The organism is Virgibacillus chiguensis, assembly GCF_900129865.1.
Lineage (GTDB): Bacteria > Bacillota > Bacilli > Bacillales > Amphibacillaceae > Virgibacillus > Virgibacillus chiguensis.
In genome coordinates this window covers 145,551-190,807 of sequence record NZ_FQXD01000008.1, presented here as the reverse complement: position 1 = coordinate 190,807, position 45,257 = coordinate 145,551, and the positions used below count along the sequence as shown (strand labels likewise).

38 protein-coding genes and 1 pseudogene are annotated in these 45,257 nt (G+C 36.4%); 28 read left to right on the top strand and 11 right to left on the bottom strand.

Going from position 1 to position 45,257, the window contains the following annotated elements; all coding sequences use genetic code 11:
- The 8 genes from tnpA (BUB45_RS11130) to BUB45_RS11100 all read left to right on the top strand — a co-directional run.
- Positions 1-198 (top strand): IS200/IS605 family transposase (gene tnpA, locus BUB45_RS11130; RefSeq protein WP_139300145.1); only part of this gene is annotated, 198 nt, incomplete at its 5' end.
- Between the two features lie 371 nt (positions 199-569).
- On the top strand, positions 570-1,796 hold the full coding sequence (locus tag BUB45_RS11125) for an MFS transporter (protein ID WP_073008967.1): 1,227 nt from the start codon (positions 570-572) through the stop codon (positions 1,794-1,796).
- Positions 1,797-1,974: 178 nt separating this feature from the next.
- A complete protein-coding gene (locus tag BUB45_RS11120; RefSeq protein ID WP_073008964.1) occupies positions 1,975-2,181 on the top strand; it encodes a hypothetical protein in 207 nt (68 codons plus the stop codon).
- 22 nt (positions 2,182-2,203) lie between these two features.
- The gene (locus tag BUB45_RS11115) at positions 2,204-3,076 is read left to right on the top strand and encodes a metallophosphoesterase (RefSeq protein WP_244527720.1); all 873 of its coding nucleotides are present in this window, start codon (positions 2,204-2,206) and stop codon (positions 3,074-3,076) included.
- A 34-nt stretch (positions 3,077-3,110) separates the two neighbouring features.
- Entirely contained in the window at positions 3,111-3,302 is a 192-nt protein-coding gene (locus BUB45_RS11110; RefSeq protein ID WP_139300144.1) for a hypothetical protein, read from the top strand.
- Between the two features lie 59 nt (positions 3,303-3,361).
- The gene (locus BUB45_RS11105; RefSeq protein WP_073008957.1) at positions 3,362-4,633 is read left to right on the top strand and encodes a plasmid pRiA4b ORF-3 family protein; all 1,272 of its coding nucleotides are present in this window, start codon (positions 3,362-3,364) and stop codon (positions 4,631-4,633) included.
- A 77-nt stretch (positions 4,634-4,710) separates the two neighbouring features.
- Positions 4,711-4,845 carry a hypothetical protein gene (locus BUB45_RS20640; RefSeq protein ID WP_280157439.1) on the top strand — a complete coding sequence of 45 codons (135 nt, stop codon included), beginning with the start codon at positions 4,711-4,713 and terminating at the stop codon, positions 4,843-4,845.
- Complete coding sequence (locus BUB45_RS11100; protein WP_212590767.1) at positions 4,794-5,306, top strand: tetratricopeptide repeat protein; 513 nt, start codon at positions 4,794-4,796, stop codon at positions 5,304-5,306. Before BUB45_RS20640 ends, BUB45_RS11100 begins: the two co-directional genes overlap by 52 nt.
- Before the next feature lie 628 nt (positions 5,307-5,934).
- Here the strand turns inward: BUB45_RS11100 and BUB45_RS11095 are convergent.
- Positions 5,935-6,840 carry a PhzF family isomerase gene (locus BUB45_RS11095; protein ID WP_073008952.1) on the bottom strand — a complete coding sequence of 302 codons (906 nt, stop codon included), beginning with the start codon at positions 6,838-6,840 and terminating at the stop codon, positions 5,935-5,937.
- A gap of 185 nt (positions 6,841-7,025) precedes the next feature.
- Here BUB45_RS11095 and tnpA (BUB45_RS11090) point away from each other — a divergent pair.
- A pseudogene (tnpA, locus tag BUB45_RS11090) lies at positions 7,026-7,452 on the top strand (IS200/IS605 family transposase).
- Positions 7,453-7,706: 254 nt separating this feature from the next.
- On the opposite strand, the gene BUB45_RS11085 reads toward tnpA (BUB45_RS11090), so the two are convergent.
- The 3 genes from BUB45_RS11085 to BUB45_RS11075 all read right to left on the bottom strand — a co-directional run bounded on the left by BUB45_RS11085 (position 7,707) and on the right by BUB45_RS11075 (position 11,643).
- The gene (locus BUB45_RS11085) at positions 7,707-8,294 is read right to left on the bottom strand and encodes a CalY family protein (RefSeq protein ID WP_073008949.1); all 588 of its coding nucleotides are present in this window, start codon (positions 8,292-8,294) and stop codon (positions 7,707-7,709) included.
- A gap of 355 nt (positions 8,295-8,649) precedes the next feature.
- Positions 8,650-9,747: a glycerophosphodiester phosphodiesterase gene (locus BUB45_RS11080; RefSeq protein WP_073008946.1), complete on the bottom strand. Its 1,098-nt coding sequence runs from the start codon at positions 9,745-9,747 to the stop codon at positions 8,650-8,652.
- A 249-nt stretch (positions 9,748-9,996) separates the two neighbouring features.
- Entirely contained in the window at positions 9,997-11,643 is a 1,647-nt protein-coding gene (locus BUB45_RS11075; protein ID WP_073008943.1) for an alkaline phosphatase, read from the bottom strand.
- Between the two features lie 190 nt (positions 11,644-11,833).
- Between BUB45_RS11075 and BUB45_RS11070 the strand changes: the two genes are divergently transcribed.
- Both BUB45_RS11070 and sipW read left to right on the top strand, forming a co-directional pair.
- Complete coding sequence (locus tag BUB45_RS11070; RefSeq protein ID WP_073008940.1) at positions 11,834-12,211, top strand: hypothetical protein; 378 nt, start codon at positions 11,834-11,836, stop codon at positions 12,209-12,211.
- 21 nt (positions 12,212-12,232) lie between these two features.
- Positions 12,233-12,796, top strand: coding sequence for a signal peptidase I SipW (gene sipW, locus BUB45_RS11065; protein WP_244527719.1), 564 nt, complete (start codon positions 12,233-12,235; stop codon positions 12,794-12,796).
- Between the two features lie 304 nt (positions 12,797-13,100).
- Here sipW and BUB45_RS11060 read toward each other — a convergent pair whose 3' ends face one another.
- Complete coding sequence (locus BUB45_RS11060; RefSeq protein WP_073008937.1) at positions 13,101-14,723, bottom strand: glycosyltransferase; 1,623 nt, start codon at positions 14,721-14,723, stop codon at positions 13,101-13,103.
- Positions 14,724-15,462: 739 nt separating this feature from the next.
- Here BUB45_RS11060 and BUB45_RS11055 point away from each other — a divergent pair.
- On the top strand, positions 15,463-16,356 hold the full coding sequence (locus BUB45_RS11055) for a BMQ_0737 family morphogenetic spore coat protein (RefSeq protein WP_073008935.1): 894 nt from the start codon (positions 15,463-15,465) through the stop codon (positions 16,354-16,356).
- A gap of 306 nt (positions 16,357-16,662) precedes the next feature.
- Positions 16,663-17,295, top strand: coding sequence for a hypothetical protein (locus BUB45_RS19565; RefSeq protein ID WP_139300142.1), 633 nt, complete (start codon positions 16,663-16,665; stop codon positions 17,293-17,295).
- A gap of 247 nt (positions 17,296-17,542) precedes the next feature.
- On the opposite strand, the gene BUB45_RS11040 is transcribed toward BUB45_RS19565, so the two are convergent.
- From BUB45_RS11040 to alsR, 3 genes are all read right to left on the bottom strand, one after another.
- On the bottom strand, positions 17,543-18,358 hold the full coding sequence (locus BUB45_RS11040) for an ETX/MTX2 family pore-forming toxin (protein WP_073008904.1): 816 nt from the start codon (positions 18,356-18,358) through the stop codon (positions 17,543-17,545).
- Between the two features lie 17 nt (positions 18,359-18,375).
- Complete coding sequence (locus tag BUB45_RS11035) at positions 18,376-19,941, bottom strand: NTTRR-F1 domain (RefSeq protein WP_073008901.1); 1,566 nt, start codon at positions 19,939-19,941, stop codon at positions 18,376-18,378.
- A gap of 510 nt (positions 19,942-20,451) precedes the next feature.
- On the bottom strand, positions 20,452-21,330 hold the full coding sequence (gene alsR / locus BUB45_RS11030; protein WP_073008996.1) for an acetoin biosynthesis transcriptional regulator AlsR: 879 nt from the start codon (positions 21,328-21,330) through the stop codon (positions 20,452-20,454).
- Positions 21,331-21,487: 157 nt separating this feature from the next.
- Here alsR and alsS point away from each other — a divergent pair, with 157 nt between their 5' ends.
- Together alsS and budA are read left to right on the top strand one after the other, a co-directional pair.
- Positions 21,488-23,176, top strand: a complete 1,689-nt coding sequence (gene alsS / locus BUB45_RS11025) for an acetolactate synthase AlsS (RefSeq protein ID WP_073008898.1) — start codon at positions 21,488-21,490, stop codon at positions 23,174-23,176.
- Between the two features lie 45 nt (positions 23,177-23,221).
- On the top strand, positions 23,222-23,983 hold the full coding sequence (gene budA / locus BUB45_RS11020) for an acetolactate decarboxylase (RefSeq protein ID WP_073008895.1): 762 nt from the start codon (positions 23,222-23,224) through the stop codon (positions 23,981-23,983).
- Between the two features lie 210 nt (positions 23,984-24,193).
- Here the strand turns inward: budA and BUB45_RS11015 are convergent, their stop codons facing one another.
- The 3 genes from BUB45_RS11015 to BUB45_RS11005 all read right to left on the bottom strand — a co-directional run bounded on the left by BUB45_RS11015 (position 24,194) and on the right by BUB45_RS11005 (position 27,934).
- On the bottom strand, positions 24,194-25,342 hold the full coding sequence (locus BUB45_RS11015) for a glycerate kinase (protein WP_073008892.1): 1,149 nt from the start codon (positions 25,340-25,342) through the stop codon (positions 24,194-24,196).
- A 65-nt stretch (positions 25,343-25,407) separates the two neighbouring features.
- The gene (locus BUB45_RS11010) at positions 25,408-26,676 is read right to left on the bottom strand and encodes a GntP family permease (RefSeq protein ID WP_073008889.1); all 1,269 of its coding nucleotides are present in this window, start codon (positions 26,674-26,676) and stop codon (positions 25,408-25,410) included.
- 121 nt (positions 26,677-26,797) lie between these two features.
- Positions 26,798-27,934, bottom strand: coding sequence for a CdaR family transcriptional regulator (locus tag BUB45_RS11005; RefSeq protein WP_073008886.1), 1,137 nt, complete (start codon positions 27,932-27,934; stop codon positions 26,798-26,800).
- 491 nt (positions 27,935-28,425) lie between these two features.
- Between BUB45_RS11005 and argS the strand changes: the two genes are divergently transcribed.
- The 13 genes from argS to BUB45_RS10940 all read left to right on the top strand — a co-directional run bounded on the left by argS (position 28,426) and on the right by BUB45_RS10940 (position 45,085).
- The gene (gene argS, locus BUB45_RS11000) at positions 28,426-30,096 is read left to right on the top strand and encodes an arginine--tRNA ligase (RefSeq protein WP_073008882.1); all 1,671 of its coding nucleotides are present in this window, start codon (positions 28,426-28,428) and stop codon (positions 30,094-30,096) included.
- Positions 30,097-31,270: 1,174 nt separating this feature from the next.
- Positions 31,271-32,500: an arginine deiminase gene (gene arcA, locus BUB45_RS10995; RefSeq protein WP_073008879.1), complete on the top strand. Its 1,230-nt coding sequence runs from the start codon at positions 31,271-31,273 to the stop codon at positions 32,498-32,500.
- A 98-nt stretch (positions 32,501-32,598) separates the two neighbouring features.
- Complete coding sequence (gene argF / locus BUB45_RS10990) at positions 32,599-33,618, top strand: ornithine carbamoyltransferase (RefSeq protein ID WP_073008876.1); 1,020 nt, start codon at positions 32,599-32,601, stop codon at positions 33,616-33,618.
- Positions 33,619-33,650: 32 nt separating this feature from the next.
- Entirely contained in the window at positions 33,651-35,078 is a 1,428-nt protein-coding gene (gene arcD, locus BUB45_RS10985; RefSeq protein WP_073008873.1) for an arginine-ornithine antiporter, read from the top strand.
- A 17-nt stretch (positions 35,079-35,095) separates the two neighbouring features.
- Positions 35,096-36,040 carry a carbamate kinase gene (arcC, locus tag BUB45_RS10980; RefSeq protein ID WP_073008870.1) on the top strand — a complete coding sequence of 315 codons (945 nt, stop codon included), beginning with the start codon at positions 35,096-35,098 and terminating at the stop codon, positions 36,038-36,040.
- Between the two features lie 119 nt (positions 36,041-36,159).
- Positions 36,160-36,645, top strand: coding sequence for an arginine repressor (locus BUB45_RS10975; protein ID WP_084723624.1), 486 nt, complete (start codon positions 36,160-36,162; stop codon positions 36,643-36,645).
- Between the two features lie 332 nt (positions 36,646-36,977).
- The gene (locus tag BUB45_RS10970) at positions 36,978-38,891 is read left to right on the top strand and encodes a BglG family transcription antiterminator (RefSeq protein ID WP_073008867.1); all 1,914 of its coding nucleotides are present in this window, start codon (positions 36,978-36,980) and stop codon (positions 38,889-38,891) included.
- Positions 38,892-39,207: 316 nt separating this feature from the next.
- Entirely contained in the window at positions 39,208-40,509 is a 1,302-nt protein-coding gene (locus tag BUB45_RS10965; protein ID WP_073008864.1) for a 6-phospho-beta-glucosidase, read from the top strand.
- A 15-nt stretch (positions 40,510-40,524) separates the two neighbouring features.
- Positions 40,525-40,827 carry a PTS sugar transporter subunit IIB gene (locus BUB45_RS10960; RefSeq protein WP_073008861.1) on the top strand — a complete coding sequence of 101 codons (303 nt, stop codon included), beginning with the start codon at positions 40,525-40,527 and terminating at the stop codon, positions 40,825-40,827.
- Between the two features lie 18 nt (positions 40,828-40,845).
- A complete protein-coding gene (gene celB, locus BUB45_RS10955) occupies positions 40,846-42,123 on the top strand; it encodes a PTS cellobiose transporter subunit IIC (RefSeq protein WP_212590766.1) in 1,278 nt (425 codons plus the stop codon).
- Between the two features lie 10 nt (positions 42,124-42,133).
- Entirely contained in the window at positions 42,134-42,892 is a 759-nt protein-coding gene (locus BUB45_RS10950; RefSeq protein ID WP_073008855.1) for a ChbG/HpnK family deacetylase, read from the top strand.
- Positions 42,882-43,235, top strand: coding sequence for a PTS lactose/cellobiose transporter subunit IIA (locus BUB45_RS10945; protein ID WP_073008852.1), 354 nt, complete (start codon positions 42,882-42,884; stop codon positions 43,233-43,235). The genes BUB45_RS10950 and BUB45_RS10945 overlap by 11 nt, the downstream gene beginning before the upstream one ends.
- A gap of 116 nt (positions 43,236-43,351) precedes the next feature.
- Positions 43,352-45,085 carry an exo-beta-N-acetylmuramidase NamZ family protein gene (locus tag BUB45_RS10940; protein ID WP_073008849.1) on the top strand — a complete coding sequence of 578 codons (1,734 nt, stop codon included), beginning with the start codon at positions 43,352-43,354 and terminating at the stop codon, positions 45,083-45,085.
- Positions 45,086-45,257: the final 172 nt, after the last annotated feature.

The window sequence follows — 45,257 nt, the reverse complement described above, 5'->3', positions numbered from 1 at the left end:
CAGTATCTAAAAGGAAGATCATCGAGATTATTGCAGGATGAGTTTCCAGAACTTAAAAAGAAATATTGGGGGCAGCACTTGTGGGCAAGAGGATATTTTTGTGCCACCGTAGGAACGGTAACGGAAGAAATAATAAGAAATTATATAGCAAATCAATTCAATGAAGGTAAGGACGAAATATTCAGGATAGAAGAATGAGTTTAGTCTAGCTTTGAGGATGCTTTAGCTAAGGCCTTTGAGCAGGACTTTAGCCTGGGAAACGACTTTAGTCGTCGACATTTATGTCTAAATCCACCTGCTTTAGCAGGTGGTCGTTTAAGTGAAGGTAACAGCTCTAAATCCTTGATTCGTTTAAAGGCCTTTAGGTCATACCCTTGCCGTACTAACAATCAGTAGGGAATGAAAGAAAGCCCCCACTGATTGAAGATTCACTTTATACGTATCTCGAGATTTCAAATTGCAGGTAAGGCTAGTTTTAGCATTTGTTAATTTTTTGAGACAGGGGTTTCTTACGTAATTTTTTTATGGTTAAGAAGCTTAAATGAACCGAGCTAAGGGAGGAAGGATATTTGAATTTAAAAAAAGAAATAACACGCTGGAAATATGCATGCATATTATTATTTGGCATTGGTATTTCCAATATAGGCGAATGGGTTTATTTTATTGCGTTAAATTTAATTGTTTTGGATATGACAGATTCTCCTTTAGCTGTATCTGTATTGTATATTATCAAGCCTTTAGCAACTTTATTTACCAGTTTTTGGGCAGGGAGTTTTATTGATCGCTTAAACAAACGAAGCCTAATGATTTTTCTTGATATAATAAGGGCACTTTTTATTGTTTTATTACCACTGTTATCGTCTGTTTCTTCTATTTATTTGTTTGTGTTTATCATAAACATGGCAAGTGCCATGTTTAGTCCAGTTTCCATTATCTATATTACGAAATTAATTCCAGAGGAAGAGAGGAAAAGATTCAATGCACTATATAGTTTAGTAACGTCAGGAGCTTTTTTCATTGGTCCAGCAGTTGCAGGATTATTGTTCTATATTGGTACGCCAACATTAGCAATCTATATAAACGCAGTCGCTCTCTTTTCCTCTGGGTTAATTACTTATTTTATGCCTAATTTAGAGAATAATTATGGAACAATGCAAGAAAAAATATCTTTTAAAATATTACGGAAAGATTGGAACGTAGTAATGGATTTTAGCCGTGAACATAAGTATACGATGTGGATCTATGTCTTATTTAGTTGTGTGATGGTTGTCATGGCTAGTGCGGTTGATTCATTGGAAGCGGCTTTTGCGAAGGAAGTCTTGCTTTTATCCAATAGCGAATACGGCATTTTAGTATCGATTGCAGGTGCTGGAATCGTACTAGGAGCTTGCATCAACACTTTATTTATAAAGAAGATAGCTGTTTCGTTGCTCATTGGTTTAGGCTCTGTGCTTGTTTCATTTGGCTATGTTATTTATGCTATTTCTACCACATTTTTATTTGCTGGAATTGGATTTTTTATACTCGCTTTCTTTATTTCTTATGCCAATGCTGGGTTTCTTACCTTTTATCAAAACAATATACCTACAGATGTTATGGGAAGAGTTGGTAGTATATATCGTTTATTTGAGGCGATGTTAATTATTTTCACAACTACGATAATAGGTACGCTTGCGCAAATGATTTCTATTCGCATAGCAGTCATAGCTGGGGTTTTTGTCATGCTATTACTCGCTTTCACTTTGCTGATAGCTAGTCGATTACCTTCTAAAAAGCGTTGTTTTAATGTCTTATAAATTATAGTAAAATAATGGGTAACATTCTTAGTATGAGAAAGAGTTAGATTTTCTAGCTTGCTTCTATTTTCATTGTAGCTAACGATAAAAATAAAGAAATGTAGCGGAATCAGTGGCCTCGTTTTTATAATTTGATTCTAGTTGTACATGTGAAAAGATATGGGGGAGGTGTTAGAGAGTGGTTCGATCCGTCAAAGGGCAATTTATATGTTGGATATTAATTTCAATAGCTTTTATCTATGTTGTCTCAACCTATACGGAATTTACTGGGAATGATGTAACGAACCTATTATTTTACATGGTTATGATTTCTTCCATTTTTAATGCTGGAATGGCTACACAAAAGTTTTTAGATAACAGAAAAAAAGATCACAGTAACCATTAGTCTGAACAGGAGGGGGGAGATTTTGTTGCAGCAACAAGCCGAAATGAATAAGCGTCCTAGGAAAAAATTTGTAACGAAGAGGAAAATATTGCTGATTACTATGGTAACGGCTGTTCTCCTTATTATTGTAAAAGTATACCTTGATACAAACACGTTTAAAGTGAATAAGCTCCAATTTTATAGCAATAAAATCCCCGTTGATAAAGCCGTTCATATTTTGCAAATTACGGATGTGCATAACAAAGTGTTTGGAGAAAACAACGAAGCCCTCATTCAAACGGTAAAAGATTTAAATCCTGATATGATTGTTCTTACAGGAGATTTAATAGATAGAAAGACTACGGAGTTTCATCCTATGTTTACGTTGGTTGAAGAGCTAACATCTTTGCAGGAACAGGCCTTTTTTATAACTGGTAATCATGAATGGGAAAATCCAAATAAGGAGGGATTTTTACAAGGGCTTAAAGCGCGTGGCGTGAAAGTGTTAAACAATGAAAATAGTGAACTGACCATCAACCAAGTTAAGTTAAATCTTGTTGGGATTGATGATAGTTCTACAAATCATGACAACGTCACGCAAGCTTTTGCTGGTTTAAATAATGACCGTTATACGATATTGCTTTCTCACTCACCTACTATTGTAGAAAAAGAGCGTAATCTTGCTGCTGACTTAATTTTAAGCGGTCATACGCATGGTGGGCAAGTAAGACTTCCTTTACTTGGAGCACTCGTATCTCCTGATGAAGGGTTATTCCCAACATATGATAAAGGCACTTATTCCATGCATTCAAAACAATTTCTATATATTGATAGTGGTTTGGGCACAAGCGTTGCCCCAATACGATTTTTAAATCAGAGCCAAATGAGTATGATCAGGGTTTCTTATGGTAAGTAAATTTGCGCGTGAAAGTAAAGGAGTTGGAATAACGATGCATAGGAAAATGAATGTTACGCAAGCTTTGTTCACAGGTGGTTTTGTCGGTTTTATTCTATGTATTTATTATTTTTTTGTGCCGGATTTTTCTTTTAAAGGGATTGTTGGCATTATAATAAGCGCATTGGCAGCTTTCGTTGGAGCTCTTATTGCTTTTCAATGGATCTCTGGTAATGAGAATGAATGATATTTTAAACTTTATTATATATGGAGTGATTTTCAATCGAAAATACAAAAAATCAAACTATGATTACAACAGCTGATTATCCTATAAAATTAAGTAAAGATTTTATAACATTTTTGAACTATATAGCTAGTAAAGGTATGAAATTAACGAAAACGCGTGGATATATTACTAGAAAAGACTTACAAGCTATTTATGTACAACTCTCGCCACATAAACCAGCTATCTTGGAAAAAGCAAACCAAGATGATGTTCCATATGTTCATCTGTTATATTATATTGCTATGGAATTGCGCCTAATAAGGAAAGTGGCAAGTAAAAGTATAAGTCGGTTAATGATCGATGAAGAAAGAGTTACTGCTTTTAAAGAACTAAAAGAAGCGGAAAAATATGTGACATTATTGGAAGCTTTTTGGACGAAAGTAGATTGGAACGAGTTGACTAAGGGCTACAGCAGAAGATATGTAAGCATGGTGGACTTTTGGTTGGAAGAACTTATAGAAAAAGATATTCCTTATGGAACATGGTTATATACTGCGGAAAATCATTCGTGTTCATTAATTACATACGGTGAAACCTTTGAACAGTTGCTGGACTATGGTTATTTCTTATATTATTTCGAGTATTTCGGTCTTTGGGAAGTGCAAGTAACAGTTCAAGAAAGTACAACTATACATGAATTGCAACGAGTGAAATTTAACCCACTGTTAAAAAAGCTACGATTACCTTTATTGTATACATGGTGCCCTGGTGAAGATGAGGGTTTAACAGGTTTAGATTCTTTCTTTATGGAAATGTTGATTCCTGAATACCATAACGAAATAAACGTGAAAAAGGAAGCAATAGAACAAGAGGAAAGGACGCCGTCATTTATCGAGGCGGTAAAGCCATTATTTCCGAAAGATGAATTAGAAAATACGCTTCCGTCCTATGAATATAAGCTGGGAATCACTGGAAATTGTATTTTTAAAGTCATGTTACATAATAATTGCTGGAGAAAGTTACGTTTGCCATTATCCGTTTCGTTAGAAAACTTGCATGACTTTATTCAGTATGCTTTTGATTTTGATGACGATCATCTTTATAGTTTTTTTATGGATGGCAAAAAATTTAGTAAACATGCTTATAATTCCCGAATGGATTTTACTGGACCTTATGCGCATCAGACTAGTTTGAATCAGTTAGATTTATTTGAAGGCCAGAAGTTTTTATACTTATTTGATTTTGGAGATGAGTGGGAGTTTTATATTACAATAGAAGCTATACAAGAGGGAAATGAAGAAAAGGAATCTATTATAGAAATGAAAGGCGAATCTCCTGATCAATATGATTAATATGCATATATTTCCAATCAACTTGGACGCTGTATACGAAAAATATTCGCGATAAAAGAAAGGATTTAGACACACACATGGTAAAAGCGCAAATTAACCCGAAATTAGTTGAGTTGCTAACCAAAGAAAGAACAGCTATTCCTGATTCACCAACGACATCATGGTTGCCAGGAAAATACGTAATGAAATATACAAATCGAAAGACCAAGTAAATCGAAATTTTCCAGAGAACCACTTTATGCTTACTTGTAAAAGCTGTGGACGTAAAGGAAAATATAATGTAGGAATAATGCTTATACATCCAAATGCAGAGAAAATAACCGAAAATATACAAACCACTGGATATTTCCGTTGTAAACATTGTAATAATGCTAGAAATTGGGAGTTCCCACAAGAGTTTTTCATGCGTGCAATCGCTAGTTTGTTAGCTAAAAGTATTGATATGGGATCGTCGTCGGATAATATTTGTGAATTTGGCAAAAACCAATTGTATGATGGTAGCTCACATACCTTTATTTCCGATGGTGAGGAGCATTTACTAAGCCAACTTGAACAGGATCCATTAAATTCCTTCATTTGGAATCGCCTTGGTAATTTGTATGAAAAGGGAGGTCGTCCAGAATTAGCTGCAAGTGCATTTGAGCATTCTCTTGCCCTGGATTTTTTCAAGTAGAATCTTATTATTCCCTAGGAGTTCTGCTCTTTCAGATAGGCGAACTTGAGGAAGCTGCCCTTCATTTTCGTAAAGCGCTTGTTGCAGCAGCTAAATATGACAAATTAAGTGCTGTTGTTTTAAGGGATTGTTTAAGTCACAGTTTAGATAAATTATTTTATATTCATTTTCATTCAGATAAGGAAATACCCTTTGTTCCTACTAATAAGGAAATAGAATCTATAAGAGATCAAGAAATTTTAAATTATATTGATCAGCACCTAGATTTGGATGTTGAAATAATTCCCGGAAATTTACAATCTTTTTATTCAATTGCAGAAATTTTTATGGGGAAAATGGCACATCGGATTCCCAAAAGAGAACGAACTTGGGAAAAGCCCAATGTATCTAAGAGTAGAAAAGTTAAAAAACGGCATAAACGAACGAGGAAAAAGTAAAAATTTTACTGTATATGATTACATTAACGTTGATGAAAGGCTTCAAAGTCTTATTAATGGTCCATGTAGGGGGCTTATCTAAGTCCCCCTATATTGGGGGGGCAGTGTAAAAACTAGTCGATAGGAGTTTATTACCTAAAAACTGTCTCTCTTGAATTTCCCGATCTAACTTACTATTTATCCACACGTATTTATAACAAGAGTTCGGTCTTAAATACTTCTACGGCATTTCCAGCAATTTTTACCTTAATGGGGTTATTATCTTCTATATAAACTTGTACTTCAATAATACCTGGTCTCCCCATAGCTTCTCCTTGTTTAGCTTTGAACGTAAATAGTGAATTATTATGTTGTACTAAATTATGATGAACAAGGTACGCCCCTAAAGGCCCGTTAGCGTTACCAGTTACAGGGTCTTCTTTTATGCCTATTGCAGGAGCGAACATGCGCCCATGTATTAAAGTATCACTGCCATCTGTAGATGTTGTAAAAACATAATATCCATTACAATGAATAGCTTTACTTAGTTTGGAAAGGGCAGTATAGTCTGGTTTTATACGATTTAAAGTGATCATATTTTTTACGCCAATCATAACTTTGGAGTGTCCAGTTGATACGATTTGTATATCACACCCCTCTAATAAATCATCGGAATGTAAGTTTAGTGCTGTTAATAAATCATTTTTAATTATACCTTCTATTATATCCCCAAATTCAATTTCACCTTGGGTCATAACAATTTTATAGTCTTCTTTTTCTTTTATTATATCGACAGGGAGTATCCCAGCGCCTGTTTTATGATACACTGTTGAACTCCTTAAATGTTTTTCATTAGCTCTCGCATAATGAGCTGCAATTGTAGCATGGCCACAGATGGGGACTTCATTTGTTGGTGTGAAAAAACGGACATGTACATCATAATTAGAATTATTTGCAGGAAAGATAAACGCAGTTTCTGAATTGTTAAGCTCTTTAGCTATCTTTTGCATTTGATCTGTTGTCAATCCATTCGCATTTGTTATAACACCGGCTGGATTTCCTGTAAACTTTTGCTGTGTAAACGAGTCAATTTGATATAGTTTATATTTTCTTTGCATACGCATAACTTCCTTTCACTTTATTCAAAAAAATGCCTGTAGATACCTCGTGATTTCTTTATTATTAAGGATTTATGGTGCTAAGTCAACTGCTGAGTTGGTTAAAGGCAACACGTCCCTATTTTGTATGTTCCCTATTTTTGTGTTCAAAGGTTGATTTCCCACCCCAAAAGGAGGCATGTCCAATGCAGGACAAGAATAGTTTAGCACACACGTAGTGGAGATGTAAGTATCATTTAGTTTTTGCACCAAAATATAGAAGACAACTTATCTATGGAAAATATAAAAAAAAGATGTTAAAATACACGAAGCAAATACATGCAGCGACCACGTCCATATGTTGGTGAGTATACCACCAAAACGGAGTGTATCTCAATTTTTGGGTTACTTAAAAGGAAAAAGTAGTTTAATGATCTTTGACCGTCACGCCAACTTAGATATGGAAATCGAAAATTCTGGTGTCGAGGCTACTTTGTAGATACGGTAGGAAGAAATAAAAATCAAATCCAAGAATATTTACGAAATCAGCTTAAAGGCGATTATATGAGTGATCAGTTAACATTATTTGAAGCATTTGATCCGTTCACCGGGAAGAAAAATAAAAAGAAATAAGAGATTCTTTTAGAATCAGCGAGTGCGTGTGGTGCAGAAGGGGAACCATTCAGTGGGCCTTTTAGACTTAGGCTGGCAACAGAGACTTCGAGCCGCAGAGCAAACCACCAGTTCACACTGGTGGTTTTAATTGGCAAGATTACTAGTGGGAGGAATGTTTAACTTTCCCTATTTATCCTAGGTATTATACTACAATATTTCATCCTCGTTTTAGCAAAAGAAACATGGATGAGCCAATAGCAATAATCAACCTATTACTTCGTTTTCCCTTCTCCTTGTAAAGCTTTAAATGTCCATTCTAGATTTAAAGCGTCACCTTGGAATTCATTTTGGTCCTGTCCATTATCTACGAAGTTAAATTTTACCGAAATATCATCTATAGTGCCTGCCGGAAGTCCTTTCTCACCAAAATTAGGGTAAAAGACATGCTCATTAACTGCTTCTGGTTCCATATTTTTCAAGTTAGCTAATGTTGTTTGGTAAATTACTTCATCCAACTTATCGGCATTGTAAAGGAATTCAACTTCAATATGCTTACCAAAATCATCTTTATTATCTCCTTTGGCATCAACAACGGAATAATCAGTTTCTAACAATACTTTTTCAATATCTAACGTGCCATTGTTTTGTAATTCAAATGTTCGAACCATGGAATCACCAGGTTTTAAATTATGAAGATCAATGATTTCGGTTGGCTCAGCGTTTAGATCGAGTGTTCCTGCTGCAAAAGTATTTTGGCTCACTTCTTCATCACTAAAATATGCATAAGTCCCTCCTGTAATCAACGTTAAACCAAGAGTTGCTGATAATACTCCAATACCAATTTGTTTTTTAATTCCCATTATTAATTCTCCTCCTTGTATTTTTCCCCTTTAGTAAATGGTAGAAGAAAGAAGTCGCTATAGATTACCAAGGTATTTAACTTCTTTAGACTTTTTCCATTTTCTGAAGGGATTTTATAGTAAACTACCCAACATTTTTCTAACATAGGTTGATTGAAGGGAGGGCTCGGTGTTGATAAAAAACGAGATAAACTAAGCTAGCCGATGTTTTAAGCATGTGTTCATGTTAGGTAGTTGCTAATAGTGAAACATATTTCAATTTCAACATGAACTTTCCCATGGATGATGCTTTTCACATGCTGTAAAAAAGCTAAAATTCCTAGGAGAATAGTTACATGTGAGCTGTACTCGTCGATTAGTTCGTGTTATCTTCTACTAAAAAATTTGCTTCGCCTAGAAGTATTTGATACGCGCGATTAGAAATGAATCCATTTTCTTCCTGGTGGTTTAGTAACGTAATAAGACCATTCAAGTGCTTTATTACCTTGTCTTGTAAACCTTGTTTTTCATATTGATGGATTGCTGTTAAGTGAACCTTTAGGGCATGTGCGGTTTTGCTAGATAATTCTTTTCCTTCAAACCGTTCAACGAGCGTTTTCATCGTTGTTGCATTAGCAGGCATGTTGACAAGTAAAGGGTAATCTGTAATGATTCCATCTACTCCGAAATGTAATAACTGTGTGATTGTCTTTCGATCATTGACGGTGTAAGGCCATGTTTTTAAGCGATGTTGGTGAATCCGATGAACTGTATTATTATTTAATAGCCCTTTGTTAGGGTTTACATAACTGGCGTAGGTTTGAAAGGATGCTAACTGTTCGTTCGTTATTTTTCCAGCGACTGTTTGTCCATAACCAATTAATACACCAGTGGCGATGTCTGGAAGTAGCTGGTGAATTTTCTTTACCGCATTCCAATGAAAGGATTGAACGATAATATTACTGTCTTTGGTCGTGATGTTACGTTGGATGAGTTCCTCTGCTATTTTTTGTTCAATTCCTGGATAAAGCTCTGGGTTTTTTAATTCAACAAGAACCCCTATATTACTTCCAGTGTAACGATCCAATACTTCCCCAAGTGTTGGGACTTTTTCACCGGCAAAGGATTCATGAAACCAGCTACCAGCATCAAGTGCTCTAATTTCCTCAAATGTGAAGTCCTTGACGCGTCCAGTACCGTTTGTTGTACGATCAACAGTTGTATCATGCATAAGAATTAATTCGCCGTCTTTGGTCATTTGTACATCAACTTCAAAGTAATCAGCCTGATATTCAAGTGATTTTTCAAATGCTGCCATCGTATTCTCTGGTGCTTGTCCTGATGCACCTCGATGGGCAATAGAAAAAGTGGTTGGGTTTGTTGCTTTTGCTGCTGTAGCCATCGTTGGCAGTAGAAGGGAGATGCTAGCAACAAACAATGTAATAGCTAATACCTTTTTAGCATGTTTTTTCAATGTTATTTCTCCTCCATTTTTCCCAATAACATAGAAGCGTAGAATGTTTCTTTGTTTACTTCTACCACGATCATAGATGAAGTGGGGATTTTAAACGACAGGAAATCATCAAGACTTCTAAGACTTCTATATAGATGAAAGGTATCGTTTTGCTTATACGATCTCGTGTTACATTTTATGCTCGCCTATCATGCAAGTGAAAACGATTGCTTTTACAAACTAGACAACAGTCTAAGGGGGTAAATATAATTATTCCCACTTTGCTATTAGGGCGTCTGTACCATCTTTCAGCGTTTGGTAGGCTTTGTTAGAAAGAGAGTTTCGTTCTTTTTGTTTATCTATAAGAATATGAAAATGCTCTAGTTGCTTTACAACTTTATCAGCTTTATTTTGATCTTCAAATTGACGCACGGTTTCTAAGTGAGTAAAAAGTAGACGTGTCACTTTTTCATCCGTCAGTTCTCCATTTTTGGAGAATTGCTTTACTTGGTCAATCAAGTTTTGTGAAGAAAATGATTTGGATGTAGTAAAGTTAATGACTTCAGCAATTTCAGTGTTATCAATGGTTCCAGTTAGTTTCTCAGCTTGTGGCCCATATGCATAGACTGGGACGTTAACAGCCGTGTGCCCTGTTGTTGTCCAGCCGATTAATGCACGCTCACTTATGATATTGGCGATAGCACTTGCTTTATTTTGGGAAGACGTAATGAACTTCATTTCCTTTTTGGTTAAATTGGTAATTCCAGTATACTTTTTTATGACTTCTTCCAGATTGGCGTCATTTTTATCTAATTGCTTGCTAATATATTCTGGTGATCTTTTAACATTGCGAATAACTTCTTTGTTATAACCATACTCTCCATTTGCACCTATAGACATTCCGCCAGTCTCGTGGTCAGAGGACACAATTACGAGCGTATTTTTATCTTTTTTCGCAAAATCTAATGCTTCTTTTACTGCTTTATCAAATGCAAGTGTTTCTTGGATATTTGTTGCAGGATAATTACTATGCCCTGCATGGTCAATACGTCCACCTTCTACCATTAAAAAGAAGCCGTTGTCATCCTGTTGTAATACATCCAATGCTTTGTTGGTCATTTCATCAATACTGGGCTCATCTGTTAATTCACGGTCCAGTTCATAGGTCATATGGCTGTCATTAAATAAGCCTAAGAGTTTACTCGCGTCTGTCTTTTTCATATCAGCTTTGTTTTCTATTAATTGATAACCATGATCTTCTGCAAGCTCCAAGAGGTTTTTTCCGTCTTTTCGTTTTCCTCCTGTTTCTTTAGGAATAAATTGTCTCTTCCCACCACCGAGTAGAACGTCAACATCATGGTCTAAAAGCATTTGTTCAGCGATGTTATTTTCTTTATTTCGGTCATCAATATGTGAGGCAAAGGCGGCTGGGGTTGCATGAGTAATTCTTGCTGTGGAGACAAGTCCTGTAGACATATTGCTTTCTTCAGCAGCTTCAAGTACTGTTTGAACATCAAAATGTTGTTCATTTTCATGATGTTCTTTGTTTTTCGGGGCTTTTCCAACTACTCCATTGTCTGTTTTATGTGTGGAAGAAAAAGCTGTTGCTGCTGCGGCTGAATCTGTAACCGTGTTGTCATGAGAAAAAGTTCTTGCATAACCTACGTTTTTAAATTGATCCATGGTTAAGTCCTCGGCACCATATCCAGCGCCATTTAAATACGCTGCTGCAGATATTTGACTTTCTGCCATTCCATCACCAATTAATAGAATGACATTTTTGGCTGCGTTTGTCGTTTGTTGTGTTTCGTCACTCATGTTGTCGCTAGCAGAACTAACCATACTAAAAGTAACGACAGAAGCAGCTAACAATGTACCTATTGTAATACCAGCTAAATTTTTCGCCCGCTGTTTCACTTTATCTCCTCCATTTTGAATCGTTCTATCTTATCTATCACATTAATATATAAATATGTAGAAAATATTAATCTATAGTAAAAAAACAGTAAATATTGAATTATTTTCATTTTTTGTCTAGATTTTTATATATAATAGAAGAAAGAATAAGGAGATAAGCAGGTTTCTAGCAAAGGGTAGGTGGTTTGGTATGTATAGGGAAAAATATTTCTTTCTTTTCATCGTTATTGGTTACTTGTTATTTGTAACTATTTCGCAATGTATTACACCAACAACTGCTTATTTTACAGACAGTAGGGAAGTTAGTGGTAATATAACTATTTCAACACAATTCAGTAAAGAAGTAGATAAAGAGACTAGAAGTGAGCAAGAAAACGATGTGGAGCAACCTTTGCCATCAAAAAATGGGGAGGAGAAAGGTAATTCCAAAGAAAAAGTAGAAGACGATGAACAAGGTGTGATAGATAATCATAATTTGAATGCTAATGAGGAAGAAAAGGAAAAACAGCGAGCAATGAAAGAAAAGCAGCAAGTTGCGAAGGAACAGAAAGCATTGCAATCAAAATAAGAATTCATTGGAGTGAGAATAGTGCGTGGAAAACGGATTGGCAGACTATTTGGCAATGGTGTTATGGGATTAGTATGTATTCTCTTACTTATCACGTTATTTGTTGTCGTCTTTATGCGGGCTTCTGGTGGAGAAACTAGCCTATTTGGTTATCAACTGAAGACGGTTCTTTCAGGATCTATGGAGCCGGATATGCAAACAGGTTCCATTATTGCGATTGAATCGCCGAGGAATAAAGAAGATTTTCAAAAAGGGGATATCATTACGTTTCAAACCAAAGAAGGTTTAATTGTTACCCACCGTATTGATGAAGTGAAAAATAGTGGAAAGCAGTATGTTACAAAGGGGGATGCGAATAACGCTCCTGATTCTGAGCCTGTTTTAGCAGAAAATATTGTTGGAGTGTACACAGGTTTTTCCATTCCATATGTAGGATATGTGGTGAATTTTGTTAATAGTAGTACAGGAGTGGCATTGTTGCTTATTGCACCCGGATTTTGTTTGCTTATTACATCTATTATTATCATTTGGCGTGCATTAAGGAAGTTAGAAGGGGTTAAGGGTGGAAAGCAAGTAGAATTATAGGTTTGTAAGGAGTTACCTTCATATTATGTCATTTTGCATTTATCGTGTAACAAAAGGGTGGTTCACAATGAGGATAATCCAAGTATGGCTAATACATGTATAAAATGGAAAAGAACAGAATCCGTCAAAGTGGCGAGGTTCAACTGTTATCGACTTGCAAAGCGCATTATTCTATAGATACTTCATGCAAGATATTATTATGAACGTAAAAATTTAAATAGGAGTGGATGTACAGCCACCACTCCACATATTACATAGAAGGATATTTTTTTACGAGAAAATATATTAATTTTATTTACTATTTTTAAAGTAGAGATTGAATGTACTTTTCTAACTGGGGTATAACTTGATCATAGCTAAACTTCTGTGCAGTTGCTATACCATTTATTCGCAATCGTTTACTCATTGAATCATTTGTTAAAATAGTAGTCACGCTTTTAGCTAAGCCATGGACATCACCTGAGGAGTGGAGCAAGCAATTATAATGATGAACGGCATATTCTTGAACTCCTCCACTGTTTGTTAAGACAACTGGTGTCCCGCAAGCCATGGCTTCTAAAGGTGGTAGTCCAAAACCTTCATACCAAGAAGTAAATAAAAGCAAGTTAGCTTGCTGATAAGTTTCTACAATTTCTTTTTGGTGCGGTTGAATCATATATTGAATAGGAAACACCGTATTATGTTCTGCCCCATGTTGGCAAATCCATTTAACTTGAAAACGTAAACCCCTTTCCCAGACTTGTTCTAATGCTTCCAATGCATCCGTAAAACCTTTAAAGCGTAGACTAGGGCTTCCTACTAATAAAATAATTGGGAACTCTGTTTCAGTTGTAGTTTGTTTTGGTTTAAACAAAGAAGTATCAATGCCATTTGTTATAACCGGTGAATCGATAGAGTATCTGGCTTTTAAAACTTTAGCCACAAAAGAAGACACACTCGCTATGGGCGCCCCCGAATTATAACAGATATCTAAACTATGTCTAATTCCATTAATGTGAGCATAATTAGGTATATCTCCGAATAAAGATTCATGCCCTTGCTCCCAATAGAATATCTTTGTTTTCTCCCTTTTAAATTCTAGTATTTGATAAATCCATCCTACAACGACAATATCACAGTCTTCCGTATATTCATCTAACAATGCAAGGGGAGGGACTAAAACCTCTTCATCGACTGAAATTTCCGCCCAAGGTGGAAGAACACTACTTCCTTCTTCTCCTTTAAAAAAAGCAACTATATGATGTCCACGCTTTTTTAGTTTTTCCATTTGATGAAGTAGCATCTTTACCCCACCTGTTAAACCATGGTGTGGTAAGATATAACCTATTTTTAATGGGTTTTTACTTAAATGAATTAAATCATTTTTTTTTTTTGATTTACGAGGATAGATTTTTATAATATTTGCCCCATTGCCATGGACATTAACTTGGCTAAAGTGGTAATCAAATTCGGAAAAATCGACAACGGTCCAACGGCTTTTATGCTTTTCTAAAGTATTGCCTAGATACTCTTCTTGAGGTGCTGGGATAATTGGCGTTGATACAATTAAGGAGGTATTGGTGATTTCTAATAAATCTTCTAGTAACTTGAATCCTTCTGCTTTCTCGAAATGTTCTAATACATCAATAAGCAGTACTGTATCATAATTTTGCTGTAATTTAGATATTGCTGTATACACTTCATCATAGTACATTTCGTTATAAACATATTGATGAATCGGATTTTGGTATGGTTTAAATCCTTCAATACCGTCTATTTTGACAAGCCAATCTTTCTTTTCGTAACGCTCATAAGGTATGTCTAATGCTTCACGTAAAAGAACGCCGTACTTACCAAAGCCGATTCCAACATCTAATATAGATGCTGGTTGATCTAGCAAAACTAAATCAATAATTGCAGGGGTAGCTTGGTACCAACTTGTTGGCATAAATCAATCACCTCATTTCGAAAAATTTAACTTTTTTCTTACGTATACATCAAGAATTTTTTTAAATGCTTTTACCATCTTTATTACGAATGGAATGGGTATTAAATAAAAGAAGAGAAATAGAGTTTGTAACGTAGTTCTAAGAATGATATAGGTATTTGAAAACTTGTTTCAAATATTTTTTTCCTATTTTAAAGATAAGTAGAGGGAAAAAGTAGATAGATAACGGATAAAAATAATTGCTCCTATTTATTTTATATGCGTATAAAGCGTTATACGGTTAACGAAAAAGTAGTTTAAGTTAAGACAGTACCTCTAAAAGTTCCTCATTTAGGCAACAGGAAAAATATGTGAATAATATAAATTTTGTTATACACTTCATATTATTCTGTTGAATTATTTTTATGCTTGAAAAATTTAATTGGTTATAAGCTATTGTAAGAATATTGCCCAAAAGTGGCTCATAGAAGATCGTATTTATGTCATAAAACATAATCTAAAAGAAAAGGATTAAAAAAATAAGATTCAAGTTTTAATTGGATAAATAACTATACATTTATAGGACCGAAACATATATTGTTAGCGTACAATATATGGACACCATTTGAAATGAATAATCGTGAATGTCATATATTAAAACGGCTTATCAATAAAAGACAATTCATATTGGCTTATTGCAGTTCGTGTTTCTCTAACGAATAGCCAAATTTTAATAAATGTTGGTAAAGGAGGCGTCATAATGAATGTTGAATCACATTGTATGAATGTAACAAAGGTTTATGATTGGATTAACCAAATCATAAATATTAAATCCAAGGAGCATGTGTCTATAAGTAAAGATAATGCGGGAGATTTTTGTATCAACTTTAACGTACCGTGTGATGGTACCAGAACGTTAATTTGGGACGGTACAAATGTAGAGAATTTCACTGGGAATTTCACTGTCACAATTGCTGAACAATGTACGAAGAGTATTGATTTGTTTGTAAACGGAAATTATGTAACTAGTTTAACAGGGGGGCAGACTTATAACGCGCAGTTCACTGATCTTCAATCAGTTGAGGTGCAATGTCAAACAACACCTGGTGCTGCATATTGTTCGGGAACATTATATATTCAAACTGCGGTTCAAAACAGTAATTCACCGAGCTATGAAATTAATTGTTTTTTGTCAGACATGGAAGGAAATCAAATGGATCCAAGCTCTGAGAATGCTATATGCTGTGTTGAGCAATCCGATCCGGAAAATCGTACTAATATAGAAACAACGATAAGCGGTGAGAAAGTAACTTTACAAGAAGTGGATATAGTATTGAAAGGATTTATAACCATTCAATTTATCGATGAGATGGGAGACATAGGCGGTCAATGTACTCTTCCTTTTTGGGAAGCAGAAACCGTATATTTATGTGCACCTGTAGGCACTTCAATTGAATGTAAGCTTTCCGACTTTAAATGTAAGGTTAATTTTGTTGAACTCTGTGGCTGCTGTGTAGAGTTAAGTATACGTATTTCTATTTGCCTTAGTGTGTTTGCAACTAGCCCTGCAACCGTTAATTTGGAAGGAAAGTATTGTGAACCTAGAAGTAATAATTTTCCATTTTCGTGTCCCAAGCAAAGTATTCCTTTCTAAAAACAGTGATAGTAAACGATCAAAAAGATAAAAGTGATTTTTCATCTTAGCAAGAGCTAGGGGAATACACGTAACCTATTCGTGCTTATATTCTTTAATTTATATGCTGTACACAATTTGTTCGTATTCTATTTTGCGCTATAAGAGAAATTTAAGATGGAAGAACAATCACCGTTTTTTTGCCGTAAAGGTTTTTTGCAGTAACTAGGTTAGTTTTTAACAATATAGGTAGGTGAATGATACACAATTTTTATTTATTCATATCTTATTAATGATGTGAAAATATTGATGAAGGGAGAAAAATAAATGCGTATAAGACCTAATTGCAATAAGAGCAATTGTTTTAAAATTGGTTGCCCCGGTTGTTCTGGATGTAATGTTATAAATAATATATCTTGTGGAGGTATTCCTGGTCCAACGGGTCCCACCGGTCCCACCGGTCCGACCGGTCCAACGGGCCCTACTGGAGCAACAGGAGCAACAGGAGCAACAGGAGCAACAGGAGCAACTGGAGGGGCATTTGGGACATATGCCGATTTAGCATCATACGAAACACAAGCTTTAACTTATGGAGAGGCAGTTTTTTTTACACCTGGTAGATTTTTGGGCAATAATATTAGTTTTGATGGTGCAGATACTTTAACCATTCAAGAAGCAGGTGTCTATTATTTAATTGGAACTCTAATGCCTTCTACGACTTCAAATGGTCCTTTCGGTGTAGCAATATCACTTAATGGTAACATTGTCGGTCCCTTTGGTTTATATGGCGCCAACTATGGAACTTCTGCTGGACAGGAAGTTATAGCTTTTGGGCTTGAAAACCTAGCTGTTGGAGATACAATTAGTCTTGTTAATATTAGTCCACTTCCTATTAGCATAGGTGGCACAATATCAGGAGTACAGCCATCAGGTCGATTAGTTGTATATCGTATTTTCTAAATTTAAAAATATCTAGATGATTTAAGCAAAAGGAAATAAAGTAGATATAGCTTCATTTAGTTGTGGTTTTCTTTCATTTCCTGTTCATTGTCGAGTGGCGCAATAGTCTGACCTAAAAGTTCGAAAAAGGGTATTAATTCACGTATTCCAATTTTGAAAGTGGCAGTTTTACAACATCTTGTAACCCATAAAATATCTCCTACTGCCAATCGGTAGGAGATATTTTATAATTTTAAGTGGAAATTACTTAAAAATATACAGAACGAGGCCCGGATGGCCCTTCTATCGTATCAACTGTTACTTCTGCATTACTCGGAGGAAGAGGAAAATTGGTAATTACGGTATTTGATTCAATGCCAAGAGCTCCACTTAATGAAGTCTCTCCAAAGACAAAAACACCAAGCCCTCCTTTTGTGACTTTTATATCGCCTAATTGCTCCATATATTGTGCAATTGTTCTTCCTTGAGAATTTGGTTCCGTTAACCTTCCACCTTTAACGACAGTAGTACCTTTTATAGCTCTAAAAAAACCAGCAAAAGGAAGAATAAAGGGAACGAGTTGATCAAATTCCCCGATTTCAATGATGAAGTCCACACGGGTTTTCGTTCTAGGTGGTACGACAATAGGTATTTCCTCTCTCCATGTTATGGACTCTTTGCTTTCTTCCGCTTGGGTTGTAGATACATTAAATTTAAAATTTGTAGATACAGTAATATCTAGACTACCAAAGAATACATCAGCACTAGCTTTAGCTTCTAAAGAAGTACCAACTTCATAGCCTTCTGTTGTTTCCGTACGAAATACATTTTCTGTTGTTCGTTCAAATGTAATTGTTTGGGGTTCAGAGGGGCGATCTGTATTATTTGTTATTTCTTTTCTTGCCACAATCGTTCTAGGTGGTGTATTAGATATAATTCTACCACCGGGAGGATCAATTATAGGAGTATCATTTCCCCATAGTAATTGCACACGATCATAATCTCTCGGATATTCTAATCCATCGTCAGATAACCATCTTACACCAGCTTCTCCTGTTAATCGAAGCAAATCTATAATTGCCATGAATATCACACTCCTCTTTATTCAAAGTCATCAAAGGAAATGACAGTATTACCAAGATTTTCAACAGGTATAATAATTTCCTTATTTCTAAATGGGTTGGTTATGCTTTGTATTTCTATTAAAAGAGTTGGTTCAATACGATATTCGGTGATATACTCCCCTATATTTGTGCAACGGAGTCCATTGAATTCAGGGCGAACCTCAATTTGAGGATATACAGATTCCTGTATAATTTCTGTTATAGGAAAGTAATGTTCTGTCACACCATTGACAGGGCGAGTAGTTGTAACCCCTAAAAATCCTGTAATGTCGAAGTTGAATTGAAAAACACTTCTTTCCTGAGTGAGCCTTGTTTGAAAGCTAACTCTTGTGATGGTGTCAGGGAGTAATCGAATTGGTTGTTCTATATTCCAAGATTGTCTTCCAAATTGGGAGTTTGTTTGATTTAGGTCAATTTCTAGGGATTGAGCCGTATTAGAAAATATCGTTGTAAAAGGGATATTGCCTGGTAACGTTGATTCTGTTAGCGTATCCGAAAAATTATTTAGGTCAAAAGGAGTATTCATATTATAAAAATTATCTCCACCGATAGAAACGGCTTCTAATAAGCGCCAAGATTCTGATGTTTGAGTATGTTGATTAAATTGAATTGTATCTGTGATCACTTTATTAGTTGTATTTTCAAAGGTTAATGTATCCAATGTTTGTGGGTTACTGAGTAGTATTACTTCTGGATCTTCATAAAAAGTGGGTGAAGTAGATGATACTTTAATTCCTTGTGCAATACTATTGTTAGAGTGAGGTAACGTGAAGATAGTGTAATCACCACCTCTGTTCTCTTCGGTCCAAAAACTAGCAAAGGCTGAAAAAAGTTCAATAAGATCTACTGTTTCTGCTTCTGAATTTAAAAGGCAGAGATTTATAAAGCGAGATGACGTTGTATTAATCGTATTTTCCATCGTAATACTAGGCTGATTATCGGCAAAGTCGGTGAATAGCGAATTACTAGTTGATAATTCATTCGCAGTTGGCATATTTTCTTGTGAAAAATTAACAGATGATTTAGCGACTTCCGTCTCCATATGATTTGATTTGTTATTAACACCATGTCCGTATGTGGGTGATAAAGAGATATCATCCAGTAGTATTGGAGCCTCTCCTGTATTTCCTAATTCGTTAATTAAAATGAATGCTGTTGCTGTTTCTTGAGGGGCTGTGGTCGTTTTTTGGCATATGGACAGCCAATTCTCTTTTTCTACATTTGGTATTTTGTCAGCAGGAATATTAACAAATAGTCCGCTACCTAGATATTTATAGGCACTATCATGGAAAGTTATTTGTAAAAGAATCGAATTGGAAGACTCATTTCCTATTTTCCCTAAATGAATTTCAAATTCAAATTGTTCTTTAGAATGAACAGGGACGTATTGGGCTAAATAGGAGGAAGTATTATTTCCCGGGAAAATGGCTGCACATGAGCCAGAATGGGAATGCTGATTCGTTACGGATGTGTTTGCTGCTCTCCATGGTTCTGTTGTTGCGGATTCAAACCCGCTGTTTTCAACAAAATTTAAGTTAGTCATTATCTTCCCTTCCTTCTAACTAGTTATAACTAGTTTTTATTTTATACTATAGGAAACCAATGAATTATAGTCAGGGGTGGAAAAGGTTCATTTCATTGTTCATGAAGTTGGTTTCCTAATTTAGCAGAGGCGTTTCATGACAAAACTATGATGATGGAAACACGCACTATCTACCATGAACTAGGAATTTTGACAGAAAAGCAATGGATTCCATTAAAGTACAAACAGCTAAAATTCCTATAAAAAAGATACAAAACCGAAAAAATAGTGACTCTTACTTATTTCGTCTTTGAGCGTGGTATTATTTCCCATAAAATCTTTAATTTCAGATGTTATCATCTCCTTATAAAAAATTTTAGAAAGGACAAGTTTTCTAATTTTTTCCATACAATAAACGGTATGCAATAAATAAAGATGTATGCCATAAATTACTGTGCATGAAAGGGACTTGCTCTACTTGAAGATGTATTTTTTCCTGTATTCTAATGCTCTTCATCATATGGATTTCGCCTATAAATACGAATGTAAGGCCTCTGTGAAATTTAACAAAGCAGGATTTTGGTTATCTTTTTTATGTGCAGTAACCCATTCAGCATCCAATGAAAAATTTTCAATTTCTTTATATACCACATCGAAATTCAATGATTTTTTAGCGGTTGAAGGAACGATTGAAACTCCCAACCCGGCAGACACTAAACTAATTATCATATGGTATTCCGTAGACTCGTGATGAATATTAGGAGTGAACCCTGCTTTTTTACACAAGAGATTAAACTTACTATATAAATAAGGCCAGGTTTCTTTAGAAATAAAAATCATTGATTCGCTATGAAGATCTTTCAAATGGACTGGTTCTTTTAAAGCGAGCGAGTGTCCCTTTGGAACTACCAGTACACAATTGTCTTTCTTTACTGTATGTAGTATAAGGTCATCATTTTTTATTGGTGGATGAAGGATGCCGATGTCAATACTTCCGTTTAACAGTCCTTTTACTTGATTTGCAGTAGAAAGCTCTTGTAGCCCAATTTTAACGGAAGGAAATCGTTTTTGATATTTTCTAATTAAGGGTGGTAGAATCTCAAATGTAGCAGAACCAACAAACCCGATTTTTAATTCTCCGCTTTCCCCTCTTTCTGTCTGTTTGGCCATATCCACTGCGTAATCGATTTGTGCAAGTCCTTGTTTTACATGTTTTAAAAAAACTTTTCCTGCTGTTGTTAGCGTAACTGTCCTCTTTGACCTCTTCAACAAAGTTACACCAATTTCCCTTTCTAGGTGCTTTATTTGCTGACTAAGTGGGGGCTGCGTCATTTGCAATCGAAGTGCTGCTTTTCCAAAATGTAGTTCTTCAGCTACAACTATAAAATAGCGTAGATGGTGTAGTTCTATCATCCACTCTTCCTTTCTGAATGCGAATTCAGTCGTTTAACATATTAAATGTACGACAAATTTGTATTGGAAATAATTCCCTGTTAAACATATAATTAATAATACACTAAATATAATTCATTTTAAATATTTTAATTATATAGAGGGAGTGAAGACTTTGAATAATGTAGACGTTGAAAAAGAAGCACTTACAGTAAGAGGGGCAGAGCTTGTGGTGGATAGTCTCATTCAGCAAGGTGTCACTCATGTTTTTGCTATTCCAGGAGCAAAAATTGATGCAGTATTTGATGCATTAAAAGATAGGGGGCCTGAATTAATCGTTTGCCGTCATGAACAAAATGCAGTTTTTATGGCAGCAGCAATTGGTAGATTAACGGGGAAGCCAGGGGTATGTTTAGTGACTTCAGGGCCTGGAGCATCTAATTTGGCTACTGGTCTATTAACCGCCAATAAAGAAGGGGATCCAGTAGTTGCTCTAGCCGGAGCTGTAAAAAGGTCGGACCTTCTAAAAAATACACATCAATCAATGGATAACGTAGCATTGTTTCAATCGATTACAAAATACAGTGCAGAGGTGGAAGATTCTCATAATATCCCTGAAGCCATAACCAATGCGTTTAGAGTGGCAACATCTGGGGAAAAGGGGGCAACTTTTCTTAGTTTTCCACAGGATGTGATATTAGAACAGGTAAAGGTTAACACGCTAAAATCTTTATACGTTCCAAAACTCGGAAGCGCTCCAGAAAAAGATATTCGTAGATCAATAGCTACTATTCGCAAAGCGCATTTTCCTGTTGTTCTAGTGGGGATGAGAGGTGGAAGACCTGAAACAGTAGGAGCTGTACGTCAACTATTAAGGAAATGGAAGTTACCGTTTGTTGAAACGTATCAAGCAGCAGGGACGCTTTCTCATGATTTAGAAGATCAATATTTTGGTAGAATTGGGTTATTTCACAATCAACCTGGGGATATATTGTTAGAAAAATCCGATGTCGTATTGACAATCGGTTACAACCCAATTGAATATGATCCGGTATTATGGAATAAGAGCAAGCGTACCATTTTACATCTTGATGTCATTCAAGCAGACGTTGATTTTGACTATCAGCCTGAAATTGAACTTGTGGGAGATATTACTGAAACATTGGAGCATATGGCTCAAGTTTCCCTTCCAGTCTTTCATGATGAGTCATTTAAGCCTACGCTTCGACAATTACAAAAAGCATTAGAATTTCAAAGTAAACCTCCAAGAGAAAGGAAAACGGATCGCGTACATCCGCTACAAATTATATATGAATTACGCAAACTGGTGGATGATGATACAACGATAACTTGTGATGTTGGTTCTCATGCCATTTGGATGGCAAGATATTTTCGATGCTATCGTCCTTTGGGGCTTCTATTCTCAAATGGTATGCAGACACTTGGTGTTGCCCTCCCTTGGGCAATTGCCTCAACGCTTGTCCATCCGCACAAGAAAGTTATCTCTGTGTCTGGAGATGGAGGTTTCTTGTTCTCGTCCATGGAATTAGAAACCGCGGTTAGACTGAAAGCACCAATTGTTCATCTTGTTTGGAATGATAGTTCCTATGACATGGTGGCGTTCCAACAGCAAATGAAATATAATCGTACATCAGGAATAGAGTTCGGTAGTATTGATGTTGTAAAGTATGCGGAGAGTTTTGGAGCAACGGGGTTTAGAATAAATTCACCCAATGACCTTTCCGTTGTACTTCTAAAAGCTATTCATACAGATGGTCCTGTTTTAATTGATATTCCGGTTGATTACAGTGATAATATTCATTTAGCTGACGGGAAGTTTCCTAGGGTATCTGATGAGGCATAATATGTTAATTCAAATTTTAATTCATTAAGGAAGTGAAAAGAGAAAATGAGAAACCTTACGAAGCAATACTGTGTTCCAAACGCCAATGAAAAACTTGATCAAGTTTTTCAGTTTTCGACAATGGTATCATTGTTGGACGGCATTTATGATGGGGACTTTTATATGTCTGAAGCAAAAAAAATTGGCGATTTTGGTATTGGTACATTTAATCAATTAGACGGAGAATTAATTGGTTTTGATGGTGCGTTTTACCGTCTTCGTTCTGATGGACAAGCTTACCCAGTTAAAGGAAGTGACTGTTCGCCATTTTGTTCGCTAACGTATTTCACTCCAGATATTTATCAAGAAATTAATCAACCGATGTCTAGTAAAGACTTTGAAAACAAGATGCAGTTGATTTTTCCTAGTGAAAATCTTTTTTATGCTATACGTATGGAAGGTGTATTTAAAAAGGTAAAAACAAGAACGGTTGAAATTCAGGAAAAACCGTATATGCCAATGACAGAAGCTGTGAAATCACAGCCTATATTCGAGTTTAACGATATCAAGGGAACGATCGTAGGGTTTTGGACCCCACATTATGTTAATGGGGTGGCAGTATCTGGCTTTCACCTTCATTTTATTGATGAACATCGTCGTTCTGGTGGACATGTATTTAATTATGAAATTGAAAAATGCACGGTTCAAATGTCACAAAAATCAAGTATGCACCTTAGACTTCCCAATACGAAGGATTTTTTTAAAGCTAATTTAGATAAGCATGATCTTGTAACTGGAATTGAAGCTACAGAAGGAGATCCAGAATAGTAAAAAGTACATTTGAAATAACAAGTGGTGTTAGACGTTGTGAAATGCTTTTAATAAGGGCTGTATTAGTGGTTGCGGATGAAAGGATTTATGTAGTCTCTACTAAGTACTTCAAGGGCTTGCAAAATTGAAAATTTTTCCTGTACTTACAATGAAGGAACCTAAAAAATGAGAAGTGGCTTTCTCTCAGAAATTCCACTTCTCCACTCTTTACATATCATGACAATAAATCTTTGCTACATTCCTTGCTACTCCTTCTAAATATGCTTCTGCATGTATCATTGCTTCTTCTAGCTGACATGGGCCAGGTGTGATACTAAATGCTGCATCAATACCATAAGCATATATCGTTTCATATCCTTTTCCTAGCGTACCGCAAAATGCAATGACCTTAGGAATACCACATTTTTTGGCAGCTTTTGCAACACCAATAGGAGTTTTGCCGTAAATCGTTTGTCTATCTATTTTTCCTTCTCCTGTAATGACGAGATCAGCGTGCTTCACTCGGTTAAAAAATTGGCTTTCTTTTAACACAATATCAATTCCGGGTCTCAACTTGGCATGAAGTACAGCTAATAGACCAGCTCCTAAGCCACCCGCAGCACCTGAACCAGGTACATTTTTAACACTGGTACCAGTAGCTTTTACCATGACTTCATGAAAAGTATATAATGCATCATCTAATTGTTGAACCATTTCTTCCGTCGCTCCCTTTTGTGGACCGTAAACGGCACTTGCTCCATAAGGACCAAGAAGCAAATTGTCCACATCACAAGCAACTTCTACTTCTATAGATTTTAAGCGGACGTCTAGATGTGACAAGTCTATTTGATCTAGATGAGATAATGCCCCGCCACCTCGCTCTAGTTGATAGCCACGATTGTCGTAAAAAACACCGCCAAGTGCCTCAATCATCCCTGCACCACCGTCATTTGTAGCGCTACCACCAATCCCTAGGATAATTTTCGTAACGCCTTTATCTAAGGCTGCTTTGATTAATTCACCTGTACCAAAAGTAGTAGTTATCAATGGATTTCGTTTTTCTTTTGGAACGAGGTGAAGACCTGATGCTTCTGCCATTTCAATGATTGCAGTTGATCTATCTCTCGAGATCGCATAGTTTGCAACTACGCTCTCTCCTAACGGCCCTGTAACTTCTTTTTCATATAGTGTTCCTTGTAATCCGTCTGCTAAGGATTGGGTTGTTCCTTCACCACCATCAGCCATTGGAATAATATCTACCTCTAAAGCGTCTGCATATACAGAACGAAATCCACGCTCTATAGCCTTAGCAGCTTGTTTTGCTGTCATGCTTTCTTTAAATGAATCTGGGGCAATCACAATTTTGGGTTTCTTCATTTTTGCTCACTTCCTTTCTTGCGCTATAGGAATAAGGTTTTTTCCATATTTTTCTATGTTAAGACTCATAAAAACCATTGAAATACACCGTAGATAAGGGTAGAGACGATAGCCATTGTGATACCTACGAACGATTCATATGGAATTAATTTCAACCGTTCTTGCACTTGCATGCCAACACTACCTGCTGTGGCATGAAAGAAACTACCGTGTGGCATATGATCAAGTACGGTAGCACCTGCATGAATCATAGCAGCTCCAGCTAAACCAGCAACTCCGGATTCTAAAATAGCTCCGCTAAACACACTGCTTGCTACTACAGATCCTGCTGTAGTGGATGCCGTTGCTGCTGACATAAACATTCCTGATATTGGCGCTAGCGCAAAAGCAGGTAAACCAAATCCTTCTAATACATGAATAAGGACGGTATCTAATTTCGAATTTGTAATAATTCCGGCTACTGTTCCTGTTCCAATGAGTAAAATTGCGACCGGTGCCATTTTTGCTAATCCACTTTTAATATAAGCATTTGTGTTCTGCCATTTCCCCATTGCTATAACGCCGACTAATCCGCCAACAGGTAATGCGATCATTGGATCAATATTTATCTGAAATAGTGGACGCATTATAAGTAAAAGGATGGCTACAATAGGAGCTAAGGCTGCTGTGAACAAAGAAGGTAGCGATTCCATATTTGATTGTTCAATCTCACTTGCTTGAATAGCCGTACCTTTTGCAGAAACACGTTTTGCGATCATATAAGTTACCATAAGCCCAAAAAGTGCTGGAATCATTCCTGCTGCCATAACCGATGTTAATGACACGTCAAAAGCCTCCGATACAGCAATCGTGTTCGGGTTCGGTGACATGATGTTCCCCGCCTTACCTCCACCTACCATGGCAATAAGGATGGCAAATCTTGATAGTTTTGCTTCTGAAGCTATGACTATAGCAATTGGTGCTACCGTAATAACGGCAACATCAACAAATACACCTACTGCCGTTAACAACATAGTGGCAATAGCTAATGCAAGCAATGCTCTTGTATGCCCGAATTTGTAAACAATTGATTGTGCTAGTTTTGAGGCTGCACCTGATTCGATTAGTACGCCTGCTAATACACCAGCGGCTAAAATTCTTAGTACAGCGGGCATAATATTTTGCGCGCCCCCAACCATTAATTGCACGGTGTCTACTAGGCTCGCACCACCGACAAGACCACCTACAATGGCGCCAGTAATTAAACTGTAAGCAGGTGGGACTTTCTTTAAAATCATAATAATAGCTAAGAATAAACCGATAATTGCGCCCCATGCACTTACTTCAATATCCATTAGGTTTCCCTCCTACGATGTTTTATGTTATAGATCTATTGTAGAGGGGAAGTAGGTCATGTATCATTGTGCAAACGCATAAAAAGTAAGTGCTTTCATTGTGTTGTTTTGTGCATATGCATTATGTTGATAACTTATAAAGTATTTCTCCCACCTTTAGCTCGATAAGATCCTGTAAATGTCTTGGGTTTTTTTCAGTTATTTCGTGAATTTTATCCAATCGGTATGCTAATGTATTACGATGAATGAAGAGGATATTTGCTGTTTTTGTCATTTCTCCATTCGCTTTAACGTAGGTTGTAAATGTTTCATCTAGTGTTTTACCGTCATTTGCATGAAGTATTTTTTTATAAATTGAGCTAATCGCTTGTGCTTCTTCATTTGCGGCTTGTAAAAAACGATAACATAAGATAGATAATCCGAGTGTTTGTTGGTCCCAAACGCCGCCTTCTGGATATAAAGCTTCTGCTGTATCTTTAACAATTTGTGCCGTTTCAAAGGAATGTCTCCAGCCAATAAATCCACTTGCAAATGGGCCTAAGGCAACCGTTAAATCCGAAATAGGTGCAGAGGGTAATTTGTTTGTTAACCATTTGTTTAAGGAATCATTTGTATTTAGATATGGCTTCTGTTGTTTTTTTAAAATAACAAATTGGTTAGTATAAAAACGAACGATTTCATCTTCTTCTGTAACCAACGTATTTGCCCAAGCTTCAATTTGACTTACAGGTTGGGTAGTGGCGGTATGATAAGGTATAGAAAGAAGAATAGTGGCAAATGTTTCTTCTATATTAATTTTAAGCGACCTTGCTCTATCTAGTATGTATGCTTGTTCTTTATCGGAACCTAATAATAAGTGAGAAATAACATCATCACGCATCCTAGCATTTCGATCGATCTCTCGAGTCAAAAAAGCTTGCTCTAACGTTAGTTCTGCTCCCATTTGCACTAATTTAGAAAATCCTCTAATTTTTTCAGGTTCACCGGTAATACCAATAACTCCAGCGATATCATCATGAAATCGAATTGGTAAATTAATGCCAGGTTTTGCTTTACCTCGCCAACTTTCTTCTACCGAATGAATGTCAATGGTTTGTTTTTGTTCAATTGCTTTACAGGCTCCATGGTGAAGCTGCCCCACACGGTTTGGATCACCTGAAGCAAGGATAGTTCCTGTTTTATCCATCACATTGACATTTAACTCTAATATAGACATTGTTCGTTTTACAATTTCTGAAGCAAGTTGTTCTGTTAGCATGGGAAAAACCTCCATTATATAACGTCTTTTCACTATCATAAGGGTTATGATTTATCATAAAGGATTATGGGTACAATTTGTATAGATGCATAATAAATATCATGGCAATGTTCGTAAAGTGTACGAAAAATGTCATACTTTTTTCCAATATAGGAAGTATAAAATTTGATGCTACGGCGTAACCAAATAACCAAGTGAGCCCCGTCCGGATCCATCGCCCAGCAACTAGGCGACTTCACGAATCGCCTTACGATAAGTCATCATCGGTTCGTGCCTCACCGTGATTCCTTTATCTCAGTTGATTCGCTCCACTCGCTACGTTGCTAAACGGGCGCTTGCGCCTTTGTTCCAAATCAGTATGTCTAGAATGAAAACAGGGAAAGATAGCTATGAAATAGGAAGAAATTCCATTTTTTGCTTCTTGTTAATGAGATTGAAGGTATTAATATAGTTTATAGAGGGAATTGAAATTAAAAAGGAGGACAACACGAATGAATATGGTGCAAGAGATTGAAACAAAGGTGAAGACTTCCATATTAGAAGCTTTGGTACGAGCTAAACTAGTAGTTCAGAAAGTCAATATATCGCAAATTGTCTTAGAAAAGCCAAACAATGAACAGCACGGTGATTACGCAACGAATATTGCGATGCAACTAACAAAAATGGCAAAGCAATCGCCAAGGCAAATCGCCCAAGCTATTGTCGACCACATCGATGTGGCGGGTACATATATACAGAAGGTGGACATTGCTGGACCTGGTTTTATTAATATTTTTATGGACTATGATTATTTAACACCGTTAGTACCATATATATTGGAAGAACAAGCGAATTATGGCAAGCATGATACGAAAGATTATCGTATTCAAATTGAGTTTGTTTCTGCCAATCCTACAGGGGATCTTCATTTAGGGCATGCTCGTGGTGCGAGTTATGGAGATGCGCTTGGTAACGTATTGGAAGCTGCTGGTTATCACGTCGAGCGAGAATATTATATCAATGATGCTGGTAATCAAATGCATAACCTTGCTTTATCAGTGGAAGCGCGGTATATGCAAGCGCTAGGACGAGAAGCGGAAATGCCAGCGGATGGCTATTACGGACAAGACATTATCGATATTGGGAAAAAATTAGCCGCAGATGAAGGCGATGTATGGTTGCACAAACCGAAAGAAGAGCGTTTAGCCTATTTTCGGCGCTACGGATTAGACTTTGAATTGAAAAAGATCGAGCATGATTTAAACCAATTTCGGGTGCCATTTGACCAATGGTTTTCGGAAATGTCTTTATATGAAAAGGGCAAAGTAGATCAAGCACTTGATAAAATGCGCACATCTGGTGACATTTATGAACAGGATGGTGCTACATGGTTTCGGACGACAAAATATGGGGACGATAAAGATCGCGTCGTTATTAAATCAGATGGCAGCTACACGTATTTAGCGTCTGATATTGCTTATCATAATGATAAACTGGAGCGTGGTTTTGATCAGTTAATTAACGTATGGGGAGCAGATCATCATGGCTATGTTCCGCGAATGGAAGCGGCAATCCAAGCATTAGGGTATCCAAAAGAGAAGTTGGAGACGGAGATTATTCAAATGGTGAATCTATTTGAAGACGGCGAGCGAGTGAAAATGAGTAAGCGGTCTGGAAAGGCGCTCACACTAAGGCAACTAATGGAAGAAGTAGGCGTTGATGCCATGCGTTACATGATGAATACGCGCTCCTGTGATACGCATTTGGATTTTGATATAAATCTTGCTCGTTCCCAATCGAATGACAACCCGGTTTATTATGTACAATATGCGCATGCACGCATTTGTACGTTATTAGATAAGGCAGAAACAAATGGTTATGCTTATGAAAAGTATGACAGTTCTTTATTAAAACAAACAACGAGTGAAATAAACTTGTTAAAACTATTAGCTATATTTCCGCAACTGGTGTTGGATGCTGCGGAGAAACGAATTCCGCATAAAATAACCCAGTACGCATTTGATGTAGCATCTCAATTGCACAGTTTCTATAATGCAGAGAAAGTGTTAGATGAAAGTCAGTTAGAAGTAACGAAAGCAAGGCTAGCGTTGCTACAAGCAGTTAAAATAACGCTTGGCAACGCACTTCGTATGGTTGGTGTACATGCACCAGAAAAAATGTAAAACGTTATATAAATAGAAGCCGAACAATCTAATGATAATTGTTCGGCTATTTGTATTGTAAAAATATGTAGAAGGTAAATCCCGTTCGTCTGAAATTCGCTCGCCCTCGCGCGAAGTTCGCTCCCGTTCATCGGAAATCGCTCATCCTCGCGTGTAGTTCGCTCCCGTTCGTCGAAAATCGCTCATCCTCGCGAGTAATTCGCTCCCGCTCGTCGAAAACTCGCTCGCCCTCGCGTGTAGTTCGCTCCCGTTCGTCTGAAATTCGCTCGCCCTCGCGTGTAGTTCGCTCCCGTTCGTCGAAAATTCGCTCATCCTCGCGTGTAGTTCGCTCCCGTTCGTCGAAAATTCGCTCATCCTCGCGCGTAGTTCGCTCCCGCTCATCGAAACTCGCTCGCCCCCGCGTAGAGTTCGCTCCCGTTCGTCTGAAATTCGCTCGCCCTCGCGCGAAGTTCGCTCCCGTTCATCGGAAATCGCTCATCCTCGCGTTTAGTTCGCTCCCGTTCGTCTGAAATTCGCTCGCCCCCGCGTAGAGTTCGCTCCCGTTCGTCTGAAATTCGCTCGCCCTCGCGAGTAATTCGCTCCCGTTCGTCTGAAATTCGCTCGCTCTCGCGAGTAATTCGCTCCCGTTCGTCGAAAATCGCTCATCCTCGCGTAGAGTTCGCTCCCGTTCGTCGAAAATTGCTCATCCTCGCGAGTAATTCGCTCCCGCTGGTCGTACACTCGCTCATCCCCGCGTGTAATTCGCTCCCGCTCGTCGAAACTCGCTCACCCCCGCGAGTAATTCGCTCCCGCTCATCGAAAAATCGCTCATCCTCGCACGTAATTCGCTCCCGTTCGTCGTAAAATCGCTCATCCTCGCGAGTAGTTCGCTCCCGTTCATCGAAAATCGCTCATCCTCGCGAGTAAATCGCTCCCGTTCGTCGTAAATTCGCTCATCGTCGCGTGTAATTCGCTCCCGCTCGTCGAAAATTCGCTCCCGCTCGTCCGAAGTATTTTATTTTTTAAACAGAATATGTATAGCTATTTCTTATTTGTTTAAACTATCCACAAGTAAAGAAGATACAATCTTGGTTATCTAAAATAAGTTAACATTCATGAATTATTGACGAGTTAAGAATGACAAGTCCAATAATTTTTTTGAACGGTAACGGCCAATCTATGAGGAGGTATGGAAGTGAAGCAACCATTACATGTTACGTCTGAAATTGGTGCATTACAAACGGTGTTGTTGCATCGACCTGGTAAAGAAGTTGAAAATTTAACCCCTGATTATTTAGAGCATTTGTTATTTGATGATATTCCTCATTTACCAATGATCCAAAAAGAGCATGATTATTTTGCTCAAACGCTACGAAATAGAGGTATTGAAGTACTTTATTTAACCAACCTAATGACAGAATCGCTTCATACAGAAGAGTTAAGACAGCAATTTGTGAAGCAAATATTAACGGAATCAAATGTCCATGGTGGTAGTGCGCAAAAAATAGCTGATTATTTACTGTCGTTTGGCACCGAAGAGATGGTAAAGAAAATCATGGCTGGTGTGAGGAAATCAGAAATTCCAGTAGAGAAAAGGAACCATCTATATGAATTGTTAGATAATCATTACCCATTTTATTTAGATCCGATGCCGAATCTTTATTTTACGAGAGATCCAGCGGCAACGATAGGTAATGGGTTAACGATTAATACCATGAGAGAAGTTGCAAGAAGGCGAGAATCGCTATTTATGAGTTATATTATTCATCATCATCCGAGGTATGCGGAGTTTGATATCCCTATTTGGTTGGATCGCGATTATCCGTGCCCGATAGAAGGTGGCGATGAGCTTGTTTTAAGCAAAGATACGATCGCCATTGGTATAAGTGCAAGAACGGCAGCAAAATCCATTGAGCAATTGGCTATAAATATTTTTAAACGCCAAAAGGAAATAAAGCGCGTTGTTGCTGTAGAAATTCCGAAGTCAAGAGCATTTATGCATTTAGATACCGTATTTACAATGGTTGATTTCGATAAATTTACCATCCACCCCGAGATTCAAAATAAAGATGGACAAATGGATATTTATATTTTGGAACAAGGGAAAGAAGAAGATACCGTAAAAATAACGCATAAAACGAATTTGTTGGAAACACTGAAAGAAGTACTGAAGCTGAAAGATGTTGCATTAATCCCATGTGGAGGAGGAGACGTTATTGCTGCGCCGAGAGAGCAATGGAATGACGGTTCAAACACATTGGCAATTGCACCTGGTGTTGTTGTCACATATGACCGTAACTACGTGTCTAACAAATTGCTACGCGAACATGGCATGGAAGTTATTGAAGTCACTAGCTCTGAATTATCTCGAGGTCGTGGTGGTCCGCGCTGTATGAGTATGCCGTTATCGAGAGAAGATTTTTAAAGCTAAAAAGCATGCAAGCGGGAAACTACTTGCATAGTAAAAAAATTAACAAAAGGTAATTACCATTAAATTAAATTAATCATTTTAGGAGGATGAAAATGGCGACAAAGTTAACGAAACAATTAACAGGTAAACATTTTTTGACATTAAAAGATTTTACAGCGGATGAGATTCATTATTTGCTTGATTTAGCAGCTGATTTAAAAGCAAAGAAAAAATCTGGCACGCCACACCATTATATGAAAGGGCAAAATATTGCCCTATTATTTGAAAAACCTTCTACCAGAACACGTTGCGCCTTTACAGTAGCATGCATTGATTTAGGAGCACATCCAGAATATCTTGGGAAAAATGATATTCAATTTGGGAAGAAAGAATCTGTTCGTGATACAGCCATTGTATTAGGAAGAATGTTTGACGGTATTCAATTTCGCGGATTTGATCAGGAAACGGTAAATGGTTTAGCGGAAAATTCTGGCGTTCCTGTATGGAATGGGTTAACAAATGAATTCCACCCTACACAAATTCTTGCCGACTTATTAACGATAAAAGAACATATTGGACATTTAGAAGGTGTTAAGTTCGTTTATGTTGGTGATGGTAGAAACAATATGGGAAACAGCTTGTTAATCGGCTGTGCGAAGGTTGGCATGGATGTGCGCATTTGCTCTCCAGAGGTATTATTTCCGGATGAGGATGTAGTTCGTTACGCGGAAGAAGTGGCAAAAGATTCTGGAGCAAACATTACGATTACTTCTGATATTGATGAAGCTGTTTCTGGAGCTGAAGTGATTTATACCGATGTGTGGGTATCTATGGGAGAAGAAGATAAGTTTAAAGAGCGAATTGATTTACTTTACCCATATCAAGTAAATAAAGCAATGCTTGAGAAAACAGGTAATCAAGATAATGTCATGTTCCTCCATTGTTTACCGAGCTTTCACGATTTAGAGACAGAAGTAGGACGAGATATACACGAAAAATTTGGTCTATCGGAAATGGAAGTAACAGACGAAGTATTTCAAAGCAAAAATTCATTTGTCTTTGACGAGGCAGAAAACAGATTGCATACGATTAAGGCTGTAATGGCTGCCACGAATGGAAATGAAATTAGCTAATCAACCCCTATTTATAAAGGGAGGTGCACAAAATGAGTGAAGATGAAAAAAAGCTAGGGTTAGTGGCGCTTATTGCGCTAGTTGTCGGTTCCATGGTTGGAGGAGGAGCATTCAACTTAGCCGGAGATATAGCACTTGGATCTAATTCCGGTGCAGCTATTATTGGCTGGATTATTACAGGCATTGGAATCGTAGCCCTTGCTTTTGTCTTTCAAAATTTAACCCAAAGGAAACCAGAATTGGATAGCGGTATTTACAGTTATGCAAAAGCTGGGTTTGGAACATTTTTAGGTTTTAATAGTGCATGGGGTTATTGGTTATCGGCGTTTTTAGGTAACGTCGCTTATGCTACATTAGTTTTTTCATCAATTGGTTACTTTATCCCTATGTTCGAAGGCGGTCAAAATGTCGCTAGTATTATCGGTGCTTCCGTCGTTTTATGGTCCGTACATTTTCTTGTTTTACGAGGTGTTAGTTCAGCTGCGCTTATTAATACGGTAGCAACGATTGCTAAAGTAATTCCTATATTTTTGTTTATTATTATAGCGATCATTGCGTTTAAATGGGATACATTTTCATTTGAATTCTGGGGCAGTGAAGGTTTTAGTTGGGCTTCTGTTGGTGAACAAGTTAGAAGCATGATGTTAGTTACTTTATGGGTATTTATCGGTGTTGAAGGTGCTGTTGTAATGTCAGGGAGAGCAAGAAATCGTTCTGATGTTGGGAAAGCTACAGTAATTGGGTTAATTAGTGTGCTTTTAATTTACATTTTAATCTCTTTGTTATCGTTAGGGATTATGTCAAGAGAAGAATTAGCTAATTTACCAAATCCTGCAATGGCTTACGTGTTAGAAGAAATTGTTGGGAAATGGGGAGCTATTGTTATTAACCTTGGTCTGATTATCTCGGTTATGGGAGCTTGGCTTGGTTGGACGTTGTTCGCAGCGGAGTTACCTTACGTCACAGCAAAAGACAAAGTGTTTCCTAAATGGCTAGCAAAAGAGAACAAAAATCACGCCCCCGTCAATTCGTTATGGTTAACCAATGGGCTTATCCAACTATTTCTAATAACGCTTTTATTTTCTGAAGCAGCATATAATTTTATGTTCTCTTTGGCAACTTCAGCTATCCTTATTCCCTATATGTTATCGGCTTTTTACCAAGTAAAATTGACCATGACAGGTGAAGGATATGAAGTAGGAGAAAAACGTATCAAAGAGAAAGTGATTGGTTTTATTGCGAGCATTTATGCTTTGTGGCTCGTATATGCTGCTGGAATAAGCTACTTGCTTTTAACGATGTTGTTATATGCTCCAGGGATCATTCTTTATAAACGGGCGTTAAAAGAAAATGGCATTCAAAAGCAAGACACGAAGGTAGAAAAATCGCTAATGATTGCATTTGTTGTCTTAGCAGTAATTGCAATAGGTGGCTTAGTTACTGGCAGGATAACCATCTAACAGAAAGGAAGGATGAAATGGCGAATGAACGTATTGTGATTGCACTAGGCGGTAATGCGATTCAGTCTGGTAGTGCAACTGCTGAAGCACAGCAAGAAGCGTTAAACCATACGGCAAAACAGTTAATAGAAATTATTAAACAAGGCTACCAAGTAGCTATTACACACGGTAATGGTCCTCAAGTAGGAAATATTTTATTACAACAAATTCAATCTCATAGTCAACAGACGCCTGCGATGCCTTTGGATACGTGTGGGGCTATGAGTCAAGGAATGATTGGTTATTGGTTGGAGAATGCACTCTATGGTCAGTTACATGAAGCTGGCCTTAACAACCAAGTAGCTACGGTTGTAACTAGAGTAGAAGTTGATCCGGATGATAAAGCTTTTCAACAACCAAGCAAACCAATTGGTCCATTTTACTCGGAAAACGAAGCGAAGGAACAGATGGACAAGAACGACATTACATTTAAGGAAGATGCTGGAAGAGGGTGGAGAAGAGTAGTTCCTTCGCCTCAGCCATTGAGAATTTTAGAACATGAAGTCATTAAAGCTTTAATGGATAAGGAAATGATTGTGATTAGTACGGGTGGCGGTGGTATTCCAGTTTATTCTAAGAATGAGCAGATGATTGGTGTAGAAGCTGTGATAGATAAAGATTTTGCTTCTGAGAAATTAGGAGAGCTCATTCAAGCAGATAAGTTAGTAATTTTAACTGAAGTAGAACATGTATATGTAAATTATCAAAAACCAGAGCAAAAAGTGCTCGAACAAGTTACCACAACAGAATTACGAAGATACGCGGAAGATGGTCAATTTGCTGCAGGTAGTATGTTGCCAAAAATAGAAGCTGCCATTACATTTGTTGAATCGAAACCTGGTAGAAAATGTATTATTACTTCACTAAGTAAAGCTGCGGAAGCTGTAGGGGAAAATGCTGGAACAGTTATTAAAAATGAATAGATAGGATGCTTTATTTGCTTATAAAAACTCTCGCTTCAAGGAATTGGGTTTTTCATTTTAAAACTTGAAGCGGGAGCTAGCATTTTAAGGATTGCCCAGGTAGGAAAATTCTCTAGGAAATGGAGGGGTTTTGCTTTATCAATAAAAAAGAACGGCAAGAAAAAATCTGTGCAATTATACGAACCAACGAAGTGCGTACACAAAAAGAATTGCGTGAATTATTAAAGAATCAAGGGTATGATATTACACTAGCAACCATTTCAAGAGATATACAGGAATTAAAAGTGAGGAAAGAGTATTCTTCAAATGGGGTAGAGAGTTATCATTTACCCAATAATGTAACAGAAAAATCAACGATTCAAAAGTTACAACAGTATTTTTCAGAAGCGATCTTATCCATTGAAGTGTCAGGTGTCTTTGTCATTATTAGAACAGATCCAGGCAATGCGAAAGCCATTGGATATATGATGGATTCGTTAGAATGGAAGCAACTAGCAGGTGTCATTAGTGGTGATGACAATTGTTTATTACTATGCAAAACAGAATCTGAAGCAGAAAAAGTAAAAAAGAAGTGTTTGGAAATATGGGGTAGAGGTAGAAATTAAACAATTGAATAGAAAAATATGGACTCCCATTTATTAGATGATAAAAGTTTTATTTGCGTTTTAAATTTTCAAAAACGATAGCGCATTACTTCATGCGCTTTTTATATACCCTTACTTTGTAAAAATGAGTAGAAATTACAAAGCAATAAAATATTGTTATAAGTTTTTACAAACAATTAATACTTGTGTATAATAAAATCAAATAATGGGGAGAGTTTCGTGAGATGACGATGTGTTAGGTTAGCTTTTTGTATGAAAATGAAATCATGATATTGCAATAGAGTAATTAGCTGCTGATTTTAAAATCTATCTTATATAACTGAGGTGAGCTTATGAAATCTTGCCACTTTGCTATTTTAAAATTGCTTGATAAAGAGGAAAGTAAGGTTTTGACGAGCGCTCAACTGGCTATGGAGATTAACGTAAGTCCGAAGACAGTAAGAACGGAAATAAAACATTTAAATATGATTCTTAGTGACTACAATATGTGTATTAAGTCATTACGGGGAAAAGGGTATATCTTAAAAGGGAAAGATAATAGGAAAATAAATGAATTGTTATCAAGTAATGTAAATGAGCGTCGCTCTCAAATCCCCGTAGATTCAAATGAAAGAGTAAATTATCTATTAGAGAAACTATTATTTAGTAATGGTTTTATAAAAATGGAAGATTTACATGCAGAGTTATTCATTAGTAGATCCACTTTACAAGGTGATTTAAAAAAGGTTCGAAAATTACTACAACTTTATGGGCTATTTATTGAACATAAACCCAACTTTGGTATGAAAATAGTTGGTGATGAAACGTTAATTCGCTTTTGTTTGTCTGAATACATTTTTAATCAGCACCCGTTACTTTTAAAGGAGCAAATGAGAAATATTTTATCGTTGAAAGAATTGACGATCATAAGAAATTCCATTATCGAAAATATCAGAAAATATAATATTGCTATTTCTGATATTAGTTTACATAATTTAATTATTCATGTATCAATTGCATACAAACGTTTGCTAGAACACAAGTCTGTTGAATTTATGAGAGAAAAAGTATATTCGTTATTTTATGAAAAAGAATATGAAGTAGCAAAAAAGATATTAGAGAGAATGGAAAGCGGATTAGGAATTAAATTTCCTGAAACAGAAGTTGCTTATTTAACTATTCATTTAAAAGGAGCCAAGCTGACTTCCACTCCTGATAACTTAAATTTTCAAAATATAGTTGATGAGAATATTTATTGTGTAGCAAAGCAGGTTATACAGGTCATTGATGATGCGTACGATTTAAAGTTAACAGGTGACGAAGAACTGCTAATAAATTTATGCCTACATCTTAAACCTGCAATTAGTCGATTTCGTTATCAAATGAATTTACGTAATCCAATGTTGGAGGAAATAAAAATGAAATATCCTCTTTCATTTGAAGCGGCATTAACAGGGGTTAGTGTAATAAATAAACGATTTAGTGTTCAGTTTAATGAAAGTGAAATCGGCTATATTGCGCTTCATATAGAGGCTGCATTAGAAAAGGCAAAACGCTCATATAAGGAGCGCAAGCGTAGTTTAATTGTTTGCGCTACGGGTCTGGGGAGTTCGCAATTGCTTATGCATAAGTTGACAAATATTTTTGGGAAGAAGCTTCATATTACTGAAACAGTAGAACAATATAACTTAACACGTTTAAATCTTAAAAATTATGATTTTATCATTAGTACAATTCCAATAAAAAATAAACTACCAATACCAGTTGTTCATATAAGTAGTATTCTTGGTAATATAGATATTTCTAAAATCGAGCGTATGTTAGATTATTCGGATATAAACTTACGAGAATTTATTTTTTCAGAGTTTACCTTTTTGCAACGTGATTTTCGAACGCCACATTCAATTATTAGATTTTTAACAAATAACGTAGTACAGAAAGGGCAAGCAGACACAGATTATATACAATCTGTATTAGAACGAGAGAGTTTTTCACCAACGAGTTTTGGTAATATGGTAGCAATTCCCCATCCACTAAAACCAGGAACAAATGCTACCTTTCTCTCTATATTAACTTTGTGTCGTCCCGTAAACTGGGGCGACAAATCTGTTCAATTAGTCCTATTGCTGAATATAAATAAAAATAGGAAAGAAGATTTGCAACCCATGTATCAATCTCTTGTCCATTTAATTGATGATAAACAAAAGGTCTTCCAGTTACTAAGGTGCAAGACGTATAGGAATGTAATAGAAATAATAAAAGAATAGCCTCAAAAGAAGCAAGTATTTTAGTTGAACGTATAGTTATTTATTACACTATAGGTGTATAGGTATAAAAGCTTAAAGGTTTATAAGAATAGAAAAGCTACAGATTCGCCAAATCTTATGGCAAAAGCTGTAGTTTTTCTTATGTTTCTAAAACATAACTTTATATCTATTGAAAAAGGGGAAAATTTTTAGGTCGAAGTGACTTTTTACCGTTACTAGCGGTAAAAGTGAAGCTCGATATGTATGCATTAACATATTATGATGAAGGTGAAATAAATTTTTAATTTAATATTCATAGAAAGGATGTTGATTTTCAATGACTGGATTAAAGATAGCGGTAATTGGAGGGGGCTCTTCCTATACACCTGAATTGTTAGAGGGGATTATTAACAATCAAGAACTTTTACGAGTAGAGGAGCTTTGGTTAGTAGATATAGAAGAAGGAAAACAGAAGTTGTCCATTATAGAAGGGTTAGTAAAGCGAATGATTCAAGCATCAGGACATTCAGTTAAAATTATTGCAACTTTCAATAGACAAGAGGCGATAAAAGGTGCAGATTATATTATTACCCAATTTAGAGTTGGGCAACTTAAAATGCGTCGATATGATGAATATATTGCTATAAAACATAGAGTAATCGGTCAGGAGACCACTGGAGCAGGTGGTTTTATGAAAGCATTACGCACCATACCAGTTATTTTAGATATTTGTAATGATATAGAGCAACTTGCTCCCGAAGCATGGCTATTGAATTTTACCAATCCAGCAGGCATTGTAACAGAGGCAGTATTAAAACATAGCGATGTAAAAGTTATTGGTTTATGCAATAATCCAATAAACTATTATAAAAAATTTGCAGCTATTTATAACGTTTCTATGAACGATGTTAGTATCAACTTCACAGGTATAAATCATTTACTTTGGCTGACTGAGTTATATATTAAAGGCGAGTCAAGGATCAAAGATGTTTTTCATGGGTGTTCAGATATTTATGAAGCAAAAAATATTCCTGACTTTGGCTGGGATCTTCAGTTCTTAAGATCTTTAGGTGCTATTCCATGTGGTTATCATAAATACTATTATCAGTCTGATCAAATTTTACAACAACAATTGGAAGAATTTAAACGAAATGAAACCCGCGCTGACCAGGTTCAAAAGATTGAGCGAGAACTATTTGCAACTTATCAAAACCCAAATTTAATTGAAAAACCAAAAGTCTTAGAACAAAGAGGAGGTGCGTACTATTCGGAGGCGGCTGTTCATTTGATGAAATCGATTGAGTTGAATACAAAAGAAGTGCATACATTAAATGTTCGTAATAATGGAGCAATTTCGTGTCTACCCATCAATGCTTGTATAGAAGTAAATTGTGTGGTGGAACGGCATCAGGTTACTCCATTGCAAGTAGGACAAGTTTCTCCGCAAATCAGAGGACTGTTACAACATGTTAAAGCATACGAAGAGCTCACTGTTGAAGCTGGGGTGAACGGGGATAAAGGCGTTGCCCATCAAGCACTGACATCACACCCACTTATTCCATCCGCTGAACAGGCGAAAACTATTTTAAAAGAAATGTTTTTTGTTAATAAAGAATTTTTACCGCAATTTAAGATTTAAGGAGGGAAACGTACAATGAAAATAACGTTGCTTTGCGCATTAGGGATGAGTACAAGTCTTTTGGTAGAAAGAATGAAGAAAGCGGCCAATCGAAGAGAGTTGGATGTGAAAATAGAAGCACATTCAGTAGAGGAGATAGATAGACAACTTAAAGATTCGGATGTCATACTCTTAGGTCCACAAATTCGCTATAAAAAAAAGGAATTATATAAAAAAGCAGAAGAGGAAAAGGTGCCAATAGCTATTATTGATATGCAAGCATATGGGGCAACAGATGGTGAAAAAGTGCTGGATCAGGCGCTTCACTTAAAAAAGTAATGATGAGGAGGGTGTATGGTGAATCGTTTTAATGAATTTATGGAACGTTATTTTATGCCAGTTGCAGGGAAATTAGCTGAACAACGTCATTTAAAATCAGTTAGAGATGGAATTATAGCAACAATGCCGCTATTAATTATTGGAAGCGTTTTTCTAATTATTTCATCTCCACCAATTGAATCGTGGGCTGAATTTATGAAACCCTATGCACAAACGTTAAGTATTCCGGTAAATGCTACCTTTGGTTTGTTAGGATTAATCGCAGTTTTTTCAATTGCATATAGTCTTGCGAAAAGCTATGGAATGGATGAATTATCTGCTGGTGTACTAAGTGTGGCTACATTTTTCGTCGCTACCCCTTTGACTGAAGAAGGAAATATACCGTTAAACTTAATGGGAAGTGAAGGACTATTTATTGCTATTGTTTTAGCCATTTTCACAGTAGAAGTTTTCCGTTTTTTTGAAAACAAAAACGTTGTTATTCGTATGCCTGAAGGGGTGCCCCCGTCAGTATGGCGAGCATTTACAGCTCTTATTCCCGGAGCGGTCATTATTTTTATAGTATGGGGAGTAGATTTATTGTTGCGTCACTTCTTCGATTTATCATTGCATGGAGTAGTCGCCGCTATTTTAAGGCAGCCTTTAGAAGCTATGGGATCAAGTTTGTGGGGAGCAGTTATTGCAATAATTCTTATCCATTTACTGTGGTCGTTTGGAATTCATGGCATATCCGTTGTAGCAAGTGTTATGGCTCCAATTTGGTATAGTTTAACAGAACAAAATGTTGCTGCACAACAGGCTGGTGAGGAACTTCCATATATAATTGGGCAACCATTTATGGCGATATGGTGGGCAGTTGGTGGTTCAGGCATGGCTTTAGCATTAACCATACTTTTTGTTTGGCGAGCTCGTTCGAGGCATTTAAAAGGATTGGGACGAGGCTCTATTTGGGCAAGTTTCTTTAATATAAGTGAACCAATCGTTTTTGGAGCTCCAATTGTAATGAACCCGTTGTTATTTTTACCTTTCATACTAGCACCATTAACAGTAGGTATTATCACGTATTTTTCAATGTCGCTTGGATTTGTAGGAAAACCTTATGTAATTGTTCCATGGACGACACCGCCTCCTTTTTCTGGAATATTGACAACAGGTGATTGGCGTGGTGGTGTATTAATGATGATCAATATTATTGTAGCTATCTGTATTTATTATCCGTTTTTCCGTTTGTACGATAAAAAACTATTAGAAGAAGAGCAAGCTAGTGAGTCAGTGGCTGCTACTACAGAAAGTTAGGAGTCTTATTATGGGTAACAATACAGTCAAACTTATTATAAATGCGGATGATTTTGGGCTTACGGCTGGTGTGACATATGGAATTCTATTTGCTCATCAATATGGCATCGTATCAAGTACAACTGTCATGGTTAATATGCCATTTGCCAAAGAGAGTTTAAAAGAAGCAAAAAAACATCCTAATTTGGGAGTAGGCTTGCATCTCGTTTTTGATGCAGGTCGTCCCGTCTTTGCTTCCCAAAGTAGTTTAACGAGTCATTCTGGATATTTTTTGAAAAAGGAAGGGTTAATGCAATCTGCTAAAAGAGAGGATATAAAAAATGAGGTCGAGGCTCAGCTTGATTTAGCACATAAATGGTATGGGAATATAACGCATATAGATAGTCATCATCACCTGCACCATCATTTTCCATTGTTACTGGATGTCGTTTTAGAGACTGCAAAAAACTATAATATGCCGGTTAGATTGCTTCCTGACACAAAGATATCGTATAAAATAGCGAGTCCAGATTATTTTTGTGGAGGTTTTTATGGGGAAGAAAGCGTTTCAATAAATAATCTTAAAGATATGATAACAAGTTTAAAGCCAGGAATTACAGAAATGATGTGCCACCCAGGATTTATGGATTCTAGTTTATACAAAATTAGCAGTTATAACAGTATGAGAATGATAGAAGTGGCTGTTTTAACTAACATCAAGTTGAAAGAACATATACAAAAACAATCTATTGAATTGATTCATTATGGAGGAGTCGCGGATGGACGTTGAGAATGCATCAATGAATATTATTTTACATGCAAGCAATGCAAAACAACATTTGTATGAGGCATTAAATCATGCTCGGGAGGCTGAATTTAATGCCATTGAATCTTCAATGAAGCTTGTTCATACTGAATTATTACAAGCGCATAAATTACAAACGAAGCTAATTCAAGAAGATACAAAGGGAGAGCTTGAAAATATCCCTGTCTTATTAGTTCATGCTCAGGATCATTTAATGTCTGTAATATCAGAAAAAAGCTTAATAGAAGAATTAATAATACTTCATCGAAATCAAAATGAACAAAGTGAAAAAATTAATCATTTAATGAATAGGATGTATGATAACTAAGTATCAACAATTGAATAAGGTGTACTTATGAAAATAGGGGGAAAAAGTTTCATGAAGCGGTTAAAAATATTACTCTCTTCATATATATTAAAAAAAGGAATGAAGGGGATTGAAAATTGATACCAGGTATTGAAGTTTTTTTAAATGAACATTTATCATGGGTAGAAGAGAAGCGAGTAGGATTAATTACAAATCATACAGGAGTTACAAGTGATTTAAAGAGTAGCATTCATTTATTATATGCACATCCAGAAGTATATTTAACGGCACTGTATGGTCCTGAACACGGTATTCGAGGTAACCGGGAAGCTGGAGAGTATGTGGAATCTTATGTAGATGAAAAAACCGGCTTACCTGTTTACAGTTTATATGGTCCGACTTGGAAGCCAAAAGAAGAAATGCTTGAGGATGTAGATGTGTTATTATTTGATATTCAGGATATAGGTTCCAATGTTTATACCTATATTTATACTCTTGGATTTGTTATGGAAGCAGCTGCAGAGTACGATAAACAAATAATTGTTTTAGATAGACCGAATCCAATTGGTGGTATGAAAGTGGAGGGACCGTTGCGATCAAAAGATGCAGTAAGTTTTATGGGGAGATTTTTACTCCCTGTAAGGCATGGGATGACGGTTGGAGAATTAGCTTTAATGTGGAACCAAGAATACAGTTTGGGAATAGATGTAAAAGTAGCTAAAGCTAAAAGTTGGAAAAGAAACGTGTATTTTTCTGACACTCATCTCCCCTGGGTTCTAACATCGCCAAATATTCCTACTGAAGAGACAGCTTATTTGTATACTGGAACGGAACTATTGGATGACACGTCACTGTCTACAGGGATTGGTACTACAAAACCCTTTGAATTAGTAGGTGCTCCATGGATTGAAAGTGAAGCATTGGCAGAAGAAATGAACAAACGTAATCTTGCAGGTGTTAAGTTTCGACCAGCTTATTTTACTCCAAGATTCGGAAAGTATAAGGGAGAATTAATTGGTGGGGTACAGGTTCATATAAGTAATATTTCAGAAGTTGACTTGGTTTCTTTAGGGTTAAACTTGCTTGATGCAATGAGAGATCAAAACCCAGAAAAATTTAAAATGAATGAGAGTTATGTTCATTTAATTGGAAATACTAAAGTACCTACTAAGATTATGAACGATCATCCAGTCAGTGAAATAATTAACTCGTGGCAAGAAGATTTGAATAAGTGGGTAAAAAATGTTCGTAATAAGTATTTAATTTATCCTCCTTATCCAGATAAAGCCAAACCTTACAAGCCATCAGGGGCGTTAGGGATTATGCCCTTGGATGTGGAAATGATTTTAGGTCAAAATGTGGCATTAGCTTTAAGAGGTTATGATAAAAATGGCAGAAAACTAGAGATTGATACTAGTTTAATTACTTGGACTACGTCAGGGAATATTGGGTATATAGAAAACGAGATATTTCATGCTGAAAAAGAAGGAGAGGGACAAATAACAGCAAAATATGGAAGCTATACAGCTAACCGAGAAATACTTGTTTCGGCACGCTATGTAAACAATATAAGGTATGGTATTCATTCTAACTATACTAGAGTTGTGTTAGATATAAATATGAGAATGAATGACTTTAAAATAGTTGAAGGGAAAAATACTTTAACTATCCAAATACCTTATGCAAAGATTTGTGGTGAGTTATTACAAGAAGGAGGCACCATTGAAATAAGCAATAGTCCTGTATTGTCATCTATTGAATATTTGAAAAAAGATACAATGTTCATTGCTGATTTTCATTTGCAAGAAAGAAAAGTGTTCTATGAAACGCCTGATTTTGCATCGCGGATAGTTGTTGATATAATGCATTAAAGTGAAGAGTGCGAATGTTTCATTTTTTCAACTGTAGACGTTGTTTTATTTATTAAAGTCTAAGTGAATACAGATCATGAGTTAATGTAAAAGCTAGTTGAGGGAATTATATTCTATTTGTTATCGTTGACTTCTATACATTCTTGTGCAATAATAATGACTATTATTATTT

Excerpts from the sequence above, each read along its gene's own strand:
- BUB45_RS10950 (WP_073008855.1), top strand. The coding sequence starts at position 42,134 with ATGGGTAACAATACAGTCAAACTTATTATAAATGCGGATGATTTTGGG.
- BUB45_RS20640 (WP_280157439.1), top strand. The coding sequence starts at position 4,711 with ATGGTAAAAGCGCAAATTAACCCGAAATTAGTTGAGTTGCTAACCAAA.
- BUB45_RS11100 (WP_212590767.1), top strand. The coding sequence starts at position 4,794 with ATGGTTGCCAGGAAAATACGTAATGAAATATACAAATCGAAAGACCAA.
- BUB45_RS11040 (WP_073008904.1), bottom strand. The coding sequence starts at position 18,358 with ATGGCAATTATAGATTTGCTTCGATTAACAGGAGAAGCTGGTGTAAGA.
- BUB45_RS11015 (WP_073008892.1), bottom strand. The coding sequence starts at position 25,342 with ATGAAGAAACCCAAAATTGTGATTGCCCCAGATTCATTTAAAGAAAGC.
- BUB45_RS11035 (WP_073008901.1), bottom strand. The coding sequence starts at position 19,941 with ATGACTAACTTAAATTTTGTTGAAAACAGCGGGTTTGAATCCGCAACA.
- BUB45_RS11005 (WP_073008886.1), bottom strand. The coding sequence starts at position 27,934 with ATGCTAACAGAACAACTTGCTTCAGAAATTGTAAAACGAACAATGTCT.
- arcC (WP_073008870.1), top strand. The coding sequence starts at position 35,096 with ATGGCGAATGAACGTATTGTGATTGCACTAGGCGGTAATGCGATTCAG.
- BUB45_RS11060 (WP_073008937.1), bottom strand. The coding sequence starts at position 14,723 with ATGCCAACAAGTTGGTACCAAGCTACCCCTGCAATTATTGATTTAGTT.
- budA (WP_073008895.1), top strand. The coding sequence starts at position 23,222 with ATGAGAAACCTTACGAAGCAATACTGTGTTCCAAACGCCAATGAAAAA.
- BUB45_RS10960 (WP_073008861.1), top strand. The coding sequence starts at position 40,525 with ATGAAAATAACGTTGCTTTGCGCATTAGGGATGAGTACAAGTCTTTTG.
- BUB45_RS10975 (WP_084723624.1), top strand. The coding sequence starts at position 36,160 with ATGGAGGGGTTTTGCTTTATCAATAAAAAAGAACGGCAAGAAAAAATC.
- BUB45_RS11055 (WP_073008935.1), top strand. The coding sequence starts at position 15,463 with ATGAATGTTGAATCACATTGTATGAATGTAACAAAGGTTTATGATTGG.
- BUB45_RS11070 (WP_073008940.1), top strand. The coding sequence starts at position 11,834 with ATGTATAGGGAAAAATATTTCTTTCTTTTCATCGTTATTGGTTACTTG.
- BUB45_RS11105 (WP_073008957.1), top strand. The coding sequence starts at position 3,362 with ATGATTACAACAGCTGATTATCCTATAAAATTAAGTAAAGATTTTATA.
- arcD (WP_073008873.1), top strand. The coding sequence starts at position 33,651 with ATGAGTGAAGATGAAAAAAAGCTAGGGTTAGTGGCGCTTATTGCGCTA.
- BUB45_RS11010 (WP_073008889.1), bottom strand. The coding sequence starts at position 26,676 with ATGGATATTGAAGTAAGTGCATGGGGCGCAATTATCGGTTTATTCTTA.
- BUB45_RS19565 (WP_139300142.1), top strand. The coding sequence starts at position 16,663 with ATGCGTATAAGACCTAATTGCAATAAGAGCAATTGTTTTAAAATTGGT.
- argF (WP_073008876.1), top strand. The coding sequence starts at position 32,599 with ATGGCGACAAAGTTAACGAAACAATTAACAGGTAAACATTTTTTGACA.
- argS (WP_073008882.1), top strand. The coding sequence starts at position 28,426 with ATGAATATGGTGCAAGAGATTGAAACAAAGGTGAAGACTTCCATATTA.
- BUB45_RS10965 (WP_073008864.1), top strand. The coding sequence starts at position 39,208 with ATGACTGGATTAAAGATAGCGGTAATTGGAGGGGGCTCTTCCTATACA.
- BUB45_RS10970 (WP_073008867.1), top strand. The coding sequence starts at position 36,978 with ATGAAATCTTGCCACTTTGCTATTTTAAAATTGCTTGATAAAGAGGAA.
- BUB45_RS11095 (WP_073008952.1), bottom strand. The coding sequence starts at position 6,840 with ATGCAAAGAAAATATAAACTATATCAAATTGACTCGTTTACACAGCAA.
- BUB45_RS10945 (WP_073008852.1), top strand. The coding sequence starts at position 42,882 with ATGGACGTTGAGAATGCATCAATGAATATTATTTTACATGCAAGCAAT.
- BUB45_RS11085 (WP_073008949.1), bottom strand. The coding sequence starts at position 8,294 with ATGGGAATTAAAAAACAAATTGGTATTGGAGTATTATCAGCAACTCTT.
- BUB45_RS11110 (WP_139300144.1), top strand. The coding sequence starts at position 3,111 with ATGCATAGGAAAATGAATGTTACGCAAGCTTTGTTCACAGGTGGTTTT.